The following is a 57,671-nucleotide window of genomic DNA, read 5'->3' on the forward strand; positions in this document are numbered from 1 at the left end:
GGTCTTAAACGTCAGCATGATGTCCAGGTCGTTACCGCCGACGCGGCAACCGCTGTGGCCCAGCAGACTTTCACGGCGGTCAGCTTTATCACGCCACTTCGGCCCCATCAGCAACATTGAGCAGTCGGTAGTACCACCGCCAATATCCACCACCAGTACCCGCGTCTCCTGCTGCAGGGTGGCTTCGAAATCGAGTCCGGCCGCCACCGGTTCGAACTGAAACTCCACGTCGCGGAAACCGGCGCGGTGGGCGGCGCGCAGCAGAATACCTTCAGCCTGCTGGTTAGACTCTTCACTGCCTAAACCCTGGAAGTTGACCGGGCGTCCGATCACCGCCTGATCGATAACCTGATCAAGCTGGCTTTCACCCTGCTTGCGGATGTGCAGCATCATGGCGCAGACCAGATCTTCAAACAGGGCAATCTGCTGTGGCTTCAGGCCAGTAGCACCGAGGAACGATTTGGGGGATTTAACGAACCAGACATCTTCGGGATCGACCATATAATGCTGCAGCGCGGTGAGGCCAAACTGCACGCTATTGGGCTGGACATCGATATCTTCTTCGCGGTTATATCGCAGCGCGCGCTGCAGCAGCGCCGTGGTTTCGCTGTCAGGTGTCGCGACCTGATGATGACGATAGAGCCATTCGCTGATCGACTCGCGGGTCGGCGCACAGATCATCGACGGCAGCAGGCGCTGATCATTTTCCAGCGTTAACAGACGTGGCGTGCCATTTTCGCTGACTGCAATAGAGCAGTTAGCCGTGCCGTAATCGAATCCTATGAACATTTTCGCCCCCATGCCGGAAAAAAGGGGGCGACTTTAGCGCAGCTTCAGCAGGGTGGCAAGCGGGCAGCGCCGGAATTAACGAATAGCGAAGATGTGATCTTCAGCCAGTGAACGCAACGGCTGGCGCTCCGCCACGGCACTGCCCCAGACGCCATTAACATCAAGGTTAGCCAGGGTGCTGAGCAGGGCCGGTACCGAAACCGGACCGGCCAGCACCGAGATATTGCGCTGTGTGGCCTGGCCCTGAATGATGGTCAGCAGCATCTCATCCATCAGATTATTGTGAACGTTGGCAACCAGTTCAGGCGCCAGCACCAGATAATCGACCACCTCGTCACTCAGCAGATTGAAGGCATCCAGATTACGGCCAAAATGCTGCAATACGATGCGGCAGCCGCACTGCCGCAGTTGCAGCAGCGCGGCATAGAGCTGATCGCCCTGGCTCAGCACGCTGGCGGCAGGGAAAGCAAAACCACAGCCGCTGCTGGAGAGACCGGCGGCGACAAAGCGCTGACAGAGTTGCTGCACAAAGGCGGCATCACTCAGCACCTGGGCATTAAGCGGCAGAATCACCGGAATGCCTTTGTTATTGAGCCGCTGCACGTCGTGGCGAAAAAAAGCCTCAAGAATATTATTATCCAGCCGGCGACGCAGCGTTTCATCAGGCAGGTTATTGCGTAACAGTGTCTCATCCAGCAGCAATCCGTCAGCGGTTAACAGCTGCACCTCAAGCAGCCAGATAAAGGCTGCCTGCGGCGTTTTTGGCGGGGCAACGGCCCAGGCGGGCAGTTCGATCTGCAGCGCATCAATCATCGCCGCATCCATGCCCTGATGGTTGCCCGACAGCGGTAAGCGATGCTGTTCGTAGACCACCAGCCGTCCGCGCCCGCTGCGTTTGGCGTTGTAACAGGCGATGTCCGCCTGCGAAAGCACGTCGCTGCTCTGACAGTTTTCTGCTGAAATCTGCGTCACGCCCGCGCTGGCACCGACCTGATAGAGGCGTCCCAGCCACTGGAACCGGTAATCATTTACCGCGGCGACAATGCGCTGCACCACATTATGTGCCTGTGCGATATCGCAATCGGGCATCAGTAGTGCAAACTCATCACCGCCCAGTCGCGCAAGGAAATCGCTGCTGCGCAGAGGGTGCTGCATCAGATCGGAGAGTTCGCGCAGTAACGCATCGCCTGCAGCATGCCCGGCGCTGTCATTGACCGCTTTAAACTTATCAAGGTCGATAAACACCAGCACATGCTGATGCTGATGTTCAGCGGCATCAAACAGCAGACGCTTAAGCTGAAGTTCGAAGCTGGCGCGGTTAGGCAGACGGGTCAGGGTGTCATGCAACGCGCTGTAGCTCAGGCGCTTCATCAGTTTGCGTGACTCACTCACATCCTGAATGACCATCACCGCCCCCTGTTCCAGACCCGCTTCCGAACGCAGCGGCGTGATGCTGTAGTGAATATCGATATGGCCGCCGTCCGGGGTATGCAGCACCAGATCTTCAGCGAGACCGGGGGTGACTTTTTCCGGCGGCAGCTGGCATAACAGCAAACTCTCTACCTCAGGGCCGTTACGTCCCTGCGTGATATGCAGCAGCTCACTCAGCGGCTGACCGGCGGCCTGCTCCTGCGACCAGCCACTCATTTTTTCCGCCACCGGGTTCATAAAGGCAACGTGCATCTCTTTATCGGTGCTGATGACCGCTTCGCCGATCGAATCCAGGGTGATCGCCATGCGCTCTTTCTCCTGAAACAGCGCCTCGTTAAGATTGCGTAGCGGCGTGATGTCCTGACAGATGCCCAGCATGCGCTCAATGCGCCCCTCTTTGCTTAGCAGCCGGTTGGCCTGAGTGCGCACCCAGCGATGTCCCTGGTCATCGACCACGCGGTACTCCATGTGAAACGCGCTGCGAAGCTCAATCGCCTGTTGCACCGTCAGTGCGGCATACTCGCGATCGGCGGGATGCAGCAGATGGATCCAGAGGTCATAGCTGGGTGACTCATGCGGGGCAAGACCAAACAGCGCGTACATGCGCTTGTCCCATAACATCTCGCCGGTCAGCAGGTTCCACTCCCATACGCCAATGCCACCCGCTTCGTTGGCCAGCGTAATACGCTCCATCAGCCTGCGATTCACCTGCTCGCTCTGCTTCAGCTCAGAGATATCGATAATCTGCGCAATAAAGTAGAGCGGTTCCTGGTTACCATCGCGCACCAGCGATACCGTCAGCCGCGCCCAGACAATCTCGCCATCTTTGCGGAAATAGCGCTTCTCAAAGGTGTAGGTATCAATCTCACCCGCCAGCAGTCGGTTCGCATGTTGCAAATCGAGGCTGAGATCGTCGGGATGGGTGATCTGCTGAAAAGTCAGCCGCTTCAGCTCCTCAGCCGGGTAGCCCAGGATCTGGCACAGCGAGCGGTTGACCTGCAACCAGCTGCCGTGGGGCGCCACCAGCGCCATCCCGATGGCGGAGTACTCCATGGCGTGACGGAAGCGGGTTTCACTGTCAGTGATATGGAGCTTTTCGCGCCGGAACGCATCCATCACCAGCGACATAATGTGACTGGGGATTAGCACCAGCAGGAACGGCAGCCAGCTGGAGACCGGGCCCAGCGCGCTGTTGTTGTTCACCACGCTGACCAGATCAAAGGCGAGCAGTATCGAGATAAAACTGGCGTTCAGGAAGAACAGCACGAACGCCTGCAGCTTGGGCAGGCGGACCGCGCACCAGAAGAGGATCACCACGATAAAGGTAAAGGGCCACGGCAAAAAGCGCAGCGCCAGATAACTGGCCCCGAGGGTAAGAAGAAGCGTCAGCAGAGCTTCGGCCAGGCGCAGATTGCTGAACCCCGTGCGACGCAGCGGCCACGGCAGCAGTAACAGCATCGGGCCTAACACCAGCATGCCGATGATTTCGGAGATCACCCAGGTATAAAAGAAGGGAAACGAGGCGTGGCCGGTGACCTGTAGCGTCCAGAGTGCCAGCAGGCCGCCGAGCACCGGCGTCACGATGCCCACCGACAGTACCATCCGTGCCCAGTCATGCAGCGAATCCAGCGGCGCGCGCCGATCCAGCAGGGCGCGCAGCAGCATGCCACCCACACCGGCCTGGATAAGATTGAGAAGGGCGAATTTAATGTTCGAGAGGGCAGGCCCGATGATGATGGCATTAGCCCCGGCGGTGCCAAGCACGCAGGCTGTCAGCAGCAGCGGGAGCTGGCGTGACGGGCAGCGGAAAACCACGACGGTCATTAACGTAGTCGGAAACCAGAGCGGGGAGATTTTGCCGCTGACGACGATCAGTTCCAGACAGAAGAGTGTCAGGACAAACACCACGCAGCCAAGGAGCAGCGCCGAGAGCCAGCGGTTTGGCGTGTTATTTTGCGGGGACAGGATCTCTATCGTCATGCGGACTTCCGGCAGGGTGCAGCGCTCCACAATGGCGTATCAGGCACCAGTCATTCTCTCACTGCATGCTAGCACATCCGGCAAAGAAAAAAGGGGTGAAATCAATATTGCCCGTTATTCGGCGAATTGACGGGCACGCTAAGATTGATTGCCAGCACGTTGATTACTGGCGGAAAAGATCGGCGCGGGTATAGGGTTTCTCCATGCCCGCAAGGCTGGCGGCGAAACGCTCCAGGAACTGCTGCGTGGTGGCGACACGACCGTGACTCATCAATACAAACGGCACTAACAGCGCAGCACCGACCTGCGGCCAGCTGAAGCCTTTGAGCGAGGTGCGACGCTGGGAGATCAGAAACGCCGTGCTCAGCGTGAAGCCCAGCAGCAGCCCGGTGACCACCTCACTTTTTGAGTGTGCGTGGATGACCAGGCGGGAGAAACCGACCATCAGGGGAATCAGATAACCAACCCCAATCGCCGCAATGCGCCACATCGCGGACCAGCGCCCGGAAATCAGCCATAGCATGACCGGCCACAGCGTGGCGGACATGGCACTATGGCCGCTGAAACCGGTAAAATTAAAGCGGGCGCTGCCGATGCCAAACCCCAGAAACAGAATTTTAGAGATGCTGACGGTCAGGCCAGCCAGGCCAAATGCCACAATCCAGTAAAAGACCGTATGACGATTATCACTCTTCCACGGCAAAATCAGCGCAATAATCACGGCTGTTGGAATCAACAGCATGCTGTCGCCAAAATAGGTCAAAGTCTTCCAGTGCATACCACTCCTGATGCATCTTCGGTCGTCACGTTAGCGACACGCGTTGTCTGAACAGCGCGCCGCGCAGGCCATTTTTTTTATAGTATGGTGTGCCGTTAGTTTATCGGTGAAATGAGTGGCGTCCAAAGGAGAAAGTCTGAAAAGTCGCCGACGCCATTTCTCTGGCATCAAAAGGCCGAAATCCCTATACTTAGCGCGAACACACCCTCTCCATTTCGGCCCGTCCGCTGCCCGCGTAATGTGTGACCAGTGGCAGGCTCCAGTTATCAGGTCTTAAAAAAGTATGACTGACAAGTCTCATCAGTGCGTGATTGTAGGCATTGCCGGCGCTTCCGCATCCGGTAAAAGTTTAATTGCCAGCACGCTCTATCGTGAAATCCGTGATCAGGTAGGTGGCGAGCACATCGGGGTCATCCCGGAAGATGCTTATTACAAAGATCAAAGTCACCTCACCATGGAAGAGAGGGTTAAAACCAATTATGACCATCCGAGCGCGATGGATCATGATTTGCTGTTGCAGCATCTGCAGGCGGTCAAAGCCGGTCAGGATATTGAGCTGCCGGTCTACAGCTACGTTGAGCACACCCGCACCCAGCAAACGCATCATCTGAGCGCAAAAAAGGTCATCATCCTTGAAGGCATTCTGCTGTTAACCGATGCCCGTCTGCGCCAGGAACTCAACTTCTCTATCTTCGTGGACACGCCGCTCGACATCTGTCTGATGCGTCGTATGAAACGTGACGTCAATGAGCGTGGCCGCTCAATGGATTCGGTAATGAGTCAGTATCAGAAGACCGTGCGTCCGATGTTCCTGCAGTTTATCGAGCCATCAAAACAGTACGCCGATATCATTGTGCCGCGCGGCGGAAAAAACCGTATCGCCATCGATATCCTCAAGGCGAAAATCAACCAGTTTTTTGAATAACACACGTCCGTCCGGACGTGGTGCAGACCGGCGGCAGGCAAGCATGCCGGTTTGCTACACTTATGCCATGGAGTTACCGCAATGAGATTATGCGATCGCGATATTGAAGCCTGGCTGGACAATGGCAAACTGGCCATTGAGCCACGCCCGCCGGTCGAGCGCATTAACGGAGCCACCGTCGATGTGCGTCTGGGTAATCAGTTCCGCACCTTCAGCGGTCATACCGCGGCCTTTATCGATCTGAGCGGCCCGAAACAGGAAGTGAGCGCGGCACTGGATCGGGTCATGAGCGATGAGATCGTATTGCCTGATGGCGAAGCCTTTTTCCTCCATCCGGGAGAGCTGGCGCTGGCGGTGACGCTGGAGTCCGTGACGCTGCCTGACGATCTGGTCGGCTGGCTGGATGGCCGTTCATCGCTGGCGCGACTTGGGTTGATGGTACACGTTACGGCTCACCGCATCGATCCTGGCTGGCAGGGCCGTATCGTGCTGGAGTTCTACAATTCAGGTAAACTGCCGCTGGCTCTGCGTCCCGGTATGTTGATTGGTGCGCTGAGTTTTGAACCGCTTTCAGGCCCGGCTGCGCGTCCCTACAACCGGCGTGAAGATGCGAAATATCGCGGTCAGCAGGGCGCTGATGCCAGCCGTATCGACAAAGACTGATCTGAGGATGTAATGAAAAGAGTGATAACCACGCTGGCCATCCTGTTAGTGGTGGTCGTAACGGGAATGAGCGCGCTGGTGCTGCTGGTCAATCCCAACGACTTTCGTGCCTATATGGTGCAGCAGGTCGAACAACGCAGTGGTTATCGCCTTGAGGTCAGCAGCGATCTGCGCTGGCACGTCTGGCCTCAGCTCAGCATTCTGGCCGGCCGGATGAGTCTTACCGCGCCGGGTGCCAGCCAGCCGATGGTCTCGGCGGAAAACATGCGGCTGGATGTTGATCTCTGGCCACTGTTATCCCATCAGCTCAGCGTCAGCCAGGTGATGCTGAAAAATGCGATAGTGCGTGTGACGCCAGATAGCCGCGCGCAGCGTGCCAGAAATGCGCCTCAGGGTCCGCGTGATGCGGAGCCGGCTTCGCCTTCCAGCGGCTGGTCATTTGATATCGCTAAACTGCGGGTAGCAGACAGTCTGTTGATCTGGCAGCAGCCAGGCGGCGACGAGTATAATTTCCGCGACCTCAACATTAATATGGAACAGGACGCGAACAAGCTGGCGACCCTGTCGCTGAGCACCACGCTGATGCGCAACCAGCGCAACGCCACACTGAATCTCAAAGGCCAGCTGGATGCCGCGCAATATCCCCATCGCCTCAGCGGCCAGTTGCAGCAGCTTGATTACACCTTGTCCGGCGCCGACATTCCGGCCCAGGGGATCAAAGGCTCGCTGAGCCTGCAGGGCGAGTGGGATGGCGACCGCCAGCAGCTCTCCTTCAGTAATCTGCAGCTCACCGCCAATGACAGCACCCTGACCGGGCAGGGCAGTGGCCATATTGCGCCACCGCAGCAGCTGGCGCTGGATCTGAAAGCCAGCAACCTTAACGTCGATAATTTACTCACCAGTGCGCCCGTCTCTGACGCACCTGGCGTGCAGCACGCCACCGTGGCCCGTTCGCCGGTAATAGCTGCGCCGCGGGAACGCAGCAACGCCGACTCTCCGCTGAATGACCTGGATCTGGCGCTGAAGTTACAGGCTGACAATGCGGTATGGCGCGGACTCTCTCTGACCAGTCTTTCGGTGAACGCCAGCAATCAGCAGGGAGTGATGACGCTGAAGACGCTCAGCGGCAAGCTGGGCAATGGCAGCTTCTCAATTCCCGGCAGTATCGATATACGTCAGCCAGAGACGCGGGTCAGCCTTAAACCCCAACTCCGGTTAATTGCGATTCAGCCGCTGCTTAAAGCGTTTGAACTGCCGGAAAGTGTGCAGGGGAACCTGAGTCTGGATGGCGACCTGTCGGGTGATACGCTGACGGTCGAAGCAGCCAAACGTCGCTGGCAGGGCAGGGCGACCATCAGCGCCAGCAACCTGAAGCTGGCAGAGCTGAATCTGCAGCAGATGGTGCAGCGTGCCGTGGCGCGGGTCAGCGATAAGGTCAGCAGCGATCAGGCGGTGGATGAGGGGATTGAGTCGATTAGCGCACAGGTGGCGCTGAATAAGGGCGTACTCAGCTTCAGCGATATCAATGGCAACGGCCAGAATCTGGGCCTGCAGGGTGCGGGCAAAGTCGACATGGTGCAGCAACAGCTGGATATGACTCTGGGGCTGAAAATCAGCGGCTGGCGTGGCGATGATGCGCTGGTGAAGGCGCTCTCCAGTCAGCCGGTTCCGCTGCGCATGTATGGTCGCTGGGACAGCCTGCAATACTCTCTGCCGGTGGATGACGTTCTGCGTAACCGGCTGCAGAGTGAGGCGAAATCACGGCTGAATCAGTGGATCGATCGCCAGAAAGAGGGCGAGAACAAAGAGAACCTGAAGAAAATCATGCGCCCGTAACGGGCGCATTTCCTTCTGCCTGCTAATCGCTCAGACCTCGTAACTGATATCGGGCTGCAGCAGGATCTCGACTTTCTGCACCCGATGATTTTCGACCTGCAGCGTTCGCAGCAGATAGTCACCCAGTTGCAACACTTCGCCTTCCTGAGGGATGTGTTGCAGCTTATCCATCAGTAATCCCGCCAGCGTATGATAGTCACCCTGCTCATCGAGCGGCAATTTCACATAGAGCGCCAGATCTTCCAGCGGCATATGACCGTTAGCAATCCAGTGACCTTCATCCTGAATCTGAATATCGTAGCGAGCATCGATTTCACCCGCCTCATTCGGCAGATTGCCGGCGATGGTCTCCATTACATCGCTCAGCGTCACCACGCCTTCCACCGAACCAAACTCATCAACCACAAAGGCGAAGTGAGTATGGGCCTGACGAAACTGTTCCAGCGCCTGCAGCACCGTCAGCCGTTCAGGAAAGACCAGCGGCTGTCGAATCAGGGTGCGTAAATCCAGGGAATTGTGGTGCAGTGACTGGTGCAGCAGATCGATAACGTGAACCACGCCCAGCGGTTCGCTGGAGTGATCTGTGATCAGTATTCGCGTGTGCTGATTGCGGTCGAGGCGCGACATAATCTCTGCCGGATCATCACTGAGATCGATATGTTCGACGTCGTGGCGCGAGGTCATGATGCTGTTAATGTGGCGCTGACCCATGCCCAGTACGCGGGCAATCATCACCCGTTCCTGCCGGTTAAACAGCATGCTGTCATCGCTGTCAGCAATCAGTGACGAAGTTTTCGCATCCAGTTCCGCCGGTTCTGCCGCGCCGCGCAGCAGGCGTAACACCGCTTCCGCCGTGCGCTGGCGTAGCGGACGACCGGCCGACAGCACCCGACGACGATTAAAGTGCGCCAGCTGGTTCAGTGCCTCAATGACCACCGAGAAGCCGATTGCCGCATAGAGGTAGCCTTTGGGGATCACAAAGCCAAAGCCTTCTGCCACCAGGCTGAAGCCGATCATCAGCAGAAAGCTTAAGCAGAGGATCACAATCGTCGGATGGTTGTTCACGAAGCGGGTTAACGGCTTGCTGGCGAGCAGCATCAGCAGAATGGCGATGGTGACCGCAATCATCATGACCGGTAAGTCATTAACCATGCCGACGGCAGTAATTACCGCATCCAGCGAGAAGATGGCATCCAGCACCACGATTTGCGCCACCACCGGCCAGAATTTAGCGCCGCCTTTTTGTTGACCGGACGCCTCATCACCCCCTTCAAGACGCTCATTCAACTCTGTGGTGGCTTTAAATAGCAGGAAAATCCCGCCTGTCAGCAACAGTAAATCGCGCGCACTGAAGGGGTGGCCCATAAGCGTAATCCAGGGTTCTTTCAGCGTAACCAGCCAGGAAAGCGATGCCAGCAGCAATAATCGGCACAATAACGCCAGCAGCAGTCCAATCACGCGCGCGCGGTCGCGAAGCGGTCCTGGAAGCTTCTCAACCAGGATGGCGATGAAGATCAGATTGTCGATGCCTAAAACCAGTTCCAGAACGATTAGCGTTACTAATCCCGCCCATAGCGAGGGATCTGCAATTACCTCCAGCATGCGTTGTTCACCTGAATGTCTTAAATTGAGTTTTCTCTGATGATAGTGGAGTGCGAAGCCACGTACAAATGGCAGGGCAGGGGGCATGTTCTCAGATAACCGCGCTATATCGTGCAAAATATGAACATAATAGTGTGACGCTTTGATTAACTTCACAGGGCGCAGTAGAGATAATTCTTAGTCATTGGCTGACAGGAAAGAGATATTCACCTGCCGGGCTTATGCGATTTATCTCATCGGGAGTATGGCATTAATCCGAATTTTGAAGAAAGGATTGCACTGCCCGTCAGGCCTCAATACTAATTGCTGGTAGTCTTTTTCCTAAAATAGTCCAGGGATGGCGGGACCTGCTTGTAAACAAGCCAGTAATAACTAGTATAGCAACAAGTTAGCAAACTCTGCCCCAGAGTCGTAATCTGCGTACCTATTCGACATTAATCGCAATGTCACGAATGAGTAATTCGCCTGTGAACGTCTGTATGATGCGTTGCGGTAACGCTAACACATTACGGGGAGCATTATGAATGATGACAGCGATATTGGCAGCGACAGCCAAGGGCGGTAGCGTGCCCGAATCGCGTTTTTGTTGATAAAGTGAGCAGCGCTGGCGGTGGTTAAGTCAGAGTAATCTGTTGGTATTCATCACGATATTATTGGTTTCATGGTTAAGATCATTGGCGTAAACGCCGCAGGAGCTCCCCTTAGAAACGGCTCACTCTGGAGAGGTTTCGTCGCTTAATGATTAAACAGGCGATAGCCGTTGCGGGTTTAAGGAAATAAAATAAAGAGTTAAATATGCGCGATACAGAATTTACGTTTAAAAGTCTTATTACCAAATTAATGCTGGCATGTTCAGACTTAATTTGTTTCAACGCAGCGTTCTTTTTGGCGATGATGCTAATTAATTTGCAGTCAGATTCGCCGCTGGCAGATATTTCTGAAAAAGAAATGAATTTAAAAATTGCCACACACATTTGTCTGTCGGTAATTTGTATTGGCTGGTTCTGGGTAAGGCTGCGTCACTACACTTACCGCAAACCTTTCTGGTTCGAATTAAAAGAAGTTTTTCGTACCATTCTTATATTTTCTGTTATCGACCTGTCGATTACCGCCCTGTCGCAGTGGCAGATGTCGCGTTTCGTCTGGTTACTGACCTGGATCCTGGCGCTGATTTTAATTCCGACCTGCCGCGCGCTTTCTAAACGTCTGCTGAATAAAAATGGCTTGTGGAAAAAACAGACCATTATTATCGGCAGCAGCAAAAATGCGCATGAAGCCTGGCAGGCGCTGCAAAGCGAAGAGGTCATGGGTTTTGACGTTATCGCCTTCTATGACGTTGATGGAACCTGTCCGCAGGAGATCATGAACGGCGTGCCGGTGCTGCGCGACGAGCAGGAGCTCTGGAGCCTCACCAACAGCGAAACGCAGTTTATCGTTGCCGTTGAGTATGAGCAGAGTCAGTACCGTGATGTCTGGCTTAAATCGCTGGCGATGCACAACTGCCGTTCAGTGTCAGTGATCCCAACCCTGCGTGGTGTACCGCTCTACGGTACCGACATGGCCTATATCTTCAGCCATGAAGTGATGATCCTGCGGGTTCAGAACAACCTGGCTAAACGCACGTCGCGCTTCCTGAAGCGGGCATTCGATATCGTGGGTGCGCTCTCGATTATCCTGATGCTGATGCCAGCGCTGCTGGTACTGGGCTTCCTGGTGGGTCGTGACGGTGGACCACCGATTTATGGTCACGAGCGTGTGGGAATGAATGGCCGTAAATTCAAATGCCTGAAATTCCGCTCGATGGTCATTAATTCAAAAGAAGTGCTGGAAGAGGTACTTCGTACCGATCCGATTGCCCGTGCGGAATGGGATAAAGATTTCAAACTCAAAAATGATCCACGTATTACTAAAGTGGGCCACTTCATCCGTAAAACAAGCCTCGATGAGCTCCCTCAGCTCTGGAACGTGGTGCGCGGTGATATGAGTCTGGTCGGACCGCGTCCGGTCATTGAAGATGAACTCTGTCGTTATGCCGGTGATGTTGATTATTACCTGATGGCAAAGCCAGGCATGACGGGATTGTGGCAGGTCAGCGGTCGTAATGATGTTGACTATGAAACCCGCGTCTATTTCGACTCGTGGTACGTGAAAAACTGGTCACTGTGGAACGACATCGCGATTCTGTTTAAAACAGTGGGCGTGGTGTTGAAACGCGATGGTGCCTATTAATCGTGAGTCGGAATGAGCGCGTTAATGCGCGCTCAGAGGTGTTTTGCCGTTGTCAGGCGTGTCGTTGATAGTGGCCATCATCAGGGATATCGCTGTGCATCCATAGTCCGCTATGATGCGTGGCGTTCAGGGTACACCCTGGTAGATGGCCGCTACTTATAACAAGTGGAGCAAGGATAATGAACGACAGGTTCAGTGCTTAAGTCAGGTAGGATTTACTTTTTGTTGGACGCTTACACAGCGGCGGTTTCGCCTCTATCAATAAATAACTGATAGCGAAGATCTAAATGATTACAATCAAAATGAAATTGATACCCTTGCTGGTATCCGCCACATTCCTTAGCGGGTGTACGATCGAACCAGGTTCTCACCTTTCTACATCAGGAAAAGATGTTGTTGAACAGCAGGATAGCAACTTTGACATCGATAAATATGTCAACGTCTTCCCGTTAACGCCTTCACTGGTTGAAAGGATGCGTCCGAAGCCACTGGTGGCTCAGACGAATCCTGCCCTGCAGAACGAAATTCAGAACTACGAATACCGCATCGGTGTGGGCGATGTCCTGACCGTAACGGTCTGGGACCACCCGGAACTGACCACCCCAGCGGGTCAGTACCGAAGCGCCAGCGACACCGGTAACTGGGTGCATTCTGACGGCACCATTTTCTATCCCTACATCGGTCGTGTGCGTGTAGCGGGCCGTACCGTCGGCGAAGTACGTGACGAAGTGTCACGTCGTCTGGCTCAGTACATTGAAAGCCCACAGGTTGATGTCAGCATCGCCTCGTTCAAATCACAGAAAACCTATGTGACGGGTTCAGTGACCACTTCAGGTCAGCAGCCCATCACCAACGTTCCGTTGACGGTGCTGGATGCGATCAACGCCGCTGGCGGCCTGGCCGCTGATGCTGACTGGCGCAACGTGGTGCTGACGCACAACGGTCGTGAACAGCGCATCTCTCTGCAGGCACTGATGCAGAATGGTGACCTGAGCCAGAACCACCTCCTCTATCCAGGCGATATTCTTTACGTTCCGCGTAACGATGATCTGAAAATCTTCGTGATGGGTGAAGTGAAGCAGCAGACTACCCTGAAAATGGACCGTAGCGGCATGACGCTGGCGGAAGCACTGGGCAATGCGGCCGGGATGGATCAAACCACCTCTGACGCCACCGGTGTATTCGTTATCCGTCCACTGCACGGCACCGATCGCAACAAGATTGCCAACATCTATCAGTTGAACACCAAAGATGCGGCATCCATGGTGATGGGAACCGATTTCCAGCTCCAGCCTTACGACATCGTTTATGTCACCTCTACGCCGCTGACGCGCTGGAACCGTGTGATTGGGCAGTTGATACCGACCATCGCAGGTATCAACGATGCAACACAGGCCGCATCGCGTATCCGTACCTGGGGTAATTAAGGTCCCGTCATGATTAAGTCCGTGTTAGTCGTTTGCGTCGGCAACATCTGCCGCTCTCCTACCGGAGAGCGCCTGTTTAAACGTGCGCTGCCTGATTTAGACGTTCGCTCTGCCGGCCTGGGGGCGCTGGTCGGCCACCCGGCCGACAAGACGGCGTCTGAAGTCGCTGCTGCGCAGGGTCTGTCGCTGGAAGGACATGAGGCGCAACAGTTGACGGCAGAGATGTGCCGCAACGTTGACCTGATTCTGGTGATGGAAAAGCGACATATTGAACAGGTGAATCGCATCGACCCGGCCGCGCGTGGCAAAACCATGCTGCTTGGGCACTGGCTCAATCAGAAAGAAATTGCGGATCCGTACAGAAAAAGCCGTGAGGCCTTTGAAGAGATTTACGGATTACTGGAAAACGCTACCCAGAAGTGGGTGAACGTATTAAGCCGATAGTTGGGATTATCCATGAATATAAAAAATAAGGTCAGAACCGCGCCGGGAGAGGATTCGAATGGATGGGATCTGGCGCATCTTGTGGGACAGCTAATTGATCATCGCTGGATCATTGTTGCCGTTACCGCTTTTTTCATGCTGGCGGGAACACTCTACACACTGTTTGCAACACCCATTTATAGCGCAGATGCGTTAGTTCAGGTTGAGCAGAAGAATGCCAGCACCGTTCTGAACGAAATTGACAGCATTCTGCCACCGACACCAGCCTCTGATACGGAAATCGAGATTCTGGAATCCCGTATGGTCATCGGCAAAACCGTTGACGATCTGGGTCTGGATACCGTCGTTGAGCAGAACTATTTCCCGGTTATCGGTAAAGGTCTGTCGCGCCTGATGGGCAACAAACCCGCCAGTATCGCGATTTCGCGCCTGGAAATCCCACGCACTATCGACAAACGTAACGTTGAACTGGAAGTGACCGGTCCGGATAGCTACACCGTCTCAAAAGATGGCGATGAGCTGTTCAAAGGTAAAGTCGGCCAGCTGGAGTCGCACGGCGACATCAGCATGCTGGTCAGCGAGATTCACGCTGATGAAGGCACCAGCTTCACCGTGACCAAGCTGAATAACCTGCAGGCGATCCGTTCAGTGCTCTCTAACCTGACCGTGGCAGACAAAGGTAAAGATACCGGCGTGCTGGGTCTGGAGTATCTGGGTGAAGATCCAGAGCAGATCAGTAAAGTGCTGAACCAGATTGTGAATAACTATCTGTTACAGAACGTTGAGCGCAAGTCAGCGCAGGCAGAGAAAAGCCTGGAGTTCTTGCGCACTCAGCTGCCTGCCGTGCGCAGCAAGCTGGATGAAGCGGAAGACAAGCTGAACACCTTCCGTCGTCAGAACGAATCTGTTGACCTGTCACTGGAAGCGAAATCCGCTCTGGACTCCTCTGTCAGCGTGCAGAGTCAGCTGAACGAACTGACCTTCCGTGAAGCCGAAGTCTCTCAGCTGTTTACCAAAGATCACCCGACGTATCGCGCGCTGCTTGAAAAACGCAAAACGCTGGAAGGTGAGCAGGCTCAGCTGAACAAGAAAATTGCTGGCATGCCACAGACTCAGCAGGAAATCCTGCGTCTGACCCGTGACGTTCAGTCTGGTCAGGAGATCTACATGCAGCTGCTGAACCGTCAGCAGGAGCTGGGTATCAGTAAAGCGAGCACCGTGGGTGATGTCCGCATCATCGATGGCGCGCAGACCGCTAACTCGCCTGTTGCACCGAAGAAGCTGCTGATCATCGCCGCGAGCCTGATTTTCGGTCTGTTTGTGTCAGTGGGTCTGGTTCTGCTGAAAGCGCTGCTGCATCACGGCATTGAGAACCCGGATCAGCTGGAAGAGCTGGGCATGAATGTCTATGCCAGCGTTCCACTGTCAGACTGGCAGCGTAAGAAGGATACCGAAGCCCTGGCGCGTCGTGGCAGCAAGGTGAAAACCGATCCGCACGAAACGCTGCTGGCGCTGGGTAATCCGACTGACCTCTCCATCGAAGCGATTCGTAGCCTGCGTACCAGCCTGCACTTCGCGATGATGGAAGCGAAAAACAACATCCTGATGATCACCGGTGCCAGCCCGGGTATTGGTAAAACCTTTATCTGTGCCAACCTGGCGACCCTGGTCGCGAAAGCGGGTCAGCGTGTTCTGTTTATCGATGGCGACATGCGTCGTGGTTACACCCACGAACTGCTGGGCGCAGATAACAAATCAGGTCTGTCCAACGTGCTGTCCGGTAAAACTGAGTTCAGCCCGGCGCTGATTCAGCAGGGCGTGTACGGTTTCGACTTCCTGCCACGTGGGCAGGTTCCGCCGAACCCGTCTGAGCTGCTGATGCATCGTCGCATGGGTGAGCTGCTGGAGTGGGCGAGCAAGAACTACGACCTGGTGTTAATCGATACGCCGCCAATCCTGGCCGTCACCGATGCCTCTATCATCGGTAAGCTGGCCGGCACCTCACTGATGGTGGCGCGTTTCGAAGCCAACACCACCAAAGAAGTGGACGTCAGCTTCAAACGCTTTGCCCAGAACGGTATTGAGATTAAAGGTGTGATCCTCAACGCCGTGGTGCGTAAAGCCGCTAATGCGTATGGCTATGGGTATGACTACTACGCCTATGACTACGGCAAGACGAACAAAAGCTGATCATTGAGCAATAAAACAGGGGGCGGTCTGACCGCCCCTTTTTATCGTCCCTTTGAATGACGACACGCATCAATTTACACAGGTTATTCTGTCCAAACCCACAAAAGCGATACATCTATAAATCGCATGGCGAGCGTCACTCAACAGAATTCATCACCAGCAGGCATCGCCCGCACGCAATTTGTGACCGTGCAATCAGACTCGCTGTAAAGCCAGTCGGGAAGGCGAAGCGTGATTATTGCTGGCATGAGAACTTGTGGAATTAAGGAATCACACCATGGCTCCATATTGGTATGTATCAGGCTTTTTACTGCTGCTTTCGCTGTTTGAAATAGCGCTAAAAAAAGACGAACGCACAAATTATATTCTGACCTGGCTACTCTGTTTTGCCGCCGTGACTTTGATTATTTTCGGGGGAATACGCGGTCTTGGTACCGGCATGGATGACTTTCAGTACCGGAGCTTCTTCGAAGACTTTGTAAGACGTATTGAGATTAATGGCTTCTTTAATACCGTTGCGTTTTTCCGTTACGAACCGCTGATTTTTGCGATGGCCTGGCTCACCAGCCTGTTTTCGCACAATGCCAGCATTTTCCTGTTTGTCTTCTGCGCCATTGCCGTTTCCATCAATACCTGGTTTTTCAGGAAGATGTCTCCGTATCCGGTGCTGGCGCTGGTGCTCTATTCGGCGCACATCTTTATCAACAAAGACATTAACCAGATTCGCTTTGGCCTGAGTTCTGCGCTGTTCCTTGGCGTTCTCTGGTCGATCTATCTCAAGCGCTACTGGTGGGCATTTGCCTTCTTTATTCTGTCGTTCACGAGCCATAACACCGGTGTCATGGTGGTGACGCTTGTGCCGTTCCTGTTTATCCGGGACTGGCGCTGGTGGCCGGTCATTATCATCGTTGCCAGTCTGCCACTATCGGTTGTGGGCGGCTCGGGCTTTATTGCCCTGATTGCCGGTCATCTGGGATCGCTGGGAGAGAGGGCATCGGGCTATAACAATGACCCTTCCTATGCAATGGGTGGCAGCATCCTGGCCGTATCGAACCTGAAAAACATCATGCTGGTGTTTGTCTTCTTCTATTTCATGCTGACCGATAAGCTGAAGCGCGAGAATTACGCCCAGTATCGCCTTAACTATCTGCTGATTTTAAGTTTTGCCATCGGCGGAGCGATCAGGATCTTCCTGTATAACTTCCCGTCAGGTTCGCGCCTGTCCAACTATCTGCAGCAGGTCGAGCCGATCATCCTGACCTCGCTGATTTATCAGGCAAGGCGATCCTGGAAGCCAGCGCTGTATGCCATGCTGGTGTTCTTCCTGCTCTATTACCTCTACTACAACACCATTTCAACCAAACAGGCCGTTACCGGTTATGAAGTGGCGCGGGAGTTTTGGCTGATCCACTAATCAATCTGACGACCGCCCCTGGGTGACGAGTTTCACCCAGGGGCGGTCGTCGGTCAGAACACAGGTTTTTCATCGACCGTTGTCGAATGAACTGTTTATTTTTGAACTACTTTAATGAGGTGCTGGCAATGAAGGACATTCGTTTCTCCATCGTAATTCCGGCTTATAACGCGTCAGAATCGATTGTCACGACGCTGGATTGCGTTAAAGCACAAACGTATCGCAATTTCGAAGTCATCATCGTTGATGATAAATCTGCGGATGCCGCCGCGCTGGCGGATGTGGTGCGCAGCGAACGCTACCGGGATCTCGATATCAATCTGGTGCTCTCCGAGGTCAAACTCAACGGCGCTGGTGCGCGTAACAAAGGCATTGAGCTGGCGACCGGTGACTACGTCAGCTTCCTTGACGCCGATGATGAGTGGGCCGCGGACAAACTGCAGCAGGTGAGCGAAAAAATTGCTCAGCTGGACGCGCAGGGCAAAAAGAATTTCGTCATTTTCAGCCAGGTGAATATCTATCAGGATGGCACGTTCCTGAAAGTGATGCCGATGCAGCCGCCAGGCAAAAATGAAACGGTCGCGGAGTATCTGTTCGGCTGCTACGGCTTTATCCAGACCAGCACCATTGTGCTGAAGCGGGAAGACGCGGCAAAAATTCAGTTCGATACCCGCTACATCCGTCATCAGGATTATGATTTCTGCATTCGTGCCGACCGCATGGGCTATGACTTTGTGATGATCGCCGCACCGCTGGCGAACTACCATCTGGTCACTAAGTTTGGCTCGAAACACAAAGGCGAATCGGTGAACTACTCGATGTTCTGGCTCGATAGCATGAAGCCGCATCTGACCCCGCGTGACATCCACACCTACAAAGCTTTTAAGCTGCCGCTGCGCTACAAGATGGATGGTAAGTCGCTGATGGCAAGCCTGAGCTTTGCGCGCTACTTCTTCCTCACCAACAAAGACAACCGTGCTTATTTTATGAACCGGGTAAAAGACAAGGTCAAAGCACGTTTCGGCGGTGAGAAAGCGATCTCCTGACGCGCGCCGCGCCTCGCTCTGCTCCTGATGCCAGGAGCGACTCTTTTTACGATTAATTCAGGGTTGAAGATGAATACTTCTGTTGGAACCGTTGGCATTGTCATGCCTATGTATAATGCACGTCAGACGGTGTTACGCGCGGTGCAATCGGTTATCAATCAGCACTATACCGACTGGCATCTCTATCTGGTCAACGATAAATCGACCGATGACTCGCTGGAATTTGTGCGTGAGCATTGTCAGGATCCGCGCATTACCATTCTGGATAACGCGGTCAACATGGGCGCAGCAGAAACCCGAAATGTCGGGCTGCGCGCGGCCACTGAAGAGATTATCGCCTTTCTCGACAGCGACGATGAGTGGCATGCGGATAAGCTGACCCAGCAGGTCGCTGCCATCGCGGCCGGCGATGATTTTGTGATTACCGAATATCACTATAAAACCCGCAAGGCTGAGCACGACATTACCTACGGCAAACCTTATTTGCAGCAGGAAAACTTTGTGAAGAAGCAGTATCGCGTCTGCTTCTCCTCCGTCTGTTTCCGCCGTCCGCCGCAGGGGCTTTTCTTCCAGCGCAAAGGCCACGAAGATTTCCTGTTTTTGTATGAATTATTCACCCGCTATAAGCAGGCGCGCGTAATTCAGACGATTCTGGTCAACTATTACGAATTAGGCGATTCCCTTTCCCGTAATAAGAACAAAGCGGCCCAGTGGCACCTTGAATTATTAAGAATTATCTATAAAAACAATCCTTTAAAAATCTATTACTATTACGCCTGGTATATGGTGAATGGTGTGCTGTTTACCCTTAAGCATCGTTAAGCCTGTCGGCAGGATTGTCTTTAAAATTTGAGGTGGATAGCGTTTCATGAAAAAAATTGTCCTGGTGATCAAAGATGCTTATTCGTATGCGGGCACCGAGAACATCTGTAACTTCATGTCAGAGTGTCTTGGCGAGACCCATGAAGTCACCATCTACTCGCTGGAAGGCAGTGGAAAAACCTTTTACCCGTTTGAGCACGTCAAACAGATCGTCAGCTTTGAAGGGCAGAGCAATCCGATCAAAAGCGCGGTTGCCCGGATTCACGAAGAGGGTTTCGATACCGTCTTCCTGATCAGCATGGGCCGCCTGAGCGTGATGTTCGCTTTCTGGAATCTGCTGGCGATGAAGAAGAAGCGGGGCAAAGCCTACGCCTGCGAACACATCGCCATTAACTCCTTCAGCAAACCGATTAAGTTCCTCAAGTTTCTGCTGCTGCGCTACTACGACCGCGTGATTGTTCTGACCGACAAAGATCATCAGGTGTTCAGCCGCTGGCGCATTCCCAGCAAGCAAATCCCCAACCCGGTGGTTTACAAAGACTATCAGCGCCAGACCCGTCATCGCCAGGCGCTGGCCGTAGGCCGTCTGGATAACCAGAAGGGCTTTGACCTGATGCTGGATATCTGGCGCGACTTCGCCCGCAGCCATCCTGACTGGACGCTGGTGATTGCCGGTGACGGTGAACTGCGTCAGCAACTGCATGACCAGGCGGCGGTGCTGGGCATCACCGACAGCGTGAAGTTTGTCGGTAAGGTCAGCAATATCAACGACTACTATCGCGACAGCGATATGGCGCTGATGACCTCGCGCTATGAAGGATTGCCACTGGTGCTGCTGGAAGCAAAATCCTGGTCACTGCCGGTAGTGGCATATGACTGCCCGACCGGTCCACAGGAGATCATCAATCACGGGGAAGATGGTTTCCTGGTTCCGATGAACGACAAAGCCACGTTTCTGGCCCGAATGGAGCAGCTCGCCAGCGATGACGCGCTGTTCTATGCCATGAGCGAAAAAACGAAACAGACCGCGCTGAAATTCGACGGTAATCAGATTAAGCAAAGCTGGCTGTCATTGGTTTAACCGGAGCTGGAAAAGCTCACTTGCGACGTGCCTCAGGGACACCGCCATGGCCAATGGCCTTATTGACTACGGGAATTGATGCATGAAAAGAAGAGAAGTTTTACAGACCGCCGCCTCCGCTCTGGTGGGGGCTCTCTCCGTGAGCACCTTTTCCAGCTACGCTGCAAAAAGTAACGGTATCGCCCTGAAGCCGGTTGATGCCACTGACGTGCCTAAAGGCGACGTGCCAATTCTGACCCCGGAAAATGTCTACGCCATGCCACCGCAGTTCTGGCAGGGTTTTGAAGGCAAACTCTGGATTGGTAAAGCAGGTGCAGATGCCAGCAAACCGGGCAACCAGATCCCGGTCTTCCTGCGTGATGCCAGCGGCAAAGTGTCGGAGATTGCTCAGCCTATCGCGCTGAACAAAGGCAACTTTGCCCAGTTTATTCAGGACAATGCTGCGCTGATTGCCAATCCGTCGCATTCGATGGCAGTTGAAGACAGCAGTGGTCAGACGCTGTTCAACATCGCAGATGTCAGCCGTCCGGGCGCTGCAGATTTCAGCCAGCGTCTGGCGCAGCCCGCGGGTTATCAGCTGATTGGTGAGATCCCGTCCGTAGCGGAGTTACGCAAAACCCGTCCGCTGTTTGAAGGGGCTAAGGTTAAGCTGAAAAGCTGGCATGAAGGACGGGAGGTCGGCGGCGGCGAGTTTGTCGGCAGCTTCCAGCCCGCTCAGAATGATGGCGGCGTAAACTTTGCCGGTGAGGGCTTTTCCTGGCGTCGCGTGGTAGACGATTTTAACCGCCTGACCCTGTTTGATTTCGGTGCGATTGCCGATGGCAAAACCGATACGGCACCCGCCATTATGGCGATGTTCCAGTGGTCACAGCAGGCTAACCAGCAAATCTGTGTCCAGTTCCCGGCCGGTACCTTCATGGTCTCAGCCTGTAACCTTGGCGATAAGTATCTCAACTTCTTCCGCATGTCCGGTGCGATGGTAAACTTCGGCTACTTCCCGGCGACCACGATTGTCTCGGATGGTAAGTCAGAGTTCGTCTTTGAGATGAATGCACGTCGGGTTGAGCTTTCCAACCTGAACTTTAACGGCAACAGCGATAAAAGCCCCAACAAGCAGGGCTTTTTCCATAACAACTGCCCTGGCGGACAATATTTCCGTGGTGCCTGCCTGCGCTTTAACGCAGTCGGCGGCACCGCCATCAGCCTGCAGGATACTCTGGATTGTAAAATCGACCAGTGGTACGCCTCACGCTGCAGCGGCGATGTGATCAAATCGGGCTGGTCAGGTCAGAAGCAGGGCAAATGGGACCACAGCACTGCGATTGAGCTGTCGAACTTCAATGCGCAGTACTGTCGTGGTGGCAAAGTCCTCAACCTGCCGCGCTGCGGCCAGTCGATTATCCATAATGGCTGGATTGAGCACTGTGATAACCCGGGCGATCTCTCCAACGGTCAGTGGATTGTCGATGCGCTGAGCCTGGAGGATTGTAAGAATCCGCTGATCGCGCATAACACGCGCCTGAATATGCGCCAGACCAGCCTGCAGTCGGGCAGCTGGATCGACAACTCCATGCAGGGCGACCGTCTGCTCAGCATCTGGGAGATGGGATCGACCCGCGTGGAGTCCTATGGCGTCGCGCTGGATGGCAGCCTGAAGTACAACTACATCACCTCGCGCTGGCGTTTAGAGAACAACACGAATCAGGAAACCTGGTTTGATCTCGGCAGCCTCTACTCCCCGACCGTGGGTGATTCGTGGGAGATCGAAATTTTTGGTCAGTCGCAGTTCAGCAACGGCAGTGGCGATAAGCCGCTGATGGACCTGATCGGTGACAAGACCACCGGTGGCCGCGCGATGATCCACGTACAGCGCAAAAAAGATCGCTCTGAAGCGAGCTGGTCGGCCGAAGGCAGCAGCCCGATTGTCGATGTGCGCTATGTGGCTGAGCATGACACCGATGTCCGCATCTTCGTCAAACTGGCGGGCTGGACGCCGTCGGTGGCCGTGCTGGTGAAAACCACCGGTAAAGATCGCTTTGTCACCGGTCGCTGTGCGCGCGTTAACGCGAAGATGGAGAAGGGCAATCCTCCGGCGGGCGACGCGACTAAACGCGCGCCGCAGCGCTTCAGCCTGCACAACGGCAAAGCGGGCGTGGGCGCTAATGAGCAGGGCGACCTGCTGATGGCTTCCCGTCCGCTCTCCGCCGATCAGGTCGATACCAGCAAGCCAGAAGGTTTTGTTTCCGTCGTGATCAACGGCAAACAGGTCGCACTGCCTTACTTCGCAATCAAGTCGTAACACCTTGCATCACGGCCGCCACAATGGAGGCGGCCGGTTTTAACAGGAGCACTACCTTTGGGTGCGTTATCCCGTAAAGCATTACTTTAAACAGAGTTCATTTTGCCCATTGCGGATCTGGGCGGCTTACAGAATTAAAAAAATTCATTCGGAGTTGTTATGAAAATTTTATTGGTGGGTAACCATACGTGTGGAAATCGCGGGGATGGCGCGATTCTTCGTGGACTGATTGATTCAATGAAGTCTGCACGCAGTGATTTAGAAATTGATGTTATAAGCCGTTATCCAACCAGCTCCGGTTATCTGCTTCAGCAGGATATTAAGCAGGATGCGCTGTATCTGCACAACAGCAAATCAGGCAAAGGTCTGGTCGGTTCGTTCAAGCGTAAAGTCGCGAACCGCCTGATGCCTGATATCATGATGGCGCATCTGGGCAAGGGCGGGATCTTTAAGTCGTTCGCTGTACCCCCGCACCTGAAGGCGTTTACTGACAGCTTGGCAAAATATGATGCGATTATTCAGGTTGGCGGATCGTTCTTCGTTGACCTCTATGGTGTGACCCAGTTTGACCATGCCCTCTGTGCGCTGATGGCGAAAAAGCCGATCTACCTGATCGGTCACTCGGTGGGGCCGTTCCAGAACCCGCGCGTCAATGCGCTGGCAAACTTTGTCTTTGATCGGGTCGACAGCCTGGTGCTGCGTGAATCGGTCAGTCTTGACCTGATGAAGCGCGATGGCGTGACCAGTTCTAAAGTCGCGTCTGGCGTTGATACCGCTTTCCTGGTGCGGGCACGCGAAGTCGAAAATCCGAGCCATAACCTGCTCTACTGGCAGGGCATTATCGATGGACGTAAAACCATCGCGATCACCGTGCGTGAACTGGCACCGTTTGATAAACGTCTGGGTGTGACGCAGAAAGAGTATGAAGCGGCATTTGGCCGGGTGATCAATGCCATGATTGCTGAAGGCTATCAGGTTGTGGCGTTCTCAACCTGTACCGGCATCGACAGCTATGCCAAAGATGACCGCATGGTTGCACTGACCCTGCGTGACCACGTGACGCAGCCTGAACATTACCATGTCATTATGGATGAGTTTAATGACCTGGAACTGGGCATCCTGCTGAATCATTGTCATCTGACCATTGGTACCCGCCTGCACTCGGCGATTATCTCCATGAACTTTGGCACCCCGGCTGTGGCGATCAACTACGAGCACAAGTCGATGGGTGTGATGAACCAGCTTGGTCTGCCGCAGATGGCAACCGATGTGAAAAGCCTGATGGATGGCTCGCTAATCGACAAGGTGAAAACTGTGCTTGCCGATTACGATAACATCAAGCTTAAGGTCGACACGGCCGTTGCGAATGAAAGGGAAATTGGCAACCGGATCACTGAAGAGATTCTCAAAGTATTAGGGTAATGTGATGAAACTGACTTTTTTCACCATGCGTTTCCCGGTTGCCTCTGAGACATTCGTATTAAATCAGGTAACCCACTTTATTGATGCCGGTTACGAGGTGGAGATTATTTCAGTCTTTCCCGGCGATTTAGTGAACCGGCATGCCGCTTTTGATGAGTATGGTCTGGCGGCGAAGACGCATTATCTGCTGCCGGAAGAGAAGATCTCGATTGTCGATAAGCTGAACCAGCGTATCAAGCTGGTGCTGCCAAAAGTGACGAAGCCGTCGCTGCTGCGGTCGCTGAATGTGCGCCGTTATGGCGCGCAGTCCAGCAAACTGCTGCTGCCGTCGATTGTGGCGAATGCAAAACAGACCTTCACCGCAGATGTGTTCCTGGTGCATTTCGGCTATGCAGGTGCCCTGGCGAACAAGCTGCGTGAGCTGGGCGTGCTCAAGGGTAAACAGGCGACCGTGTTTCACGGCGCCGATATTTCCCGTCGTCACATTCTGGAAGAGCACAAACTCGACTATGTGAATCTGTTCCGCCAGAGTGAGCTGATGCTGCCTATCAGCAATCTGTGGAAGAACAAGCTGATTGAGATGGGCTGCCCGCCGGAAAAAATTCACGTTACGCGTATGGGCATTGAGCCGGAGAAGTTTAACTTCCAGCCGCGCCAGGCGTTTCAGACGCCGCTGCGTATCGTTTCGGTGGCTCGTCTGACCGAGAAGAAAGGGCTGGATGTGGCGGTCAAAGCCAGCGCCATCCTGAAGCAGCGTGGCGGTCAGTTTCAGTACACCATTATCGGTAACGGCGATCAGGATGAGATGATGCGTGATTTCATCGCCCGCGAGGGGATGGAAGATTGCGTCAGCATGCCGGGCTTTAAACCGCAGGAGGAGATCCGTCGCGCGCTGAGTGAGGCTGACATCTTCCTGCTGCCCTCCAAAACCGCCGCAGATGGCGATATGGAAGGTATTCCGGTTGCACTGATGGAGGCGATGGCGGTCGGCCTGCCGGTGGTCTCAACCTTCCACAGCGGCATTCCGGAGCTGATCGAAAACAACGTATCTGGCTGGCTGGTGGAAGAGGACGATCCTGAGGCGCTGGCGGAGACGCTGCTGAAGCTCTCTCAGGGTGAAGTGGATGTGGCGCCCGTGGTCGCGGCCGCCCGTCACAAAGTTGAGACTGAATTTAATCAGCATATCGCCTACGGCGAACTGGCACAGATTCTGGAGCGACTGGTGTGAGTGGATTTAAGTCACAGGCGATTTGGCTGTTCGGTAGCACCTGCTTTTCTGCGGTGCTGCAGGTTGCACAGCTAAGCTTTCTCGCCCGCAAACTGGAAACCCACGAGCTGGGTCTGTTAGCCATCATCAACGCCATCCTGGCGGTGGCGGGTGTGCTGCAGGATATGGGGATGAGCAGTTATCTGGTGCATCGCCAGAACATTACCCGTCGTGAGCAGAGCACTATCTACTGGGTGAACGTCTCACTCAGCTTGTGTACTGGCCTGATCATGCTGCTGATCGCCTTCCCGGTCTCCTGGTTCTATCATCTGCCGGAGCTGGTGGGTCTGATCATGCTGACCAGCCTCAACTTCCTGGTGCTGGGGCATCTGTCGCAGTATCAGGCGCACTACATCAAAACCAAGCGGATGGTTTCGCTGGCGAAGATTGAGATGGGCACCAAGCTGTTTGCCTTCCTCTGTGTGGTGGCGATGCTGGAGTTCACCTCGCTCACCGTAGCGGCGGCGATTCTCGGTCTGTTTATTAACGCCTTTACCCGCATCCTCTGCATGATTGCGCTGGGTGAGAAGTCGTGGCGTCCGACCTGGGAGTTCGATAAAGCGACCTTTATCGGTGCGATTCGCTACGGCAGCTATCAGCTCGGCTCGCAGACCATTAACCAGCTGCGAACCCAGGCCGATGCGCTGGTGGTCGGTAAAGTGATGGGCGCCGAGATGCTGGGTGTTTACTCGCTGGCGAAAGAGCTGGTGCTGCAACCGCTGAAGCTGGTGACGCCGGTGATTAACCGTCTGGCACTGCCGCGCTTTGCAGAGAAGCAGCACGATGCCGAGCAGCTGAAGAAGCTGTTCCTCAAAGGCACGCTGGGGATCATGCTGTTCAGCAGCGCGATGTACCTGGTGATTGGCATCTTCTCGCCGGTTATCGTTCGTGTTCTCTACGGCGCATCCCACGAGCAGGTCTATCATCTGATTCCGCTGATGCTGCTGTTTGGTATGCTGCGGCCGATGGGCGGACTGACCGGGGCAATTTCCCAGGCCAACGGACGGACCAACGTTGAGTTCTACTGGAACATCGTGGCGAGTATTGTGGTTCTGGCGGTGCTGGCAACCACCTTTATCTGGCCGAACGTGCTCTATGTGGCGCTGACGCTTTCCATCTCGCAGATTCTGATCTCGGCACTGGCTCATCCGTTCTTTATTAAGCCGGTGATTGGCATTCGGTTTATCCCTTATGCCCGGCAGTGGGTGGCGGTGTCGGTGGTATTTGTCGGCATAATGCTGCTGGTCAATCACTTTAATCTGTTTGTGATGCCAGAGTGGTTTGAAGGCTGGTTGTAATCACAATTGCGTTATATCAACGGGCGGCCTCAGGGTCGCCCGTTTTCATTTATGGCTGGTCTCAGCCGCGCGGCGACCAGGGGTGGAAATAACAGAGGCGATATTCGATTACTGATTGTCTTTATTCAGTTTATGCCGTTGCTGGCAATGGGCAAAATGCCGAATTTCCAAGTTATGACAGAGAGTTACTGTCCGATTTTCAGATAAAGATTATACTTGCTCTTCCGGCCGATCCTGCATAATCGACCCACATCTTCATTTTATTAAACGGAATAAATATGACCAAGCTTAAAGCAGTAATCCCGGTTGCGGGCCTCGGTATGCATATGCTCCCTGCGACTAAAGCCATTCCGAAAGAGATGCTGCCTGTCGTCGACAAACCGATGATCCAGTACATCATTGACGAGTGTGTTGCCGCGGGTATTAAAGAGATTGTGCTGGTCACGCATGCATCGAAAAATGCCGTAGAAAACCATTTCGACACCACCTATGAGCTCGAAGCGCTGCTTGAAGCGCGCGTGAAGCGTCAGCTGCTGAGCGAAGTGCAGTCTATCTGCCCGCCAGGCGTGACTATCATGAACGTGCGCCAGGCGCAGCCGCTGGGTCTGGGCCACTCGATTCTCTGTGCCCGTCCGATGATCGGTGATAATCCGTTTGTGGTCGTGCTGCCAGACGTCCTGCTGGATGACTCCACCGCTGACCACATGCGTTACAATCTCGCAGCAATGGTTGCCCGTTTTGAAGAGACCGGCCACAGCCAGGTCCTGGCGCAGCATATGCCCGCGTCCAATCTCACTGAGTACTCGGTAATCACCACTGCAGAGCCGATTGATCACCCTGGCGATATCAGCACCATTACCGATTTCGTTGAGAAGCCTGAAGATACCGCCGGACTGAACTCTGACCTGGCTGCGGTAGGCCGCTATGTCCTTTCTGCTGATATCTGGGCGGAACTGGAGCGCACTGAGCCAGGCGCGTGGGGCCGTATCCAGCTGACCGATGCCATCGCCAGCCTGAGCAAACATAAAACCGTTGATGTTTCGCTGCTGACCGGCCACAGTTTTGACTGTGGTCGTAAGCTCGGTTACATGCAGGCGTTTGTCTCTTACGGCCTGCGCAGCAACGCGCAGGGTCGCGATTTCCGCGAAGCTATCCAGACCATCCTCGCAAAACAACAGTAATTTATTTGCCGCGTCCTGCGCGGCAGATTGAAAGGAGCTCACATGGCAATTTTAGTCACGGGCGGAGCAGGGTATATCGGCTCCCATACGGTACTGGCGCTGTTGCAGCGCGGTGATGATGTTGTGGTTCTGGATAACCTCTGCAATGCCTCACGCGAAGCGATTAACCGCGTTGAGAAACTGGCAGGCAAAAAAGCGACCTTCGTTGAAGGCGATATCCGTGATCGCGCCTGTCTGCGTGACCTGTTTGCATCCAACAGCATTTCAGCCGTAATCCACTTCGCTGCGCTTAAAGCAGTCGGTGAATCTACGCGTATGCCGCTGGAGTACTACGAGAACAACGTCGCGGGCACCGTGGTGCTGCTGGAAGAGATGCGTGATGCCGGCGTCTGGAACTTCATCTTCAGTTCATCAGCAACAGTTTATGGCGCAGATGCCCCGGTTCCTTACGTTGAGACCACACCGATTGGCGGCACCACCAGTCCATACGGCACCTCTAAGCTGATGACCGAATTCGTGATGCGCGACTTCGCCAAAGCTGAGCCGAAGTTCAAGGCGATTGCGCTGCGTTACTTCAATCCGGTGGGCGCGCATGAGTCAGGCGAAATCGGTGAAGATCCGGCGGGCATCCCAAACAACCTGCTGCCGTACATCGCACAGGTTGCGATTGGCCGTCTGGAGAAGCTGGGCGTGTTTGGCGGTGATTACGATACGCCAGATGGTACCTGTCTGCGTGACTACATCCACGTTGTTGACCTGGCGGAAGGGCACCTGAAAGCGCTGGATTATCTGAGCAAAGTCGAGGGCTACACCGCCTTTAACCTGGGCGGCGGCAAAGGCGTCTCGGTGCTGGAGATGATCAAAGCGTTTGAGAAGGCGTCCGGCAAGGCGATCCCGTTTGAGATCAAGCCACGTCGCGATGGCGACCTGCCTGCGTTCTGGGCCGATGCGTCACTGGCAAACACCACGCTCGACTGGCGCGTGACGCGCGGCATAGATGAGATGATGCGCGATACGTGGAACTGGCAGAGCAAGAATCCGGATGGGTTTCGGTAGTCTGCGATGAAATAAAAAAAACCCGGCTCAGGCCGGGTTTTTTTGTGCCTGCATTAAGAGAAATTGCATATTCCTGCTCACTCTCCTCACCTCAATGCCAGATTGTGACTGACTGATGACCTAATACGGAATTATCCTGGTCTGGCTTCTGTAGCGTTTAATCACAATAGCGGCTAATCCGACTGTGTGAAGAGGCGCAAAGCGCGATTCCTCATACGCTACTATGCTGTTTTGCCAGTGATTACATTTACTCATGCAGGATGAGACCAATGTTTAGTCACTCTTAAGTTTTGTCAGTGGCAATGAAAGATTAGGCATATTATTTTTGCCGCACAAAATGTACTATTTGGTGTTATCCCGGAACCCGTATGCGATTGAATAAAATATAATCAGCGCATCGACAAGCTAACCTGTGAAGGTAAGATTCCTATCACACAGCGCATTGGTTGCTGCAAGCCAGGGGCGGTAGCGTGGCTGTTTATTCATAATGAATAAAAATTGACCCGCATATATGCATAGCATGTTTAAATTTGTTAGAGGATGTGGAATGTTACTTCCCGTAATCATGGCCGGAGGAACCGGCAGCCGCTTATGGCCCCTTTCCCGCGAACTTTACCCAAAACAGTTCATCTGTCTGCACGGTGAGCACTCCATGCTGCAGGAGACGGTTAATCGTCTGAGCGGCGTCGAAGCGCGCGCACCGATGGTCATCTGTAACGAGGAGCATCGTTTCCTGGTTGCCGAGCAGTTGCGACAAATTAACAAGCTATCCCATAACATCATTCTCGAACCGGTAGGGCGTAACACTGCTCCGGCCATCGCGCTGGCTGCGCTGAACGCCGTAGAGCAGGGTGATGATCCGGTTCTGCTGGTGCTGGCCGCCGATCACGTGATTGAAGACCGTGCTGCGTTTCATCAGGCTATCAAAGTCGCCACCGCCTATGCCAAACAGGGCAAGCTGGTGACTTTTGGTATCGTGCCAACCGGTCCGGAAACCGGCTATGGCTACATTCAGCGTGGCGAAGCACTGCCAGGCGCAGAAAGCGGCCCTTATCAGGTTCAGCGCTTTGTTGAAAAACCGAATCAGAGCACCGCTGAGCAGTATCTTGAGTCCGGTGAATACTACTGGAACAGTGGCATGTTCATGTTCCGGGCTAAACGCTATCTGCAAGAACTGGAGAAATTTCGTCCGGATATTCTGGAAGCCTGCCGTCGCGCCATGGCTAACGTGAAAGAAGGGAATGATTTCATCAGTATTGATAAAGATGATTTTATCGCCTGTCCTGACGAGTCAGTGGATTACGCAGTAATGGAACAGACCGATGCCGCAGTGGTCGTCCCGCTTGCAGCCGGATGGAGTGATGTCGGTTCATGGTCTGCACTGTGGGAAGTAAACGACAAAGACGCTCACGGCAACTCCCTGAAGGGCGATACCTTCCTGCACAACACCAAAAACTGCTATATCAACAGTGAAGATCAGCTGGTTGCCGCCATTGGCGTTGAAAACCTGGTCATTGTGAACACCAAAGATGCTGTGCTGGTTGCACGTAAAGACCAGGTACAGGACGTTAAGCGAGTGGTTGAGTTCCTGAAAAGCGAGTGCCGCAGCGAATATCGCCGCCATCGTGAAACTTACTGGCCATGGGGACGTTGCGATCTGGTGGTCAATACTGGCCGCTTCAACGTTAACCGCATTACGGTTAAGCCGGGTGAAGCCTTTGAACTGCAGATGCACTATCACCGCACCGAACACTGGGTGATCCTCTCAGGGACGGCGAAAGTCACTATTCAGGATAAAACCCTGCTGCTGACAGAAAACCAGTCAACCTTTATTCCAATTGGTCACCCGCATACCTTAGAAAATCCGGGCAAAATTCCTCTGGAGCTTCTGGAAATCCAGTCGGGTTCTTACCTTGGTGATGACGACCTCATTTTGATTAAACAACAGTTTGCAAGTAAGTAAGGACAGACACGATCATGGCAGCACTGACCTGTTTTAAAGCTTATGACATCCGCGGCGAGTTAGGCACTGAACTGAATGAAGACATCGCTTACCGCATTGGCCGCGCCTATGGTGAATTTATCCGGCCAAAAACGATCGTGGTGGGCGGCGATGTCCGACTGACTAGCGAGTCGTTAAAGCTGGCACTGGCAAATGGACTGCGGGATGCGGGCACCGATGTGCTCGACATTGGTATGAGCGGAACAGAAGAGATCTATTTCGCCACGTTTCATTTAGGCATTGATGGCGGCATTGAAGTGACTGCCAGCCACAACCCGATGAACTACAACGGGATGAAACTGGTACGGGAAGGTGCTCGCCCGGTCAGTGGTGATACCGGTCTGCGTGACGTGCAGCGCCTGGCTGAAGCGAATGACTTTGCTCCGGTAGAAGAGAGTAAGCGCGGCAGCTTTAAACAGATTTCTGTGCTGGATGCCTATGTCGATCACCTGATGGGTTACATCGACCTGAGCAACTTCACTAAACCAATGAAGCTGGTGATCAACTCCGGTAACGGTGCAGCAGGTCATATCATTGATGAAATTGAAAAACGCTTTAAGCAGGCGAATGCGCCAGTAACGTTCATCAAAGTACATCATGAAGCTGACGGTAACTTCCCGAATGGTATTCCAAATCCGCTGCTGCCGGAGTGTCGCAAAGACACTTCTGATGCTGTGCGTGAGCATCAGGCCGATATGGGTATCGCCTTCGACGGTGACTTTGATCGCTGCTTCCTGTTTGATGAGAATGCAGAGTTTATTGAGGGTTACTACATCGTTGGGTTGTTAGCCGAAGCGTTCCTCAAGAAAGAGCCAGGAGCGAAAATCATTCACGATCCACGTCTGACCTGGAACACCATTGATGTGGTGACCAAAGCGGGTGGTATTCCGGTGATGTCTAAAACCGGTCATGCGTTTATCAAAGAGCGCATGCGTGAAGAAGACGCGGTTTACGGTGGTGAGATGAGTGCGCACCATTATTTCCGTGACTTCGCTTACTGCGACAGCGGTATGATTCCATGGTTGCTGGTGGCAGAACTGCTGGCAGTGAAAGGAGAGACGCTTTCCGGGCTTGTTTCGGAACGAATGAAGGCGTTTCCCTGCAGTGGTGAGATTAATTACAAAGTGTCTGATTCAAAATCAGTTATTGCAGCGTTGAAAGATAAATATCTTAGCTCTGCTATAGCCGAGGATAATACCGACGGCATTAGCCTTGATTGTCAGGGCTGGAGATTCAACGTAAGAACTTCCAATACGGAACCTTTATTGCGTCTGAACGTCGAAACTGAAGGCAATATTGAAGCCTTGAGTAACATATTGAAAGAAATCGACTCCGTTATTAAAGCTACGACAGTTTAATTTCACCTATAGTTGATAATATTAATTTTACAAATGATGGGTTTAAGAATGACGAATAAAATTGCAATTATTACAGGAATTACCGGGCAGGATGGTGCGTATCTTGCTGAGTTACTTTTAGATAAAGGCTATACGGTTTATGGAACCTATCGCCGTACCAGTTCGGTCAACTTCTGGCGTATTGAAGAGTTGGGTATTAAATCAAACTCCTCTCTGCATCTCGTTGAATATGACCTGACTGACCTGTCATCAAGCATTCGTTTACTTCAGGAAAGCAAAGCGACCGAAGTCTACAACCTTGCGGCCCAGAGCTTTGTAGGTGTTTCTTTTGACCAGCCACTGACCACAGCTGAAATTACAGGTATTGGTCCGGTAAACCTGTTAGAAGCTATTCGCATCGTTAACCCTAAAATTCGTTTCTATCAGGCGTCTACTTCAGAGATGTTTGGTAAAGTGCAGGCTATTCCGCAGAAAGAAGATACACCTTTCTATCCGCGTAGCCCGTATGGCGTTGCAAAGTTGTATGCCCACTGGATGACAATCAACTACCGTGAGAGCTACAACATCTTCGCCTCAAGCGGCATTCTGTTTAACCACGAATCACCACTGCGTGGACAGGAGTTTGTGACCCGTAAGATCACCGATTCTGTAGCCAAAATTAAGCTCGGTAAGCTGGATGTGCTTGAGTTAGGTAACATGGACGCCAAGCGTGACTGGGGCTTTGCTAAGGAATATGTTGAAGGCATGTGGCGTATGCTGCAGGCTGATGAGCCAGATACATTTGTCCTGGCAACCAACCGCACTGAAACAGTCCGTGACTTCGTTTCAATGGCGTTCAAAGCTGCTGGCATTGAATTGCGCTTCGAAGGCAAAGATGACCAGGAAGTTGCAATCGATGTAGCCACTAATAAAGTGGTGGTTAAGGTCAATCCTAAGTTCTATCGTCCTGCTGAAGTAGAATTACTGATTGGTAATCCACAGCGCGCGAAGGACATTCTGGGCTGGGAACCAAAAACCACGCTCGAAGAGTTGTGTGCGATGATGGTAGAAGAAGATCTGCGCCGCAATAAACAAGGGTTCTCCTTCTGATATGACTAATGGCAAAAAAGCATTGATCACTGGGATCAAGGGCTTTACCGGCCAATATATGGCAGCGGATTTATCCGCTGCCGGATATGAAGTTTATGGTTTCGGTTCAACTCCCGCCCAGAATTCCTCACGCTATTTTCAGGTTGATCTTACGAATGCAGCACAGGTAAAAAATGCTGTGGACAGTATTCAGCCTGACGTCGTTGTTCATCTTGCAGCCATCGCTTTTGTTGGTCATGCCGACCCGAATGCGTTCTATAGTGTAAACCTTTGCGGTACGCGTAATCTGTTACAGGCTCTTAGCGAATCAGCAAAAATGCCGGATGCAGTTTTGATCGCCAGCAGTGCTAATGTTTACGGTAATAACACACCGGGAAAATTAGCAGAGTCGGTTCCTGCCAGACCTGCAAATGACTATGCGGTAAGCAAGCTGGCAATGGAGTATATGACCAGTCTGTTTTATGAAAAATTGCCGATTATTATTACCCGGCCATTCAATTACACTGGCGCCGGTCAGGCAGAAAATTTCCTGATCCCGAAAATCGTCAAACATTTTCGTGAGAGGAAAGAAGTCATTGAGCTGGGCAATATAGATGTATGGCGTGATTTTTCGGATGTGCGCGACGTCGTTAAAAGTTATTCCGCGTTACTGCATTCACGATCTTTTGGTCAGACAGTCAATGTCGCTTCAGGCAAAATGCACTCATTAAGGGAAGTCGTTGATCTCTGCCAATCCCTGACAGGCCATGATATTAAGATTGAAGTTAATCCTGACTTTGTGCGGCCTAATGAAATTAAAGAGCTTTGTGGCGATATCACGTTGCTTAGTAGCTTAGTCGGTGAGACTTCGTCTAAAATTCCTCTTAGAGATACCCTGAAATGGATGCTGGAAGCAAAGCAATAAACGTCGTTTATTCTACGGACTGTATTAAATATCCTTTAACCGGTATTGGCCGTTATGCGTTTGAGCTTGCTAAACAGCTTCAGGAAAGAGATAACGTCGCGCTGACGTTTCTTCATGGCACTAAGACTCGCGACTCACTAGCAGTCGCGAGTGAGTCTGCTCAATCGGTTCAATCTATAAAGCGTAAGTTACAAAGAAGCAAAACAGTAAGTGAAATATACCGCCTGACTTTTCCTGTTATGAAAATGATGGCTTTGAGGAATTATAAGAATCATATATTTCATAGCCCGAACTATTACTTACCTCCTCGTGTGAACCACTGTGTCGCAACTTTCCATGATCTGTCAGTATTCCACTGGCCGCAATTTCACCCGGCTGGCCGTGTTCATCTGATGCAGAAAGAGTTAAGGAATACCGTTTCTCGTGCATCGATGTTGATTACTGACTCTTATTACACAAAGAATGAGTTAATTGATTTTTTTGGTATTGAAGATCATAAAATTGCCGTAGCTCCTCTGGCCTGTAATGAACATTTTCATCCCCGGGATGAAGCGGAAACACAACATGTCCTTGAAAAATACAATCTTAAGTGGCGACGTTTCTTTCTATATACTGGCACGATTGAACCAAGAAAGAATATCCTGACATTGCTTCAGGCGTATGATCGTCTGCCCGCTCAGGAAAAATCTGCTTTCCCGTTAGTTATTAGTGGTTATAAGGGTTGGGAAAATGAGCAACTCTTTAAACTCTTTGACAAGGGCGAGAGAGAAGGGTGGCTAAAATATTTAGGTTTTGTACCCGGTAAAGATCTGCCGTTTTTATTCAGTGCTGCAACGAGCTTTGTTTTCCCTTCAATCTATGAAGGTTTCGGCTTGCCGGTTCTTGAAGCGATGGCATCAGGAACGCCCGTGATCTGCTCAAATGCAACATCACTTCCGGAAGTCGCTGGAGATGCAGCATTAATGCATGAACCTCAGGACGTTCATGCTTTGACAAATTACATCCATATGATGATTGAAAACGCTGATGAAAAGCGCCGTATGATTGATACGGGATTAGCGCGTGCCCGCGAATTTTCATGGTCACTGTGTGCCGATAAAACCATTGAAGCTTATGAGCAGGTCGCAAAATATATATGATTAAAGTTTTACACTGTTATAAAACTTATTACCCTGATACTTTCGGTGGCATTGAGCAGGTAATCTATCAGCTTTCCGAAGGTGGTATTAAGGAAGAAATTGAATCTGTTGTTTTTACCCATAGTCCGTATTTCGAAAACAAAAAACAATCACTGGATAATCATCATATTTATCGGGTAAAAACGCAGTGTGAGTTTGCCTCGACGCCATTTTCTTATTCAGCCATAAAAGAGTTCAGAGAACTGGCTCAGGATGCGGATATCATCCATTATCACTTCCCGTATCCCTTTATGGACTTTATGCATTTTGCCGCTGGCATCAAAAAGCCATCAGTAGTGAGTTATCATTCTGATATTGTTAAGCAGAAGGTGCTGTTAAGGCTCTATACGCCGTTGATGAACCGCTTTCTCTCCAGTGTAGACCGCATCGTTGCCGCGTCGCCAAACTATGTTGAAAGTAGCCCGGTCCTGCAGCAGTTCAAAGATAAAGTTGAAGTTATTCCTTACGGTCTTGATAAACAGTTTTATCAAAATAACGATCCTGCCGTTCTGCAAAAATGGCAGGTAAGATTTCCGGATGGCTTCTTTCTCTTTATTGGAACGTTTCGTTATTATAAAGGCCTGCATATCTTAATCGAGGCGGCAAAGAACAGCCATTATCCAATCGTTGTGGTTGGTGCAGGTCCCATCGAGGCTGAGCTGAAATCGCAGGCGCAGCAGTTAGGCGTGAACAATATTTATTTCCTGGGTGCGCTTGAAGACAGCGAAAAATCTGCCTTGCTACAGTTATGTACCTGCCTGGTTTTCCCGTCTCATTTACGTTCAGAAGCTTTCGGAATCTCTTTGCTGGAAGGTGCTCTTTATTCAAAACCACTAATCTCCAGCGAGATCGGAACGGGAACTACCTTTATCAATATTGATAGGGTCACAGGATTAGTCGTCCCCCCATCTGATCCCGCAGCATTACGACGGGCGATGGATGAAATCTGGCAGAACCCCGAGCTGGCAACGACCTATGGTGCTGCGGCGCTGGCACGCTTTGAAGCCCTTTTCACAGCAGATAGAATGATTCAAAGCTATACCAGGCTTTATAAATCCTTGTTAAGTGTGTGATTTATTTTCAGATAATTTCATCTGCGCGACCGCACCATTCATTACCTTTAATCCGCTATCCTGAGTTAACATACTGATCACTTACAAAGTGGTGTTACGGGTAACACCATGCGAGACCACAGACAGGAGTATGTAATGTCCAAGCAACAGATCGGCGTTGTAGGTATGGCAGTAATGGGCCGCAATTTGGCTCTTAACATTGAGAGCCGCGGTTACACTGTTTCTATCTTTAACCGTTCACGCGAAAAGACTGATGAAGTCATCGCCGAGAACCAGGGCAAGAAACTTGCTCCTTTTTACACCGTTGAAGAGTTTGTCGAATCGCTGGAAAAACCTCGTCGTATCCTGCTGATGGTTCAGGCGGGTGAAGCGACCGATAAGACTATCGCCTCCCTGACTCCACACCTGGATAAAGGCGACATCCTGATCGATGGCGGTAACACCTTCTATAAAGATACTATCCGTCGTAACAAAGAGCTTTCTGACCAGGGCTTCAACTTCATCGGTACCGGTGTCTCCGGTGGTGAAGAGGGCGCACTGAAAGGCCCATCTATCATGCCTGGCGGTCAGAAAGAAGCCTACGAACTGGTTGCACCGATTCTGGATAAAATTGCTGCACGTGCAGAAGATGGTGAAGCCTGTGTGGCTTACATCGGTCCGGACGGCGCGGGCCACTACGTGAAGATGGTTCACAACGGCATCGAGTATGGCGACATGCAGCTAATCGCTGAAGCCTATGCTCTGCTGAAAGGCGCGCTGGGTCTGAACAACGAAGAGCTGGCTGAGACCTTCACTGAGTGGAACAACGGCGAACTGAGCAGCTACCTGATCGACATCACCAAAGATATCTTCACCAAGAAAGACGAAGAAGGTAAATACCTGGTTGATGTGATTCTGGATGAAGCAGCGAACAAAGGTACCGGTAAATGGACCAGCCAGAGTTCACTGGATCTCGGCGAACCTCTGTCACTGATCACTGAATCTGTATTCGCTCGTTACCTCTCCTCGCTGAAAACCCAGCGTGTGGCAGCCTCTAAAGTACTGAGCGGTCCACAGGCGAAGGCCTTCACCGGTGACAAAGCGGAATTCATCGAGAAAGTTCGTCGCGCTCTGTATCTGGGTAAAATCGTCTCTTATGCTCAGGGCTTCTCACAGCTGCGTGCCGCGTCTGAAGAGAACAACTGGGATCTGCATTACGGTGAAATCGCGAAGATTTTCCGCGCCGGCTGCATCATCCGTGCCCAGTTCCTGCAGAAAATTACTGATGCATATGCAGAAGATGCAGGCATCGCTAACCTGTTGCTGGCACCGTACTTCAAAGATATCGCCGATCAGTATCAGCAGGCATTGCGTGATGTGGTTTCCTACGCGATTCAGAACGGTATCCCGACGCCAACCTTCTCTGCGGCGATCGCTTACTACGACAGCTACCGTTCAGAAGTGCTCCCTGCTAACCTGATTCAGGCGCAGCGTGACTACTTCGGTGCGCATACCTACAAGCGCATTGATAAAGACGGTGTGTTCCACACCGAGTGGTTAGATTAATTTCTGACATTATATTGTGATATAAAAAAAGCACATCTTAGGGTGTGCTTTCGTTTATTGAGGATTAGATTGATGGTTGGTATGGCTCGGACTATATGGCGATATAGAGGATTTATACTAGGGAATGTCAAAAGAGAGTTTCAGGTAAAGTATCAAAACTCTATTCTTGGTGCCGCCTGGAATGTTTTAAATCCACTCGCAATGATCACAGTTTATACAGTAATATTTTCCCAGGTGATGAAAGCCAAGCTGCCCGGTGTCTCCGATACTTTTGCCTACAGCATTTATCTGTGCGCAGGAATACTTACATGGGGGCTTTTCTCAGAAATAATCGCCAGGGGTCAGAATGTTTTTATTGAGCAAGCAAACTTAATAAAGAAAATTAGTTTTCCGAGAATATGCCTCCCTATAATCGTAATAATTAATGGGCTTTTGAATTTTCTGATTGTGTTTACGTTATTTACTGTTTTCTTAATTTTGACGAATGAATTCCCCGGGTTGGTTTTCCTGTCAATAGTCCCCTTAACCTTAGTCCTTGTGATTTTCGCGATTGGTCTTGGAGTCACATTAGGTGTAATGAACGTTTTTTTCCGAGACGTAGGGATGTTATTTTCGATTATATTGCAGTTTTGGTTTTGGCTGACGCCCATAGTTTACTCTCCTGCAATTCTGCCAGCACAATTTCAAAATATTATTAAGTTCAACCCAATGCTGGGGATTATTACCTCTTTTCAGAGAGTGTTAGTTCAGCATCAATGGCCACATTGGCCTGACATGATTTACCCTTTGGCTCTCGGTTTAGTGCTCTGTGTACTTGGTATGAGGCTTTTTGTTAAACATTCGGGCGACATGGTGGATGAATTATAATGTCTCGATTAGTAATTGAAAATTTAAGTAAGGCTTATAAACGATACAACAGCAAGCTTGGCAGATTAATTGAATGGATGATTCCGTTCTCGGGTCCAAGACACAGTGTAAAATGGATTATTCAGGATATTAATTTTACAGTTGAACCCGGAGAATCACTGGGAATAATCGGCGTAAATGGTGCTGGTAAAAGTACCTTGTTGAAAATGATTACCGGCACGACAAAACCAACCACGGGCTCAGTAAAAATAAACGGTCGTGTGGCCGCCATGCTCGAACTGGGGATGGGCTTTCATCCGGAATTTACAGGCAGACAAAATGCTTATATGGCTGGTCAGCTATTAGGCATTACTGTTGAGGAAATATCAAGGTTGATGCCTGAGATTGAAGAGTTTGCTGAGATTGGTCCCTATATTGATCAGCCAGTCAGGGTCTATTCGAGCGGGATGCAGGTCAGACTGGCATTTAGCGTGGCGACTATTATCAGGCCTGATTTGCTTATCATTGATGAAGCTTTGTCAGTTGGTGATATTTACTTTCAGCAAAAATGTATCGAAAGAATAGAAAAATTTAAAAATCAGGGCACCAGTATTCTGTTTGTCACTCATGACTTTTCTGCACTGCATAAAATCTGTGATAAAGCGGTACTACTCGCTTCTGGCCGGTGCCAGTATATTGGTAAAACAGTAGAAGTTGTTGAAAGATATTATGGATATTTAAATAATAGTAAAGCAGTGGTAAAAGAAGAGAGCCATATACAGCAACGGTTCGTTAAAATAAACAAATTCGTAAAAGATGTTAAAATACTGAATGATTCAAATGAGCCAGTCAATTGCATGGAAGTTGGAAAAAACTATTCATTTGAAATCTCCTGTTCAGGTTTAAGTGAGTATTCCGACCCACATGTTGGTTTTCGCATGCAGGACAGGTTAGGGCAAGTACTGTACGAGACAAATACGTACTGTCAAAAAAGTGATCTGGAAAATAAGAAGTTCGATCGTATACTATTTTCATTTAAAAATAACCTTACGCCTGGTGAATATACGTTAGCAATGGGAATTGAATCAGGCGGGCATGGAGATGGACTTTTTGATACAGTAATATCATTAACCGAAAGGATAATCTCATTTCAGGTAATCGATAACCCAGAAATAAACAAATGGGCTGGGATTTTTAATATTGAACCAACAATTTCTGTTAATTAAGGATAGATTATGATTTATTATGATATTACTGACATTATTAATCACTCAAAATTTTCTACTAAGGTGAGCGGTATTCAGCGCGTAGTTCTTGAAGGCCTGCGTGGTCTGGATGGGGATTATACAATATTTTTCATGAGTCCCATTACAGGAAGAACATATAAAGTAAGCGGATTAGAAAACATAAAAATTAATGATCTCACACCGTTTGTAAACCTGTGGATCTACGCTGATATTTATATTTCAAAAAGTAGTGGTAACCTTGATAAATACTTTGAGAAATTACGCACGCTTGGTAGAAAAAAGAAAGCAGTTAGTGATTCTTATTTCATTTTTTCTAAAATACCTAGCGTTAAAAAAATTAGCCATGCTGCGGTTATTAAATACTTAAGAAACAGAATAAGCTTATATCCGGGTTTATCCATTTCTGAAATAGAAAACTTTACCGATGGTGCATCGGTTGCTCTGTTTGGAGGTGTCTGGAATTTTCAGGATAAATATCAGACGCTCATGGAAACAAAATGGCACGGAGTACGTAAAGTCTTTATGGTTTACGACATGATTCCAATTGTCTCACCTTACGTTCCTGACGAGCTTAAGGCAATGTTCAAGAAATATATTCCTTTTGTCCTTGAGCATGCTGACAAGATCATTGTTAACTCTAACAGTTGTAAAATGGACCTGGTTACCTACTGTTCAGGCCATGGCATTACGGCTCCGGATATTGATGTCGTACATTTATCTCATAAATTACCTCTGGCTTCCGCTAAAGTAAAAACAGATCCCGATTTTGAATATCCTTTGCGCGTCAGAAAACTACAGAATGAACAATATGCTTTTTGTGTAGGTTCTATTGAATCACGAAAAAACCACGTAAATCTTATTCTTACCTGGATTAAGTTCTTCAACAGTCCGGAGTATGCAAACCAGAAGTTGGTAATTGCTGGTAAATGGTTATGGGATACTGAAGAGTTAGCTAAACAGCTCACCTATTCTGGCCATGTCTATGGCAGTGTTATCGTTTTGCATGACGCCTCGGATGCTGAGATCGCCGAACTGTATAAGAATTGCCGATTCACTGTATTCCCTTCACATTATGAGGGTTGGGGCCTGCCACTAGGTGAATCGCTGTCACTTGGCAAACCTTGCCTGCACTTTGATACCTCTTCTCTTAAAGAAGCTGGATATGGTATGACTGTTGCTGTTGAATATCCGAATTATAAAGAATATTACAATGAATTTAAAAAACTTATGATTGATGATGAATATTATCAGCAGAGATTAAATATCATTGAAGAGAATAAACATAAGTTAAGAAGCTGGCAGGATTTCTCATTGGACATTAAACATGTTTTTAGCGATGAGGAAAAAATTCAGTGATCGATAAATATAACGCAATATGGCTGGGGCCTGACGCCCCTGCTGATTATGTGAATGTCAGTCTCGATTTCATTAATACCCCAGATACACGTTTGTCATCTGAACATTATCATAAATACAAAGTAATAAATTTCACAGAAGCTTGTATTTCAGATTTTCCTAAATGGCCTTTTATTCTTGATGAGTTATTTAAACTGAGCGACAGTGAGTCTGAGTTCGTAATAAAGTTTAATACGCTATCGAGCACTTTTTCGGTACCAAAGTTCTATAAACAAATTCATCATCTTTCTAATGGTACTGTTGAGCTGCTTTCTCTTGAAAACAGTGATGTTGCAGGCATTTACATACTCAACTTCAAAGCATCAAGGAGAGCCTATTCCAGTAATCGTTCCTGGAGTTTTGGCATTGTCTGGGATGGTAAAAATGAAAATCACCTTGAATCCTATGTGCGAAGTGTTGAAAAACAGATAAAATATAATTCAGAAATCGAGCTAATTATATGCGGACCTGCACCTTCTTTCGAGATCAATTTCGATCACTGCGTAATCAGCAGTGATGAACATACCGAGAAATATGCGAATATTTCCAGAAAGAAAAATAAGATTATCAAGAAAGCTAAATACGAAAACATCTGTATTGCTCATAACAGATATCAGCTTGATGATAATTTCATTAAGAGCTTTGATAGAATCAAGCATGACTTTGACGTCTGCGTTGTTAAACAGGTTCTTAGTGAAACAGGTGAACGAGTTCCTGATTGGGTGTCGCAAGCATCGGATCAAAAATTAACAGCTAACTATTTGTTATCTTATGGTGATTACTCTCCTTATATGTATGTTCCGGGAGGTCTGGTTATAGCCAAAAGGGATATTTTGCTTGAGAATCTATTTAATGACCTTGGTACCTGGAATATGGCTGAGGACGTGGAGTTATCTCAAAGACTCATGGCAAAGGATTATGTACCTCGTCTTAATAGCAGATGCATAACAAAAGTTCTGCAACTTAGAAAGGAAATAATTGCAGATTTCATCACTCCGGATATAACCAATTTTTATCGTAATATAGATCAGTTCTCGTCTGGAACAACTAATCATTATAACCATAAGAGTTTTATTTACCGAAATCTGCTGCAATTGTATCGAGATCCAGTTGCTTTTTTAAGAAAAATCAAACGGAAGTTAAAGGGTTAGTATAATGAAGCAAAATGATATTATCATCGATGTTGGTGCAAACTTTGGTGGTTTCTCCTTAGAAATAGCTGAAAGAAATCCAACTTATAATGTCTATGCTATTGAAGCTGAACCAAATTTAGCTGCGCAGTTAAATGAAAATGCTACGAACAATGGTTTAGAAAATCACAAAGTTATTAATTGTGCGGTAAATGAAGAAGAAGGGGATTTTCAGTTTTATGTCTCCGAACTGGGTGACCATGGGACCTCCAGTTTGCTCCCTTTTTCTCAGGATAATATAACGCATGATGAATACTGGAAAGATCGGAATGACCTGCATCATTCAAAAAGTGTTGTAGTCCACGCAAAGCCACTTGAAAAAATTCTTGATGAAATTAGTTTTAATAACGTCGCTTTCATAAAAATTGATGTCCAGGGACTTGATCTTGCAGTATTAAAATCATCGGGGTCTTATTTGAACCGAATTCAGGCGGGTATGTTAGAAGTACCCTCTGTACTTTCAAAGTCACTGTATGATAATACCAGTGAAGACTTAATGTCCGCTTTAGAGTTCCTGAAAGAGAGTGGTTTCAGTGTTTATGCGGTAAAACCCAACGACCCAGCTGCAAACGAGTTCAACGTCTTTTTTGTAAAAAATGGTCTGGATTATAAAGAGATTGAGGAAAAGTTAAATCTGCTGAATTTCCATTTCTATGACGGCAAGCACTTTTGGCATGCCCCATCTCATAAACTGGAAAACCCTGAACAACATATTCTAAACTTAAATGAAGTCGTCTCTTCGTTATCACAAGAAGTTGAGTCGTTGAAACTAAAAGTGGACTCTGTGATTACTGAGAAGGAAGAATTAAAACGAGCTTTAGACGTAATTGAAACTAATAAAGCTGTGCGATTCTTAAAGTTGCTCAAATTAATCAAGTGAGAATGATATGCTTAACATTGTAATTCCTATGGCTGGTGCTGGAAGTCGTTTTGCTAAAGCTGGTTACTCAGATCCAAAGCCATTGATAAAAGTACATGGCGTACCAATGGTCAATATTGTTATTAACAATCTGAAGCCAAAGCAGCCTCATAAGTTTATTTTTATTATTCAAAAAGAACATGAGCAACGCTATCAGCTTTCTGCACTTTTGAAAAGTTGGGAGCCTACTTGTGAAATAGTTACCACAGATGGACTCACTGAAGGTGCTGCCTGTACGGTGTTATTAGCGAAAGATCATATCAATTCAGATGACCCGCTAATGATTGCCAATAGCGATCAATATGTTGACTGCTCAATTGATGACTATCTCAACTCTATGACAGCTCATAACTATGACGGGTTGATCATGACTATGAAAGCTGACGACGCAAAGTGGTCTTTTGTAGGATTTGACGCTAGTGGTAAGGTAAATAAAGTTGTTGAGAAAGAAGTTATTTCTGATGAAGCTACCGTTGGAATTTACAACTTTAAAAAAGGTTGTGAGTTCGTTAAATCCGCTGAAGAAATGATTAATAAAAACGAGCGTGTAAATAACGAGTTTTATGTTGCGCCAGTTTATAACTATTTGATTGAGAGTGGTTCGACTATAGGCGTATTTAATGTTGGCTCTGAAGCAGATGGCATGTATGGTCTGGGTATTCCAGCCGATTTAGATCTTTTTAAATCACTGGAATTGTCTAAGAAAGCAACTGCGGGGATTTAAAATGGAGATTATTAGCCATCGTGGGTACTGGAAATCTGCTAGCGAAAAAAATATTCTGCAAGCCTTCAATCGTTCTTTTGAACTTGGTTTAGGCACTGAAACTGATGTGAGAGATTTTAATGGTCAGTTGGTGATATCACATGATATTCCCACTGGCAATGAAATGACTGTTGCAGATTTCTTTCAGTTAGTAGGTGATAAAGATTTTTCGCTCGCCCTTAATATTAAATCAGACGGGTTAACTGATAAGTTAAGCCAGCTTATTGAAAAGTTTAATATTCGAAATGCATTTGTTTTTGATATGTCAGTTCCCGACCAGATAGCTTACGCCAAAAATGGCAAAATCCCATTCTTTTCCCGCGCTAGTGAATATGAACCGGTTATTTCATTATATGATTCATGTCACGGTGTATGGCTGGATGCATTTAAATCTGTCTGGTATGATGAAAAGTACATTAAAGACATATTAAATGATGGTAAGAAAGTTTGCATCGTCAGTCCTGAGTTACATAAACGAGATAATTATAAAGATCTCTGGAATATGCTCTTAGTTTCAGGTCTTAATGTTTGCGATAAAGTCATTCTTTGCACGGATTTTCCAGAAGAAGCTATTGCTTTTTTTAAGGAGTCAAAATGATTAAGGCTGTTATTTTCGACATGGATGGTGTATTGATTGAAGCCAAAGAATGGCATTACGAAGCTCTCAATAAAGCGTTAAATCTCTTTGGGTACAACATCAACCGATATGATCACTTAACTAAATTTGATGGATTGCCCACTAAAGATAAGTTAAATATTCTTTCTGCCGAGTATTCCCTACCGCGCGAATTACATGCTTTCATTAATGAGATGAAGCAGCATTACACAATGGAAATCGTGCACACTAAGTGTAAGCCTCTTTTTATTCATGAATATGCTTTATCACGATTGAAGTCTGAAGGGCTCCTCTTAGCTGTTGCATCAAACTCCATAAAAAATACCGTCACAACGATGATGGAAAAGGCTTCACTGAGTCAGTATCTGGAAGTTATGCTTTCTAATGAAGATGTAAAAAAAGGGAAGCCTGACCCGGAGATCTACACGAAAGCAATTGGTCTGTTAGGTTTGAAACCCGAAGAGTGTGTTGTCGTCGAAGATAATGAGAACGGTATCAAATCTGCTACTGCAGCAGGCGCAAATGTGCTGGTTGTACATGATGTCAGCGATGTCACTTATCGCAACATTAAGGCTTATATCGACTCTGTTAGTGGAGAATTAAAGTGAATGTAATTGTACTCGCTGCTGGAGAAAGCTACACAGACAGTGCAGACAAAGGTTATCCACTTTGTCTTACTGAGTTTAATGGTGTTCCGCTGCTACAGAAGATTTCTGAAAAACTCGCATTTAACTCTGGCAAAACTGTTTTCCTCTTTCAGGATAAACATATTAAAAAGCATCATTTAAACAATATCGTTCAGCTTCTGAGTAATGGAAATTTCGAATCTTTCCCTGTGCCTGAAAATACTGCAGGAGCTGCATGCACCGCACTATTGGGCGTGGTCGGGTTAGAGCAGGAAGAACCTTTGTTAATTGTTAGTGCTAATCAGTATTTAGATATCGACTATCAGGAATTTACAACTGAGATGAAATCTAAAAATTATGATGCTGGCACTGTGATTTTTGATTCCGTTCATCCAAGATATTCGTATGTACTGCTGGATGATCAGAAATGCGTTGTTGAAGCTTCTGAAAAAAATCCAATCAGCCGAAATGCTACTGCAGGGGTTTACTGGTTCAGTAAAACCCGTGACTTTTCAAACTCAGTAATGAATATGATTCGTAAAGATGCACGCGTAAATGAGCATTTTTACATCTGCCCTTCATTTAATGAACTTATCCTTTTAGGAAAAACAATAGGTGTTAAAGAGATTGATAAAAGTTTTTATCATCCTCTGAAAACTCAAACCCAATTTGATTCTAATAAGGGTGACCTGTGAAAAGCTTTGAACTGGATAAAATGACTGCAGGCTGGTTTGTTGGTGGTTTCCAGCCTTCTGCTTTTTCAAGTGATGCCTGTGAAGTGGCAGTTAAAAGATACCAAAAAGGCTCTTTTGAAAAAGAACATTATCATAAAATTGCCACAGAAATAACTTGCATTGTAGAAGGTGAAGTTATTATGTGTGGAAAAAAATGGACTACCGGTGACATAATTGTGCTGGAACCCGGAGAAATTACTTCATTTGAGGCTTTAACGGATGCAATTACTACGGTTGTAAAATTGCCTGGTGCTTTGAATGATAAGTACGTAGTGTGAAAAAAAAAGGTGGTGTATATTTACACCACCTTGGCTTTTATAGACTGGTTTTATTGTGACAGGTTACGTGCCTGGAATGTCACTGTTCATTCCTTATGTATCTTGTGCATATTGCAAACAGCCTTAATTACCCTACCAGCAAATCCCCGCTCCGAATCTCTCGCTCACCTGCCAGCCTCACAACCAGCATGCCTGCCGTCGCAAACTTAGCCCAGTGTCTCGCATAGAGAATACCGCCATGTTCCGTCACCAGCGGCGTAATCTGGTCAGTTATCGGGTCAACAATCTCCGCCACCACTTCTCCCGGCCGAATCTTTGCGCCCAGCGGTTTACGATGCAGGATCAGTCCGGATACCGGCGAATGAATATATTCACAGCCCGCTAACGGCGTAGGTGGATTTTTCAGGGCAGGGGAGGCCGCCGCCGATCCTTCGCTGTGACGCTCTTTGATGACGCCAGCTTCTCCAGGTGCTTCAGCGATATCTGGCACGTTTAAACCAATCGGGCCGTCATTGATAGCCACGATATCGTCACCGCCCGCGCTCGCCGGGACCAGTTCGTCGCCACCAATCACGGGCGCCGCCACTTCCACGGAAATCGCAGGCTCGCTGTAGCCGATATAACCCCCTTCCTGCAGCGCCGAAATAATCGCCTCCGCATCTTTCTCCGCCTGTTCAGGCGACACATCACGTACACCGCGCAACTCCAGCGTCACCGGCAGCAATCCCCGTGGCATCGGATAATCTTTGCCAAACCGTTCCGCCAGCGTCAGCCAGGGTTCGCAACAGGCTTCATCAAACGGTTCACCGCCAGAGATCTGCGCCAGCAGCTGCACCTCGCTGCCTAACCAGCGCGCCAGTGGCTCAATGTCCGGCCAGGCGTGCGGCGTGGTGTACAGGTGTGGCACGGCTTCCCAGTCACAGTGCAGATCAATCATCAGATCGGCCTGGCTGGCCATCCGCATCAGCGTGTGGCGTTGCGCATCCAGCTCGGTTTTTGGCACGGTATCACGATAGTGACGATCAATCGCCTCGCGGATCAGGCTTTTATTCTGCGTTTCACTCTGGGTCAGACTCTCAGCCAGCCCGGCCGCCAGGGTTGCGCCCAGTGACGGGAAACGGCGGTTGAAGTCCTGGCCAGAGAGCGTATGGAATCGGCCCAGATGGGTACCATGCCAGTGCTGTCCCAGCGCCAGGGGATTAGCAACCGGCACCAGGGTAAAGGCGGCTTTAAGTTGACCGGCGGACTCCAGCGCCTGTAGTCGCTGCTTTAAAAACCACGCCACCGCCATACCGGGCAGTTCGTCGCCATGCAGCGCAGCCTGAATGTAGACCTGACGCTCGTTGTCTTCCGCGAAATGGAAACTGATGATTTCACGCTGGGTGCCTAAAGAGGCGCTTAACAGTGGATGATGTTGTTGATGCATACCGTGTTAATGTCCTTTAATCGGCAAAGGACGACAGCGCGCCGTCCCGAAATAGTTAGAGTATAGTGCCGGATCGCGGTGAGGATGAAAAAGGGCGACCGCGAGGTTAAGGCTGGATAGAGATATCCGTGGCGAAGTAGCGCTTCTGAATCTGGTCAAAGGTGCCATTCTTTTTGATTTCGACGAAGGCGTTATCCAGTGCGGTTTTCAGCTCGGTATCGCCTTTACGCAGGCCAATCGCCGTGCCGGGGCCGATGATCGGATCCTGTATAATCGGGCCAGCCAGTTCAAAATCTTTGCCCTGCGGATGCTTCAGGAAGCCGATGGCAGCCTGTGCCGCATCAGTGAATACCGCATCCAGTCGGCCTGAAACCAGATCGCTTTCAACCTGTGCCTGATCGCCATAAGGCACCACGGTCACACCGTGAGGCTGCCATTTCGCCAGCGCATAGCGCTCCTGAACCGTTCCCTGTTCTACGCCGACCGTTTTTCCTTTCAGGGATTCAACGTCAGGCAGTATGCCAGCACCTTTACGGGCAATCAGCTGAGTGTGGGTATCATAGAGCGGCGCGGTGAAATCAATCTGCTTCAGGCGCTCTTCGGTAATGCCCATGTCGGACAGAATGGCATCAAATTTACGCGCTTTAAGGGCCGGGATCATGCCGTCAAACTGGCTTTCAACCCAGACACATTTTGCCTGCATCTGAGTACAAAGCGCATTGCCCAGATCAATATCAAAGCCGACCAGCTTGCCCTGTGGCGTTTTCGATTCGAAGGGCGGATAGGTCGGATCGACCGCGAAACGCACCTGTTCGATTTTTGCCTGCGCGCCAAAAGCGCAGCCTGCCATAACCGCCACAGCCAGCGTCTGACGCAGGCGTTGAGTAAAAATGTTCATGATTTTGCTCTTATTCTGTCGTGATGAGTGATTATGCAGAGTATCGCCGGGCTGCCGGGATGGCAATTACTGCGTAATCTTCACCACGTCAGCCGCGCATAACGCGCGATAATCTTCGGTATTCAGGATCACTGAGCATTCCAGCAGACCGGCGTTAAACGCGATCTCCGGATAACGTTCAAACAGCGCGGGGTCAACAATCAGTCTGAGGTCGGGATGAAAGCTGAACGGTGGTATCGCCCCGAATACGCAGCCGGTCAGCTGATCGGTTTCCGCCGGACTGGCGAGTGAGGCGCGTCTTCCTCCGACCGCGGCCGCGACTTTGCCCAGATCGGCCTGATGATCGGCAGGTAAAACCGCCAGTACATGCTGTTTAACGCCGTTGCCTTTCACATGACAGACCAGCGCTTTAGCACCCTGGCCGATTTTGGTGCCGCGTATCGCCGCGACCGCTTCACATTTACCGGTCGCCTCATGCTCCATCAGGCGATAGCGTGCCTGGTGCTGGTCGAGCAGGGCGATTAATTTCTCATGGGTGGTCACGGTTCTCTCCCTGAGGTTTGAGTTGCCGTCATTGTGCCGGATGGACGTGAGGAATGAGCAGAAGACTGCTCAGAATCCGCATAAAAAACGAAATTCTGAGCAGCATATTGCACAGTTACTTATGGCGGTCGCGCAGGTTGTTGATCACGGCGCGGAAGTCGAGATCCTGATCCTGCAACAGCACCATCAGGTGATAGACCAGGTCAGAAGCTTCGTTGGTGAGTTCATCCCGATCGTTGACCGTGGCGGCCAGTGCGGTTTCAACGCCTTCTTCACCCACTTTCTGCGCGATGCGTTTGGTGCCGCTGGCGTAGAGTCGTGCGGTGTAGGAGCTTTCAGGATCGGCGGTTTTACGCGAGGCCAGCAACTGCTCAAGCTGATAGAGGAACGTCCACTCAGGGACCGCCGGTGAGAAGCAGCTGGTGGTGCCCAGATGGCAGGTCGGGCCAATAGGATCCGCCAGCACTAACAGGGTGTCATTGTCGCAGTCAGGCGTGATGCTCACGACCTGCAAAAAGTTGCCGGAGGTTTCGCCTTTGGTCCACAAGCGATTTTTGGTGCGGGAGAAAAAGGTGACCTTGCTTTCTGCCAGTGTTTTCTCCAGCGCGGCCGGGTTCATGTAGCCATGCATCAGTACTTCGCCTGAGACGAAGTGCTGGACAATGACCGGCATCATGCCCTGTGTTTTATCCCAGTCGAGAAGGGCCTGTTGTTGTTCAGTTAGCACGCGCGAATCTCCACTCCGTTGTCGATCAGAAAGCTCTTCAGCTCACCAATATTAATAATCTGCTTATGGAATACCGAGGCGGCTAAAGCACCATCCACGTTAGCTTCGGTAAACGCATCCAGGAAGTGCTGCATGGTGCCTGCGCCGCCAGAGGCGATGAGGGGCACGTTGCAGACTTCACGCATTTTCTTCAGCTGCACCAGGTCATAGCCGTTACGCACGCCATCCTGATTCATCATGTTCAGCACGATCTCGCCTGCGCCCAGCTTCTGCACTTCCTGCACCCACTCCAGCGTTTCCCACTGTGTCACGCGGGTGCGCGCTTCGTCGCCGGTATACTGATTCACCTGATATTTACCGCTGGCTTCATCAAACCAGGTATCGATCCCGACCACAATACACTGCACGCCAAAACGGTCCGCGAGGCGGGTAATGAGCGTGGGATCGGCCAGCGCCGGCGAGTTAATCGAAATCTTATCTGCGCCAAACTCCAGAATGCGCGCTGCGTCTTCCGGGGTTTTAATGCCGCCCGCGACGCAGAACGGGATATCGATTACTTCCGCAACCCGCGAGACCCAGCTTTTGTCGACGACCCGGCCATCGGATGAGGCGGTGATATCATAGAACACCAGCTCGTCGGCACCTTCGGCAGCATAGCGCTGCGCCAGCGGCACGATGTCGCCGATGATTTCGTGATTGCGAAACTGTACGCCTTTGACCACCTGGCCGTCACGTACGTCCAGGCAGGGAATTATCCGTTTTGCCAGCATGCGATCGCCTCCGAAACAGTGAATTTATCTTCCAGCAGCGCACGTCCGACAATCACGCCCTGAACGCCGCTGCCGCGCAGGGCGGCGATATCATTGAGGTCGCCAATGCCACCCGAGGACTGGAAAGCAATCGTCGGAAAGCGCGCCGTCACTTCCTGATAGAGCGCAACATTGGAGCCGCTCAGGGTGCCGTCGCGAGAAATGTCGGTGCACAGCACGTGCTTCAGGCCCACCTGCTGAAAGTCGGTAATCACCTCTTCCAGCGTGACACCCGCCGCTTCCTGCCAGCCACTGATTGCCACTTCTTTGCGGTTACTGGCATCAATGCGCACATCTAACGCAAGCACAATCGCCTCTGCGCCAAATTCCGCAAACCACCGTTTTACCTCTTCAGGCTGTTTCACCGCCGTGGAACCAACCACCACACGACTCGCTCCGGCTTCAAGCAGCGCATGAACATCGTCACGGCTGCGAATGCCGCCACCGACCTGCACCGTCACATCAACGCCATCCAGCAGGGTTTTCAATAGCGCGATCTGGCGTTTCGCCGGATCTTTCGCGCCGGTTAAATCCACCAGATGCAGCACGGTCGCGCCCTGGCGAACGTAATCCTGCAGACGTGGCAGCGGATCGCTGCCGTAATCGCGCTGCTGTCCATAATCGCCCTGATGCAGACGAACCACTTTGCCGTCAATTAAATCTAACGCGGGGATAATCATTACATCTCCAGGAAGTTTTTCAGCAGCTGCGCGCCCGCTTTGCCCGAGCGTTCCGGGTGGAACTGGACGCCAAAGAAGTTATCTTTCTGCACCGCGGCGGTGAAAGCTTCACCGTAGTGACACTGTGCGATGGTGCTGGCGTTGACCGGCATGGCATAGCTGTGGACGAAGTAGAAATAGCAGCCTTCGTCGATGCCACGGAACAGATGATTGCCCGCCTGCGCGGTAATCTGGTTCCAGCCCATGTGTGGCAGCGGCAGGCCGTGCGTGTCCATTAACGACACCGGCTCATCGATAATCCCCAGCGTCGGCACGCCGCCGTTTTCATCGCTGCCTCGACCCAGCAGCTGCATACCCAGGCAGATCCCCAGCACCGGCTGGGTACAGGCTTTGACCAGATCGATCAGGTCACGCTCTTCCAGCTGATTCATTGCCGCCTGCGCGGTGCCTACGCCGGGCAGAAACAGTTTATCGGCACGCAGCACCACATCGGGGTCGCGGCTTACTTCCGGGGTGTAGCCCAGACGTTCAATCGCCCATTTCACCGACGACAGGTTGGCGCAACCGGTATCCATGATCACCACGTTCATCACAGCACTCCCTTCGAGCTTGGCAGCGTATTGCCCTCAACGCGGATCGCCTGACGCAGCGTACGGCCAAAGGCTTTAAACAGGCTCTCGACGCGGTGATGGTCATTCTTGCCTTTGGTTTTAAGATGCAGGGTGCTCATCATGGCGTAGGAGAGCGAGCTGAAGAAGTGCTCGACCATCTCGGTGCTGAGGTCGCCCACGCGCTGATAGTTGAACTCCGCTTTGAACTCGATGTGCGGACGGCCGGAGATATCCAGCGCGCAGCGCGCCAGACATTCATCCATCGGCAGCACAAAGCCGAAACGGCCAATGCCTCGCTTGTCGCCCAGCGCCTTCAGCAGCGCTTCGCCCAGTGCCAGACCGGTATCTTCCACCGTGTGGTGATCGTCAATATAGAGATCGCCTTTCACTTCGATGTTCATGCGGAACCCGCCGTGTACGGCGATCTGGTCCAGCATGTGGTCGAAGAAACCCACGCCGGTATTAATCTTGCTGCCGCCTTCGCGATCCAGCCACAGTTCTACCCGCACCTGTGTCTCTTTGGTGTTGCGCTGCACCAGCGCATGGCGGTCACGCTGGGTCAGACGCTGCTGGATAGTCTGCCAGTTCTGGCCGTCAGCACCGTAGCGGATAGGCTGGATGCCCATGTTCTCTGCCAGCTGGACATCGGTCAGGCGATCGCCAATCACGTAGCTGTTGGCGGTATCCAGCGCGCCTTCGGCCAGCCAGGCTTCCACCATTCGGGTTTTCGGCTTGCGACAGTCGCAGTGATCGTCCGGCATGTGCGGGCAGATCAGCACATCGTCAAACGCAATGCCCTGCGAGGTCAGGATCTGCATCATCAGATTGTGCGGGCCATCGAAATCGGCCTGCGGGAAACCCGGGGTGCCAAGACCATCCTGGTTAGTGATCATGACCAGGCGATAACCGGCGGCCTGCAGTGCCAGCAGCGCCGGGATAACATCTGGCTCAAACGCCAGCTTATCCATGCGGTCCACCTGATAATCTTCAGGCGGCTCAGAGATTAACGTACCGTCGCGGTCAATAAAAAGGGTCTTCTGGCTCATGCTTGCTCCACAGAAAAGGCTTGCAGCGCGGCGATCACTCGTTCGCACTCTTCACGCGTGCCGATGGAGATGCGCAGGCATCCCGACAGGCCCGGATTTTTGTTCTGATCACGCAGGATAATGCCCTGATCCCATAAGGTTTTGAAGACTTTTGGTGAATCGGTAAAGCGCGCCAGCACATAGTTGGTTTCACTGGAGAAAACCTGCTCAACGCAGGCCAGCTGAGCCAGTTCAGCCTGCAGCCAGCTACGATTCTCATTCAGCTGTGCCACATGTTCACGCATCAGCGCAATTCCCTGGTCGCTCAGCGCCTGACCGGCGACATCGGCCACCGGTGTCGCCAGCGGGTAGGGTGCGATCACCTTCATCAGCAGGTCGATGACCGGCTTATTCGCCAGCGCAAAGCCGCAACGCAGGCCAGCCAGCGCAAAGGCTTTAGAAAGCGTACGCAGGATCACCAGATGCGGATAATCCTTCAGCCAGCCAGTCAGGGTCGCCTGCGGGCAGAACTCAATATAGGCTTCATCTGCGACTACCAGCGCTTTACCGGCGGTCATCGCCAGCAGCTGACGGATGTCGTCCTGATTGATCAGGTTGCCGGTCGGGTTGTTCGGGCTGCAGAGGTAAACCACTTTGACGCCATCCAGTTGCTCTGCAATGGCAGGCAGGTTCAACTGCCAGTCGGTCAGGGCCGGAACGGTACGGTATTCAATGCCGATGGTTTCGGCGCTGACGCTGTACATGCCATAGGTCGGTGGACAGAACAGAATCGCATCCTGACCCGGCTCACAGAAGGCACGCATGATCAGTTCGATGGCTTCATCCGCGCCACGGCTCACCAGCACCTGCTCCGGCGTTAAGCCTGCATAAGCAGCGTAGCGCTCAATCACCACTTTAGGCTGACACTCCGGATAGCGGTTCAGCGTCTGCTGCGACAGCTCAAACGGCACCGGCAGCGGAAACTCGTTGGCATTGAGCCAGACATCTCCGTTGCCACCCAGACGACGCGCCGACATATAGGGCGTCAGGGCGCGCACATTGGCGCGCGCCAGCTGCTCAATATCCTGACTCATGCTTGCTCCTTCAGTGCGGCAACGCGCAGGGTGACGGCATTCTTATGGGCATCCAGCTGCTCGGCGGCGGCCAGGGTTTCAATGGTGGCGGCCAGGTTCAGGAAGCCCTGCGGCGTCAGCTCCTGCACCGTCATGCGTTTCTGGAAATCGGCCAGGCCCAGGCTGGAACAGGTCGAGGTGTAACCGTAGGTCGGCAACACGTGATTGGTGCCAGAGGCGTAATCGCCCGCGGACTCCGGCGACCAGTCGCCTAAAAATACCGAACCGGCGCTGGTAATCGACTCCACCAGATCGCGCGGCTGGCGGGTCTGCAGAATCAGGTGCTCCGGGCCGTAAAGATTAGAGATCGCGACACACTGCTCAAGGTCACGCGCCACAATCAGGCGGCTGCTTTCCAGCGCCTGACGCGCTGTGGCAGCCCGCGGCAACTGCGCCAGCTGCTGCTCAACCGCGACCGCGACCGCCTCGGCCAGTTTTAATGAAGGCGTCAGCAGAATCACCTGCGAGTCAGGACCATGCTCTGCCTGTGAGAGCAAATCAGACGCGACAAACGCGGGCGTGGCGCCTTCATCCGCAATCACCAGCACTTCAGAAGGACCCGCCGGCATATCAATCGCCGCGCCATCGAGTCGCTGACTTACCTGACGTTTCGCTTCTGTCACCCAGGCGTTGCCCGGGCCAAAAATCTTATCCACGCGCGGCACGGTTTCGGTGCCGAAGGCCATCGCGGCAATGGCCTGCGCGCCGCCCACCTGGAACACCTCTTCTACGCCGCACAACTGGGCGGCATAAAGGATCTCATCGGCAATCGGCGGCGGCGAACAGAGCACGACGCGACCACAGCCAGCGATACGGGCCGGGGTCGCCAGCATCAGCACGGTGGAGAAGAGCGGGGCGGAACCACCAGGAATATAGAGTCCGACCGATTTTACCGGACGGGTAATCTGCTGGCAGCGTACGCCTGGCTGGGTTTCCACATCCACCGGCGGCAGGATCTGCGCGTTGTGGAAGGTTTCGATATTGCCCACCGCGACAGCCATCGCCTGCTTCAGCTCGTCACTCAGACGTAAGCTGGCTTCTGCGATTTGCTGCGCGGTAACACGCAGGTTATCCACCTGCGCTTTGTCGAAGCGGGCGCTGAATTCGCGCAGGGCGTCATCACCATTCAGCTTTACCTGCTCCAGCACATCGCGCACCGTCAGCGTCACGTTTTCAGAGGCGGCGATAGCAGGACGTAACAGCAGCGCCTGCTGCTGTTCGGGGGTGCACTGCTGCCACTCAATCGGGGTAGAAAAAGCCATGGCTTACTCCATCATCTTCTCAATAGGCAGCACCAGAATCGAACTGGCACCCAGCGCTTTCAGTTTTTCCATGGTTTCCCAGAACAGGGTTTCGCTGCTGACCATGTGCATCGCCACGCGGCTGACATCGCCTGCCAGCGGCAGCACGGTCGGGCGCTCTGCGCCAGGCAGCAGGCTGATCACTTCTTCCAGGCGCTCACTTGGCGCGTGCAGCATGATGTACTTCGATTCACGCGCTTTAATCACGCCCTGAATACGGGTCATCATCTTGTCGATCAGCTCCTGCTTGGCGGCAGGCATCTCGCCGTCACGCTGGATCAGCACCGCTTTTGAACGATAGATCACTTCAACTTCGCGCAGGCCATTGGCTTCCAGCGTAGCACCGGTAGAGACCAGGTCGCAGATGGCATCAGCCAGACCGGCACGGGTCGCCACTTCTACGGAACCGTTCAGTAAACAGGTCTTAAAGCTGACGCCTTTTTTGTCGAGGTATTGTTTTAACAGGTGCGGATAGGAGGTGGCGATACGGGATTTATCCAGGCATTCCGGGCCGGTGTACTCGGCATCTGTCGCCATCGCCAGTGACAGACGGCAACCGCCGAAGTCGAGGCGGCGCAGCGTAAAGTAGCGCGGATCTTCACCCTGGGCACGGCGCGACAGCAGCTCTTCTTCCAGTACGTTCTCGCCGATGATGCCTAAATCGACCACACCATCCATCACCAGGCCAGGAATATCGTCATCGCGCACGCGCAGGATGTCGATCGGCATGTTCTCCGCAAACGCAATCAGGCGCTGTTGCTGAAGGTTGATTTTAACGCCGCAGCGCGCCAGCAGTTCGCGTGAATCATCACTTAAACGGCCAGATTTCTGCATAGCTATGCGTAAACGGGTGTTATCTAACATGGTTCCTGTCCTCTTAATTCGGTCCTGAATGTGTGGTTACGTCAGCCCATAAAAAAACCCCCGGAAGACGATCTTCCGGGGGTTCTCTTGCGTTCACACCACTGGAAGATCTTGAAAGTCTTCCAGCACCAATCGCCTGAAAGACTAGTCAGGATGATGGTGGTGATGATGGTTGAACTGAACGCGTGTCATAATAATCTCGTCGATGAATGAGTATTCATTTGTGGGGTTTAACCTAGCGAAGATGGCTGCGCTTGGCAACACTTTTTTAAACGGGCGGTTCGGAAAGCGCTGAAACAGGTTGTTCTGGTTTGCAATCAGGGGGCAAACTACGGTGAAGTCAGGGTTGATGTTTCACGTCAGGAGTCAAAATGAAGAAGGTCGCGATTGTGGGACTGGGCTGGTTGGGTATGCCGCTGGCCACGGCGTTAACGGCGCGAGGCTGGCAGGTCACCGGCAGCAAAACCACGCCAGACGGTATAGACGCGGCACGCCGCTGCGGCATTGAGGCGTTCCAGCTGGAACTGACGCCGGAACTGCTCTGTGATGCCGCCGATATTGAGCCGCTATTCAACGTCGATGCGCTGATCGTTACACTGCCCGCCAGCCGCACTGCGGAAGGTGGCGAAGCCTATCTGCAGGCGGTGCAGAATGTGGTCGATACGGCGCTGGTTTATAAGGTACCGCGCATTATCTTTACCAGTTCCACCT

51 protein-coding genes and 1 other annotated feature (2 of these 52 cut by a window edge) are annotated in these 57,671 nt (G+C 51.3%); of the genes, 35 read left to right on the forward strand and 16 right to left on the reverse strand.

The window, feature by feature from the left end:
* The 3 genes from yegD to LC417_RS00245 all read right to left on the reverse strand — a co-directional run.
* On the reverse strand, positions 1-789 hold the 5' portion of the coding sequence (yegD, locus tag LC417_RS00235; RefSeq protein WP_033788265.1) for a molecular chaperone. Its footprint begins 564 nt before the window's first position; the window shows 789 of its 1,353 coding nt (coding positions 1-789); it begins with the start codon at positions 787-789; the stop codon falls past the left edge of the window.
* Between the two features lie 75 nt (positions 790-864).
* Positions 865-4,200, reverse strand: a complete 3,336-nt coding sequence (locus LC417_RS00240) for a diguanylate cyclase (RefSeq protein ID WP_223565313.1) — start codon at positions 4,198-4,200, stop codon at positions 865-867.
* A 163-nt stretch (positions 4,201-4,363) separates the two neighbouring features.
* The gene (locus LC417_RS00245) at positions 4,364-4,978 is read right to left on the reverse strand and encodes a phosphatase PAP2 family protein (protein ID WP_010248160.1); all 615 of its coding nucleotides are present in this window, start codon (positions 4,976-4,978) and stop codon (positions 4,364-4,366) included.
* Positions 4,979-5,261: 283 nt separating this feature from the next.
* Between LC417_RS00245 and udk the strand changes: the two genes are divergently transcribed.
* The 3 genes from udk (at position 5,262) to asmA (ending at position 8,402) form a co-directional block, all read left to right on the forward strand.
* Positions 5,262-5,903, forward strand: a complete 642-nt coding sequence (gene udk / locus LC417_RS00250) for a uridine kinase (RefSeq protein ID WP_010670982.1) — start codon at positions 5,262-5,264, stop codon at positions 5,901-5,903.
* Positions 5,904-5,984: 81 nt separating this feature from the next.
* Positions 5,985-6,566: a dCTP deaminase gene (dcd, locus tag LC417_RS00255; protein ID WP_004571280.1), complete on the forward strand. Its 582-nt coding sequence runs from the start codon at positions 5,985-5,987 to the stop codon at positions 6,564-6,566.
* A 12-nt stretch (positions 6,567-6,578) separates the two neighbouring features.
* Positions 6,579-8,402 carry an outer membrane assembly protein AsmA gene (asmA, locus tag LC417_RS00260; RefSeq protein WP_111534039.1) on the forward strand — a complete coding sequence of 608 codons (1,824 nt, stop codon included), beginning with the start codon at positions 6,579-6,581 and terminating at the stop codon, positions 8,400-8,402.
* A 30-nt stretch (positions 8,403-8,432) separates the two neighbouring features.
* Here asmA and LC417_RS00265 read toward each other — a convergent pair whose 3' ends face one another.
* A complete protein-coding gene (locus tag LC417_RS00265) occupies positions 8,433-10,004 on the reverse strand; it encodes a TerC family protein (protein ID WP_223565314.1) in 1,572 nt (523 codons plus the stop codon).
* A gap of 795 nt (positions 10,005-10,799) precedes the next feature.
* Between LC417_RS00265 and wbaP the strand changes: the two genes are divergently transcribed.
* The 31 genes from wbaP to LC417_RS00425 all read left to right on the forward strand — a co-directional run bounded on the left by wbaP (position 10,800) and on the right by LC417_RS00425 (position 46,943).
* Positions 10,800-12,233, forward strand: coding sequence for an undecaprenyl-phosphate galactose phosphotransferase WbaP (wbaP, locus tag LC417_RS00270; RefSeq protein WP_010248148.1), 1,434 nt, complete (start codon positions 10,800-10,802; stop codon positions 12,231-12,233).
* A 287-nt stretch (positions 12,234-12,520) separates the two neighbouring features.
* Positions 12,521-13,660, forward strand: a complete 1,140-nt coding sequence (locus tag LC417_RS00275) for a polysaccharide export protein (protein WP_010248145.1) — start codon at positions 12,521-12,523, stop codon at positions 13,658-13,660.
* 9 nt (positions 13,661-13,669) lie between these two features.
* A complete protein-coding gene (locus LC417_RS00280; RefSeq protein ID WP_010248142.1) occupies positions 13,670-14,104 on the forward strand; it encodes a protein-tyrosine-phosphatase in 435 nt (144 codons plus the stop codon).
* Between the two features lie 12 nt (positions 14,105-14,116).
* A complete protein-coding gene (wzc, locus tag LC417_RS00285; protein WP_010248139.1) occupies positions 14,117-16,294 on the forward strand; it encodes a tyrosine-protein kinase Wzc in 2,178 nt (725 codons plus the stop codon).
* Positions 16,295-16,571: 277 nt separating this feature from the next.
* Positions 16,572-17,708, forward strand: a complete 1,137-nt coding sequence (locus LC417_RS00290) for an EpsG family protein (RefSeq protein ID WP_010248137.1) — start codon at positions 16,572-16,574, stop codon at positions 17,706-17,708.
* 128 nt (positions 17,709-17,836) lie between these two features.
* A complete protein-coding gene (locus tag LC417_RS00295; protein WP_010248134.1) occupies positions 17,837-18,754 on the forward strand; it encodes a glycosyltransferase family 2 protein in 918 nt (305 codons plus the stop codon).
* Positions 18,755-18,823: 69 nt separating this feature from the next.
* Complete coding sequence (locus tag LC417_RS00300; protein ID WP_010670978.1) at positions 18,824-19,576, forward strand: glycosyltransferase family 2 protein; 753 nt, start codon at positions 18,824-18,826, stop codon at positions 19,574-19,576.
* 46 nt (positions 19,577-19,622) lie between these two features.
* Complete coding sequence (locus LC417_RS00305; RefSeq protein WP_010670977.1) at positions 19,623-20,657, forward strand: glycosyltransferase; 1,035 nt, start codon at positions 19,623-19,625, stop codon at positions 20,655-20,657.
* An 82-nt stretch (positions 20,658-20,739) separates the two neighbouring features.
* Entirely contained in the window at positions 20,740-22,956 is a 2,217-nt protein-coding gene (locus LC417_RS00310) for a phage tailspike protein (RefSeq protein ID WP_010248126.1), read from the forward strand.
* 159 nt (positions 22,957-23,115) lie between these two features.
* Positions 23,116-24,378: a colanic acid biosynthesis pyruvyl transferase WcaK gene (gene wcaK, locus LC417_RS00315; RefSeq protein ID WP_010248124.1), complete on the forward strand. Its 1,263-nt coding sequence runs from the start codon at positions 23,116-23,118 to the stop codon at positions 24,376-24,378.
* A 4-nt stretch (positions 24,379-24,382) separates the two neighbouring features.
* Positions 24,383-25,606, forward strand: coding sequence for a glycosyltransferase (locus LC417_RS00320; protein WP_010248122.1), 1,224 nt, complete (start codon positions 24,383-24,385; stop codon positions 25,604-25,606).
* A complete protein-coding gene (locus LC417_RS00325; RefSeq protein ID WP_010248120.1) occupies positions 25,603-26,943 on the forward strand; it encodes a lipopolysaccharide biosynthesis protein in 1,341 nt (446 codons plus the stop codon). The genes LC417_RS00320 and LC417_RS00325 overlap by 4 nt, the downstream gene beginning before the upstream one ends.
* A gap of 278 nt (positions 26,944-27,221) precedes the next feature.
* Positions 27,222-28,124: a UTP--glucose-1-phosphate uridylyltransferase GalF gene (gene galF, locus LC417_RS00330; RefSeq protein ID WP_010248118.1), complete on the forward strand. Its 903-nt coding sequence runs from the start codon at positions 27,222-27,224 to the stop codon at positions 28,122-28,124.
* 42 nt (positions 28,125-28,166) lie between these two features.
* Entirely contained in the window at positions 28,167-29,180 is a 1,014-nt protein-coding gene (galE, locus tag LC417_RS00335; protein ID WP_010248116.1) for a UDP-glucose 4-epimerase GalE, read from the forward strand.
* Positions 29,181-29,727: 547 nt separating this feature from the next.
* Positions 29,728-31,143 carry a mannose-1-phosphate guanylyltransferase/mannose-6-phosphate isomerase gene (locus LC417_RS00340; RefSeq protein ID WP_010248114.1) on the forward strand — a complete coding sequence of 472 codons (1,416 nt, stop codon included), beginning with the start codon at positions 29,728-29,730 and terminating at the stop codon, positions 31,141-31,143.
* Positions 31,144-31,157: 14 nt separating this feature from the next.
* Entirely contained in the window at positions 31,158-32,540 is a 1,383-nt protein-coding gene (gene cpsG, locus LC417_RS00345; protein ID WP_223565315.1) for a phosphomannomutase CpsG, read from the forward strand.
* A gap of 48 nt (positions 32,541-32,588) precedes the next feature.
* Complete coding sequence (gmd, locus tag LC417_RS00350; protein WP_223565316.1) at positions 32,589-33,629, forward strand: GDP-mannose 4,6-dehydratase; 1,041 nt, start codon at positions 32,589-32,591, stop codon at positions 33,627-33,629.
* 1 nt (position 33,630) lies between these two features.
* Complete coding sequence (locus LC417_RS00355; RefSeq protein ID WP_223565317.1) at positions 33,631-34,533, forward strand: GDP-mannose 4,6-dehydratase; 903 nt, start codon at positions 33,631-33,633, stop codon at positions 34,531-34,533.
* Positions 34,509-35,672 carry a glycosyltransferase family 1 protein gene (locus LC417_RS00360; protein ID WP_223565318.1) on the forward strand — a complete coding sequence of 388 codons (1,164 nt, stop codon included), beginning with the start codon at positions 34,509-34,511 and terminating at the stop codon, positions 35,670-35,672. The genes LC417_RS00355 and LC417_RS00360 overlap by 25 nt, the downstream gene beginning before the upstream one ends.
* Positions 35,669-36,784: a glycosyltransferase family 4 protein gene (locus LC417_RS00365; protein ID WP_255601820.1), complete on the forward strand. Its 1,116-nt coding sequence runs from the start codon at positions 35,669-35,671 to the stop codon at positions 36,782-36,784. Before LC417_RS00360 ends, LC417_RS00365 begins: the two co-directional genes overlap by 4 nt.
* Positions 36,785-36,919: 135 nt before the next feature.
* Positions 36,920-38,329: an NADP-dependent phosphogluconate dehydrogenase gene (gndA, locus tag LC417_RS00370; RefSeq protein ID WP_010248093.1), complete on the forward strand. Its 1,410-nt coding sequence runs from the start codon at positions 36,920-36,922 to the stop codon at positions 38,327-38,329.
* Between the two features lie 72 nt (positions 38,330-38,401).
* Positions 38,402-39,196 carry an ABC transporter permease gene (locus LC417_RS00375; RefSeq protein WP_374197794.1) on the forward strand — a complete coding sequence of 265 codons (795 nt, stop codon included), beginning with the start codon at positions 38,402-38,404 and terminating at the stop codon, positions 39,194-39,196.
* Complete coding sequence (locus tag LC417_RS22475; protein WP_304622681.1) at positions 39,196-40,401, forward strand: ABC transporter ATP-binding protein; 1,206 nt, start codon at positions 39,196-39,198, stop codon at positions 40,399-40,401. The genes LC417_RS00375 and LC417_RS22475 overlap by 1 nt, the downstream gene beginning before the upstream one ends.
* Positions 40,402-40,410: 9 nt before the next feature.
* Positions 40,411-41,778 (forward strand): glycosyltransferase, encoded by a 1,368-nt coding sequence (locus tag LC417_RS00390; RefSeq protein ID WP_223565319.1) that lies wholly within the window; start codon positions 40,411-40,413, stop codon positions 41,776-41,778.
* Positions 41,775-42,968 carry a hypothetical protein gene (locus LC417_RS00395; RefSeq protein ID WP_223565320.1) on the forward strand — a complete coding sequence of 398 codons (1,194 nt, stop codon included), beginning with the start codon at positions 41,775-41,777 and terminating at the stop codon, positions 42,966-42,968. The genes LC417_RS00390 and LC417_RS00395 overlap by 4 nt, the downstream gene beginning before the upstream one ends.
* 4 nt (positions 42,969-42,972) lie before the next feature.
* Entirely contained in the window at positions 42,973-43,887 is a 915-nt protein-coding gene (locus LC417_RS00400) for an FkbM family methyltransferase (protein ID WP_223565321.1), read from the forward strand.
* A gap of 7 nt (positions 43,888-43,894) precedes the next feature.
* On the forward strand, positions 43,895-44,650 hold the full coding sequence (locus tag LC417_RS00405; protein ID WP_223565322.1) for a glycosyltransferase family 2 protein: 756 nt from the start codon (positions 43,895-43,897) through the stop codon (positions 44,648-44,650).
* A gap of 1 nt (position 44,651) precedes the next feature.
* Positions 44,652-45,287, forward strand: coding sequence for a phosphodiesterase (locus LC417_RS00410; protein WP_223565323.1), 636 nt, complete (start codon positions 44,652-44,654; stop codon positions 45,285-45,287).
* Positions 45,284-45,913, forward strand: coding sequence for an HAD family phosphatase (locus LC417_RS00415; RefSeq protein WP_064690210.1), 630 nt, complete (start codon positions 45,284-45,286; stop codon positions 45,911-45,913). The genes LC417_RS00410 and LC417_RS00415 overlap by 4 nt, the downstream gene beginning before the upstream one ends.
* On the forward strand, positions 45,910-46,626 hold the full coding sequence (locus tag LC417_RS00420; protein WP_223565324.1) for a glycosyltransferase family 2 protein: 717 nt from the start codon (positions 45,910-45,912) through the stop codon (positions 46,624-46,626). The genes LC417_RS00415 and LC417_RS00420 overlap by 4 nt, the downstream gene beginning before the upstream one ends.
* Positions 46,623-46,943 (forward strand): hypothetical protein, encoded by a 321-nt coding sequence (locus LC417_RS00425; protein WP_223565325.1) that lies wholly within the window; start codon positions 46,623-46,625, stop codon positions 46,941-46,943. Before LC417_RS00420 ends, LC417_RS00425 begins: the two co-directional genes overlap by 4 nt.
* A 127-nt stretch (positions 46,944-47,070) precedes the next feature.
* Here the strand turns inward: LC417_RS00425 and LC417_RS00430 are convergent, their stop codons facing one another.
* From LC417_RS00430 to hisL, 12 genes are all read right to left on the reverse strand, one after another.
* Positions 47,071-48,369 (reverse strand): succinylglutamate desuccinylase/aspartoacylase family protein, encoded by a 1,299-nt coding sequence (locus LC417_RS00430; RefSeq protein WP_033758378.1) that lies wholly within the window; start codon positions 48,367-48,369, stop codon positions 47,071-47,073.
* A gap of 106 nt (positions 48,370-48,475) precedes the next feature.
* Entirely contained in the window at positions 48,476-49,267 is a 792-nt protein-coding gene (locus LC417_RS00435; RefSeq protein ID WP_061703778.1) for an ABC transporter substrate-binding protein, read from the reverse strand.
* 66 nt (positions 49,268-49,333) lie between these two features.
* Entirely contained in the window at positions 49,334-49,810 is a 477-nt protein-coding gene (locus tag LC417_RS00440) for a YbaK/prolyl-tRNA synthetase associated domain-containing protein (RefSeq protein WP_223565326.1), read from the reverse strand.
* 115 nt (positions 49,811-49,925) lie between these two features.
* Positions 49,926-50,537, reverse strand: coding sequence for a bifunctional phosphoribosyl-AMP cyclohydrolase/phosphoribosyl-ATP diphosphatase HisIE (gene hisIE, locus LC417_RS00445; RefSeq protein ID WP_010670963.1), 612 nt, complete (start codon positions 50,535-50,537; stop codon positions 49,926-49,928).
* Positions 50,531-51,307 carry an imidazole glycerol phosphate synthase subunit HisF gene (gene hisF / locus LC417_RS00450; RefSeq protein WP_010670962.1) on the reverse strand — a complete coding sequence of 259 codons (777 nt, stop codon included), beginning with the start codon at positions 51,305-51,307 and terminating at the stop codon, positions 50,531-50,533. The genes hisIE and hisF overlap by 7 nt, the downstream gene beginning before the upstream one ends.
* Complete coding sequence (gene hisA, locus LC417_RS00455; RefSeq protein ID WP_031591331.1) at positions 51,289-52,026, reverse strand: 1-(5-phosphoribosyl)-5-[(5-phosphoribosylamino)methylideneamino]imidazole-4-carboxamide isomerase; 738 nt, start codon at positions 52,024-52,026, stop codon at positions 51,289-51,291. Before hisA ends, hisF begins: the two co-directional genes overlap by 19 nt.
* Positions 52,026-52,616 (reverse strand): imidazole glycerol phosphate synthase subunit HisH, encoded by a 591-nt coding sequence (gene hisH, locus LC417_RS00460; protein WP_008926061.1) that lies wholly within the window; start codon positions 52,614-52,616, stop codon positions 52,026-52,028. The genes hisA and hisH overlap by 1 nt, the downstream gene beginning before the upstream one ends.
* Positions 52,616-53,683, reverse strand: coding sequence for a bifunctional histidinol-phosphatase/imidazoleglycerol-phosphate dehydratase HisB (hisB, locus tag LC417_RS00465; protein WP_010670960.1), 1,068 nt, complete (start codon positions 53,681-53,683; stop codon positions 52,616-52,618). Before hisB ends, hisH begins: the two co-directional genes overlap by 1 nt.
* The gene (gene hisC, locus LC417_RS00470; RefSeq protein ID WP_022625006.1) at positions 53,680-54,756 is read right to left on the reverse strand and encodes a histidinol-phosphate transaminase; all 1,077 of its coding nucleotides are present in this window, start codon (positions 54,754-54,756) and stop codon (positions 53,680-53,682) included. The genes hisB and hisC overlap by 4 nt, the downstream gene beginning before the upstream one ends.
* Complete coding sequence (gene hisD / locus LC417_RS00475) at positions 54,753-56,057, reverse strand: histidinol dehydrogenase (RefSeq protein ID WP_115758973.1); 1,305 nt, start codon at positions 56,055-56,057, stop codon at positions 54,753-54,755. Before hisD ends, hisC begins: the two co-directional genes overlap by 4 nt.
* 3 nt (positions 56,058-56,060) lie before the next feature.
* Positions 56,061-56,960 (reverse strand): ATP phosphoribosyltransferase, encoded by a 900-nt coding sequence (gene hisG, locus LC417_RS00480; RefSeq protein ID WP_004571317.1) that lies wholly within the window; start codon positions 56,958-56,960, stop codon positions 56,061-56,063.
* A 48-nt stretch (positions 56,961-57,008) separates the two neighbouring features.
* Positions 57,009-57,129: a sequence feature (His leader region), on the reverse strand.
* On the reverse strand, positions 57,105-57,152 hold the full coding sequence (gene hisL, locus LC417_RS00485) for a his operon leader peptide (protein WP_100396937.1): 48 nt from the start codon (positions 57,150-57,152) through the stop codon (positions 57,105-57,107). It overlaps the preceding feature by 25 nt.
* Before the next feature lie 179 nt (positions 57,153-57,331).
* On the opposite strand from hisL, the gene LC417_RS00490 reads away from it, so the two are divergent.
* Positions 57,332-57,671 carry the start of an SDR family oxidoreductase gene (locus tag LC417_RS00490; protein WP_033788300.1) on the forward strand. 488 nt of this gene lie beyond the right edge of the window, so the window shows 340 of its 828 coding nt (coding positions 1-340); the start codon lies at positions 57,332-57,334; the stop codon falls past the right edge of the window.

It is taken from the genome of Pantoea sp. OVA07A, assembly GCF_019969975.1.
Lineage (GTDB): Bacteria > Pseudomonadota > Gammaproteobacteria > Enterobacterales > Enterobacteriaceae > Pantoea > Pantoea agglomerans.

Bases quoted from the DNA above. Each gene is read 5' to 3' on its own strand.
- LC417_RS00240 (WP_223565313.1), bottom strand. From the start codon at position 4,200: ATGACGATAGAGATCCTGTCCCCGCAAAATAACACGCCAAACCGCTGG.
- LC417_RS00245 (WP_010248160.1), bottom strand. From the start codon at position 4,978: ATGCACTGGAAGACTTTGACCTATTTTGGCGACAGCATGCTGTTGATT.
- udk (WP_010670982.1), top strand. From the start codon at position 5,262: ATGACTGACAAGTCTCATCAGTGCGTGATTGTAGGCATTGCCGGCGCT.
- dcd (WP_004571280.1), top strand. From the start codon at position 5,985: ATGAGATTATGCGATCGCGATATTGAAGCCTGGCTGGACAATGGCAAA.
- asmA (WP_111534039.1), top strand. From the start codon at position 6,579: ATGAAAAGAGTGATAACCACGCTGGCCATCCTGTTAGTGGTGGTCGTA.
- LC417_RS00265 (WP_223565314.1), bottom strand. From the start codon at position 10,004: ATGCTGGAGGTAATTGCAGATCCCTCGCTATGGGCGGGATTAGTAACG.
- wbaP (WP_010248148.1), top strand. From the start codon at position 10,800: ATGCGCGATACAGAATTTACGTTTAAAAGTCTTATTACCAAATTAATG.
- LC417_RS00275 (WP_010248145.1), top strand. From the start codon at position 12,521: ATGATTACAATCAAAATGAAATTGATACCCTTGCTGGTATCCGCCACA.
- LC417_RS00280 (WP_010248142.1), top strand. From the start codon at position 13,670: ATGATTAAGTCCGTGTTAGTCGTTTGCGTCGGCAACATCTGCCGCTCT.
- wzc (WP_010248139.1), top strand. From the start codon at position 14,117: ATGAATATAAAAAATAAGGTCAGAACCGCGCCGGGAGAGGATTCGAAT.
- LC417_RS00290 (WP_010248137.1), top strand. From the start codon at position 16,572: ATGGCTCCATATTGGTATGTATCAGGCTTTTTACTGCTGCTTTCGCTG.
- LC417_RS00295 (WP_010248134.1), top strand. From the start codon at position 17,837: ATGAAGGACATTCGTTTCTCCATCGTAATTCCGGCTTATAACGCGTCA.
- LC417_RS00300 (WP_010670978.1), top strand. From the start codon at position 18,824: ATGAATACTTCTGTTGGAACCGTTGGCATTGTCATGCCTATGTATAAT.
- LC417_RS00305 (WP_010670977.1), top strand. From the start codon at position 19,623: ATGAAAAAAATTGTCCTGGTGATCAAAGATGCTTATTCGTATGCGGGC.
- LC417_RS00310 (WP_010248126.1), top strand. From the start codon at position 20,740: ATGAAAAGAAGAGAAGTTTTACAGACCGCCGCCTCCGCTCTGGTGGGG.
- wcaK (WP_010248124.1), top strand. From the start codon at position 23,116: ATGAAAATTTTATTGGTGGGTAACCATACGTGTGGAAATCGCGGGGAT.
- LC417_RS00320 (WP_010248122.1), top strand. From the start codon at position 24,383: ATGAAACTGACTTTTTTCACCATGCGTTTCCCGGTTGCCTCTGAGACA.
- galF (WP_010248118.1), top strand. From the start codon at position 27,222: ATGACCAAGCTTAAAGCAGTAATCCCGGTTGCGGGCCTCGGTATGCAT.
- galE (WP_010248116.1), top strand. From the start codon at position 28,167: ATGGCAATTTTAGTCACGGGCGGAGCAGGGTATATCGGCTCCCATACG.
- LC417_RS00340 (WP_010248114.1), top strand. From the start codon at position 29,728: ATGTTACTTCCCGTAATCATGGCCGGAGGAACCGGCAGCCGCTTATGG.
- cpsG (WP_223565315.1), top strand. From the start codon at position 31,158: ATGGCAGCACTGACCTGTTTTAAAGCTTATGACATCCGCGGCGAGTTA.
- gmd (WP_223565316.1), top strand. From the start codon at position 32,589: ATGACGAATAAAATTGCAATTATTACAGGAATTACCGGGCAGGATGGT.
- LC417_RS00355 (WP_223565317.1), top strand. From the start codon at position 33,631: ATGACTAATGGCAAAAAAGCATTGATCACTGGGATCAAGGGCTTTACC.
- LC417_RS00360 (WP_223565318.1), top strand. From the start codon at position 34,509: ATGGATGCTGGAAGCAAAGCAATAAACGTCGTTTATTCTACGGACTGT.
- LC417_RS00365 (WP_255601820.1), top strand. From the start codon at position 35,669: ATGATTAAAGTTTTACACTGTTATAAAACTTATTACCCTGATACTTTC.
- gndA (WP_010248093.1), top strand. From the start codon at position 36,920: ATGTCCAAGCAACAGATCGGCGTTGTAGGTATGGCAGTAATGGGCCGC.
- LC417_RS00375 (WP_374197794.1), top strand. From the start codon at position 38,402: ATGGTTGGTATGGCTCGGACTATATGGCGATATAGAGGATTTATACTA.
- LC417_RS22475 (WP_304622681.1), top strand. From the start codon at position 39,196: ATGTCTCGATTAGTAATTGAAAATTTAAGTAAGGCTTATAAACGATAC.
- LC417_RS00390 (WP_223565319.1), top strand. From the start codon at position 40,411: ATGATTTATTATGATATTACTGACATTATTAATCACTCAAAATTTTCT.
- LC417_RS00400 (WP_223565321.1), top strand. From the start codon at position 42,973: ATGAAGCAAAATGATATTATCATCGATGTTGGTGCAAACTTTGGTGGT.
- LC417_RS00405 (WP_223565322.1), top strand. From the start codon at position 43,895: ATGCTTAACATTGTAATTCCTATGGCTGGTGCTGGAAGTCGTTTTGCT.
- LC417_RS00410 (WP_223565323.1), top strand. From the start codon at position 44,652: ATGGAGATTATTAGCCATCGTGGGTACTGGAAATCTGCTAGCGAAAAA.
- LC417_RS00415 (WP_064690210.1), top strand. From the start codon at position 45,284: ATGATTAAGGCTGTTATTTTCGACATGGATGGTGTATTGATTGAAGCC.
- LC417_RS00430 (WP_033758378.1), bottom strand. From the start codon at position 48,369: ATGCATCAACAACATCATCCACTGTTAAGCGCCTCTTTAGGCACCCAG.
- LC417_RS00435 (WP_061703778.1), bottom strand. From the start codon at position 49,267: ATGAACATTTTTACTCAACGCCTGCGTCAGACGCTGGCTGTGGCGGTT.
- hisF (WP_010670962.1), bottom strand. From the start codon at position 51,307: ATGCTGGCAAAACGGATAATTCCCTGCCTGGACGTACGTGACGGCCAG.
- hisA (WP_031591331.1), bottom strand. From the start codon at position 52,026: ATGATTATCCCCGCGTTAGATTTAATTGACGGCAAAGTGGTTCGTCTG.
- hisH (WP_008926061.1), bottom strand. From the start codon at position 52,616: ATGAACGTGGTGATCATGGATACCGGTTGCGCCAACCTGTCGTCGGTG.
- hisB (WP_010670960.1), bottom strand. From the start codon at position 53,683: ATGAGCCAGAAGACCCTTTTTATTGACCGCGACGGTACGTTAATCTCT.
- hisC (WP_022625006.1), bottom strand. From the start codon at position 54,756: ATGAGTCAGGATATTGAGCAGCTGGCGCGCGCCAATGTGCGCGCCCTG.
- hisD (WP_115758973.1), bottom strand. From the start codon at position 56,057: ATGGCTTTTTCTACCCCGATTGAGTGGCAGCAGTGCACCCCCGAACAG.
- hisG (WP_004571317.1), bottom strand. From the start codon at position 56,960: ATGTTAGATAACACCCGTTTACGCATAGCTATGCAGAAATCTGGCCGT.